Genomic DNA, 41,787 nt, shown 5'->3' with positions numbered 1-41,787 from the left:
CCCGCCGCCCACGTAGCATCGACGGGCACCGACGCGGTTCCAGAGAGGGCGTCCTCGCCGCGGCTGTACCAGGTGGCGTAGTGGTAACGGCCCATCGAGTCCGTGAGTGTAAACGTCACATTGTTCACGGCAGCGTCCGCCGCTTGCCAGTCAAAAGTCAGATCCTCACCGACCTGAATCACTTCGCCGGAAGTTCGCCGGAAATCCGTCAGAGAAGGAGGAACCGACGTGTCCTCAGAGTTCTCAACCGCAAACTTAGCTCCAGCGAAGTCCAAGTCCACGGGCCTGGGATCCTTTAGACCCGAGGGGCTCTTGTAGGCAGGCGCACCAGGACGGTAATTCACGTAGGCGCCAGCGCTGTAAACATCAATCGAAATAAGATTCAGCGCACCCGCCGCCCACGTACCATCGACGGGCACCGACGCGGTTCCAGAGAGGGCGTCCTCGCCGCGGCTGTACCAGGTGGCGTAGTGGTAACGGCCCATCGAGTCCGTGAGTGTGAACGTCACATTGTTCACGGCAGCGTCCGCCGCTTGCCAGTCAAAAGTCAGATCCTCACCGACCTGAATCACTTCGCCGGAAGTTCGCCGGAAATCCGTCAGAGAAGGAGGAACCGACGTGTCCTCGGGCTGAGCGGCGAAAGCGAACTGCCAATCACTGTCGGCACCCGGCGCAAAAAGATAACCTTTCTGGGGTTTAGCGGTGATATGAATTGTCCCAAAAGCAGAGTGGCTTCCAGACTCGACAGCCTGTCCGTCCACGAAGTAGTCAACGCCTTCGACAACTGGGATCACGTACGTGTCCTTTAATGCTCCGTAACTATCGTTGAACAAAATGGGGAGCGGCACGACCATCTGATTGGCAACATTGTTCTCTACTAGAGTGAGGGCCGGACTTGCGATGCCTGCCAGCGGGTCGCCGGAACTATTGCCGACGTTATCCCTAAACATGCTAAAGCGCGGTTTCCAGGTGCCGGCGGGTGTCCCGACCGGAAGAACCAAATCCACGGAAAACATTCCATCCGTGAACGTGCCGCTATCCAAATGCATGAAGCCGTAAACATTCGAACCCGAGGCCTGGTTTTCAAGGTAGAGGAAAAGCGACCCCACCCCGGATATATCGTCCGTGATGTGCGCCGACACCCTGATCTGCTGCGCTTCGCCGCTCACATCGACCGACTCCGGTGCTATCGTCAGCTCCCGCAGCACCGGCGGAGCCGTATCCGCAGCGGCGCCAGTGACACCAAGTGTCGGCGAGACAATCCCGGCCAGCGGGTCATCGGAACTGTTACCGACGTTATCCCTAAACATGCTAAAGCGCGGCTTCCAAGTGCCGGCGGGTGCCCCGACCGGAAGAACCAAATCCACGGAAAACATTCCATCCGTGAACGTGCCGCTATCCAAATGCATGAAGCCGTAAACATTCGAACCCGAGGCCTGGTTTTCAAGGTAGAGGAAAAGCGACCCCACCCCGGATACATCGTCCGTGATGTGCGCCGACACCCTGACCTGCTGCGCTTCGCCGCTCACATCGACCGACTCCGGTGCTATCGTCAGCTCCCGCAGCACCGGCGGAGCCGTATCCGCAGCCGCTTGCGCGGGGGCTGACAAGATAACGTTCGCGCAAACAAAGACGATGGTCAGGACTAAGGCAACAGCTCGCAATAGCCATCGGCTAGGCACAAAATATGACAATATGGCCCCCACTTGTGGTTGGCAGAGGCCAACGTCAGCATCTGCCGATGGCAGACGACGAAATTATAGTGGATCCGGGAGAATCGATGTAATTCGCCTGCATGCAGCGCGATAGCCCGGTCACCGAATCATTCGAGCCGATGGTTTTGTGCAGGTCCGAGATGGTCAGCGGAGTGGCCTACTGGTAGATGTCCACGCCCAAGGCCGGCTCCATCAGGTCACCGGAGTCTGTGTTCGAGTAACCCTCACCGACTCGAAACAGCTTGTCTGGGCTACTTTGCCGCCAGACTTTCCTCGGGCTCACGGCTGTCCGCCACGGGGCCCCTGTGCAGGAACATGCTCCTCAACTTGGCCTCAATGGGACGTTCAAACAGCGTGAAGAGGCCCGCGGAAAGCGGAATGGATACTGCGATGCCGACGGCGGCGAAGGCGGCGCGTTCCGCTAGGGTCACCGGGCCGAGTTCCAGAGCTGTCCGCAGAACGAGCTCGTGAACCAGGTAGAGGGCGAATGACCATTCGCCTAGCCTCACCATGACGGGAGAACTGACGAGGGTGCGGCGGCCACCGGTGGAGTCGCGGTTGGCGAAGGCCGAGATCAGGAGGGCGAAGCCTGGGATGCAGAGCGTGCTCGCCAGCGCCGGGGCGATGTGCCACGGGACGTTGGCGGCGACGACTTCGAGCACGAGGACAGAACCGACGGCTGCGGCTGCTCCGACGCCCACACCGAACTTGGGCTTCCAGCCTTTCCTGAACGCGATGGCCAGGCAGACACCCACAGTGAACTCCGACACCCGGTACGCCGGGAACGTGTACAGCAGGGATCCCCAGTCGAACGCCGGGAGCAACGCGAGAAGTGCAGACAAGAGAGAAGCCGCGGCGACGAAAACCAGCGCACAGATACGAAGGAGCTGCCTCGCTCGAAAACGCGAAAGCAACACGGCCAGGAACGGGAAAACCGCGTAGAAGAAGGCTTCGCAGGAGAGCGACCAGGACACCCCGTTGTAGGCGTAGACCCAGCTCGGGTCCGCGTGCCAGGACTGCACGAGGAGCAGCGTGGCGATGAGCTGGGGAACGGACTGCTCCCGCTGGGTGGCCAGGATCAGCACGAACGCAGCAGCCGCCGTGAGCGCATGCAGCGGCCAGACCCTGGCGAACCGGCGCCAGTAGAACTGCCTCTTAGGAGTGTTTGGCTTCATGGACCAGGCGAGCACGAATCCAGAGAGTATGAAAAAGAACGTCACGCCGGTCTGTCCCATGGACACGAGCGGGAACATCTCGGGCACCAGCGTCACAGATGCGTGATACAGGACCACCAGCATGGCGGCCAGAAACCGCAATCCTGTCAGTGAATCCAGCCGGATGCGCGCGTCGTTCATCCTTCTCCCAAGTGAGACGGCAATGACCGCCCTACCGGTAGCCATCCACGATCGCGGCGGCAATCTCCTTGTACGCCCGCCGCGTCTCCGGTTTCAGGTGGTCGAGGGTCACCAGGTCCCCGTCGGCCACTCCCCTGTCGTGCGGCACGGCGATGAGCTGGCGGCACATCCCGGCGAGGTGCTCCTCGATCGCGTCCTTGTCCACACGGGTGGACACCTCGTCCTTGTCCGTGATCACCACGATCGCGTTGCGGGCCAAGTCCTCGTACCCGTGGCTGGCGAGCCACTGCAGGGTGCTGCGGGCGCGCTTGGCGCCACTCACCGCGTAGCCGGCGGCGATGATCAGGTTGTCCGCCGACTGCAGGATCCCGCTCATCGCGTTGTGTGTCACGCCGGTGCCGCAGTCGGTCAATGCCACGGAGTAGTAGCCGGAGATCAGCTTGCGGATCCGCAGGTACTCCTCGGCCGTGAGCGAGTCGGAGACCTCGGGGTCCTGCTCGCCTGCGATGAGATGCAGCCGGCCGGAATGGTGCATATAGCGGGACAGCCCGGTCAGCGAGTCGATGGAGTCGATGTTCTTGAGCAGGTCCGTGATGGTGCGGGGGGTGGCCTGCTGGTAGATGCCCTCGCCCAGGGCGCGCTCCACGAGGTCGCCGGAATCGGGGTTCGCGTCGATGGCGCAGGGCGGGTCGCCGCGGAATTCGGCCAAGGTGAGGCCCACGCCCACGGTGGTGGAGGTCTTGCCGATGCCGCCCTTGAGGCTGAGCACGGCGGTGTTGAAGCTGCCCTGCAGCTGGCGGGAGATGCGCCGGGCCAGCTCGTCCTCCTCGCGCTCCCGTGCGCTCGGGCCCATGTTCCAGGAGCCACCGGTCGCGCGGTACAGGAAACCACGGAAACCGCCCTTGGGGCGGGGCTTCTGCTCGCGGACGAACGACGTCGGCATGGCAGTGACGTCCGACGCCTGTGCTTCCGTTTTTTGTGCAGGTTCCGGAGCGTACGACGGCGGTGCTCCCGCCGGCCTGCGGGCCGGAGCCGGCGGGGCCGGGGGCGTGTCCGCGAGGGCGTCCGCGACGGCTGCTGCTTCGGCCCAGGACGAGCTGCGGACCGGAAGTGCAGGCGCCGTGGTGGTGTCGGGTGTCACGGTTTCGAAGGATCCTGTCCAGTCGTCGGAGGAGCCGCCGTCTCGGCGGCGGGAACGGCGGCGCCGGAGCTCCGGTTGCTCCGCGTCGGTGTCCGCTTCGGCCAATTGGTTATCCGCTGGTTTGGGCATGTTTGGTCCCCCAGGACTCACAGCAGGGTGAGCTGCGCTTCTCGATTGGATTGGTTCAAACAGCAATTCTAGGCGCTGGCGCCCTTAAGGCTGTTACCAGCCGCGGAAGAGGGCAGCGGCCACTACGGCTGCGGTGACGACCAAGAGTACAGCCAAGAGAACGTAGCTCCACCATTTGGGGCGGCTGCGGTGGGGGTTAATGTCGATGTACGGCACGGCTATTTCACGCGGAGCGCAGCGGCCGAGGAGACGGAGCGGCGCTTGAGCCGCAGCAGCCCGTAGAGCCCGGCGAAAGGAATCAGCAGGCTGCCCAGCAGGCCGGACAGCGAAAGAACAAAGTCGGTGAGAGCCACAGTTGAACCTCCAGGATGCGGTGACACTTTCGACGCATGCAGAACGGTCAGCCCTGGCCACGTCGTCAGTACTAGCGGTGGAATCCCCCATTTGGATTTCCCACGACACTATCCAGAGGTCACGCGTTCGACAAATCCTGTCAAAGCACGGCGTGTCCGCCATTTGCTGCAACCAACTCAACGCCGGAGGGCGATCACCACCACAAATGCCGTGGCGACTGCCAGCACGGCCAGCCCCACATAGGCCACGATCCGAAGCCTGCGGCGCCGGATCTCTCGGCGCGACTCCCGGGCGGCTTGACCACTTAAATAGTTCCCCATGGCGGCGATGGTACACACACAAACTTGGAGCAGGATCAAGTCATGTGCTTTATGACGGCCAGCGTCCCCTGAACAGCTCGTCCGTGGGCCGGTCGGCAACGGCGCCGTCGTCATGATGCACAGGCATCATGTGTCGACCGCGGAGCCGGTTGAAGGGGTGGGCCCGGCGGTGCCCGAAGTGCCTGCCGGGCAGAGGAAGCAAGGGAGTCACGGGCAGACCGGACACTGTCTCGGGAACCTGCACCGCCAGCCGGGGCATGTCCTGCGCGTCCAGCCAGGACCGCTCCGGGTAAGGGTCGTCCGCTACGACGTGCTTCTCGATGAAACGGCGGATAGCTGCGCTGATACCGGTCTTCATGACCCCAACCTAGAGCGAGCCGCCGGCCTCCCCCAGCGTAGTCTCTACCTGTTTTTGTACCGCCCACCGCAGCACTACTTGGATTCAGTGCTGCGGCCGGGTCTCCTGCAGGCGCTTGATAAACCAGCGGGACTGCTCCGGACCATAGGGCAGGACCGGAATTGCCTTGGTCGCGTCACTGGGGGTGTCCCGGATCGACTGGCGCGCCTGCCGGACTGCAGTGGACATGGTGTCGGCTATCGTCTTGACGAAGCGGTCGCTGCACGGCTCCCCGTGGCCTGGGACCAGGAACTCGTAGCGGTGGCGCAGCGCGGACAGGTGCCGCAGGGCGTCGGCCCACTCCTCCGGGTAGGAGTCTTCAAAAGACGGGTGGGACCCCTGCTCCACGAGATCGCCGGCGTAGAGCGTGGTGGTTGTGCCGACCAAAAGGTCTCCGTCGGTGTGTCCGCGGCCGAGGTAGAACAGGGTGGCGGCCTGCCCGCCGAGGTCCACCAGGACCGGCTGGTCCCGGACGATCGCGTTGGGCACCACGAGTTCCACGTTGTCGCCTTCGCCGGCAGCCATCTCGGGCTCCAGCCCGGTCACGGCGGCACGCTGTGCGTCCCCGTTTTCGCCGATCTCCTCCGCACAGTTTTCATGTGCCCAGAATTCAGTGGCGCCGGCTTCCGCGAACACGGCGTTGCCGAAAAAGTGGTCGTAGTGCGCGTGCGTGTTAACTACGACCAAAGGCAGTGAGGTCTTCTCCCGGACCGCGTCCAGGATTTGCCGACCCTGCCTGGGTCCGCAACCGGTGTCGATGACCATTGCCCGTTCCGTCCCCAAGATCAGTCCGGTATTGAGCTTCGAACCTTCAGTCACCAGCACATAGTTGTCCGTGCCGACGTCGAGCCATCGTGACATTGTTTCTCCGTAAATCTGGGGAGCATCTGCGGTCTTCAGGCCTCGATTCTACCCATGAGACTGGGGATAATCAGGGAGCTGAATTTCCGTCCCGGTAGCCGGCCCCAGACTCAGTTCTTGCCTTGGGCGCCGATCTGCCGCGCATCGTGGATCACAGCGCAATGACACATTCCGTGGACCCCGAGGGAAGCTTCGTCGTCCACGGACAAGGAACGCCAAGTGCGTCAGGAATGGAAAATGCAAGTAGCAGAAGATTGACCAACGCGAACAAACTGAGCCCGATGATCCATACGTGGACGCTTTTCGGAATCAATATCCAGTTTTTAGCCGGCGCCTTCTGGATCAGGACCGGAACGCCCCCGTCCGCGCGGATGAAGTCCATCTTCTCGGGATGATCCACCGCGCTCACCAACAGACCCATATGCCGCTCGAGGGCAATCATCAGCAATTCGTCAGTTGCCATGAATAACCGATGCTTCAACATCAACTGGACGGACATGACCGTCACGGCGATGCCTAGCATGGCGGCGAGACTTCGAGCGGCCGGGCTGGTGTCATGACCGAGCGCAATAGTGAGCAGAAATGCCTGCGCCGTCATGGCCAGCGCGGCCGACTGCCAAATCAAGGCGTCGCGATCCCCGACACGTTCGTTGAGTGCCTGATAGGACAGGATCGCGTTGGCATGCTCATCCTGCCAGTTCAAGTTGGGCCGTTTGACGGTCATCCGTGAACGTATTCTGCATCGCACCTACGCAGCATAACCACGCCGCAATGAATTTCCGCCTCATGAAGCGCACTGGAAGCAGATTGATACTGGGAAGTCCTCATTCCACCACCAAGGATGGGATGCTCAGTTGCTGAACCTATCGCCCCGGTAACTCAATCGAAATGTATAGCTGGGTATGATCTGGCCATGGGGATCAAACAACATAGGCACTTCTGCGAGACATGCAAAGCCGTCACTAACCACGTCACGTCCTATAGTGACGACGGCGGCGGTCTCCAAGCATCAGTCCGCTGCACCGACCACTCGGATGCAAGCTCGTAGGCTACCGCGGCATCCGTGACGGCATGACCCCTTCGGTGCCCCTGCAGCCCAAATCTGTGATTAGCTTCATAGGTCCGCAAGCAAGGAGCTTGGGCTTTCAATGGCGTCCGCAACATAGCGGAGAAAGCCGCCTGCCGTTCCCCCATCGCATACTCGGTGGTCGAAGGTGAGCGTCAGCTCGGTGATCTTGCGGACTGCGAGCTCCCCGTTGACTGCCCACGGCTTGTCGATGATCCGGCCGACGCCCAGTATCGCCACCTCGGGGTAATTGATGATCGCTGCCGAGCCGTCGACGCCGAACACTCCGTAGTTGTTCAGCGTGAACGTTCCGCTTCCAAGTTCTGCTGGGGTCGCTTTGCCGTCGCGGGCGACGGCGGTCAGTCGACGGATTTCCGCATCCAGTTCGCGGGCGCTGAGTTTGTCGGCGTTCCGGACCGACGGGACAACTAGGCCGCGCTCCGTCTGTGCGGCGAATCCAAGGTTGACGCCGTCAAAAGCGACGATCTCCTGCTGCTCGCCGCCGGCGGTGTCCTCGGTGGTGACAATCCGCGTGTTCAGCTCCGGATACTTTTTTAACCCAGCCGTGACAAAACGTGCAATGAAGGCCAACAGCCCTGGCGTGTGGGGGTCGGCCTTCTTAAGCCCGGCGCGCAGCTCCACGAGCACGGTCGCGTCAACATCCACCCACACCGTTGCTTCCGGAATTTCCGAGCGACTTCGCGTCATGTTGGTGGCGACGGCTTTGCGGACGCCGCGGACTGGAGTGCGGCTTGCGATGCCGAGTCCGGTGCGGGGATCGATCACGCCGTCGGTCGAGCTTGGTGAGTCCCGGGTTTCGACGCGCTCAACCTGCGGGGTTTCGTCAGGCTCACTCAGCGGTTTGATTGCAGCCTCGATGTCACGGCGCATGATCAGTCCGCTGTCGCCCGAGCCCTGCACGTGCCCGAGATCGACGCCGTGCTCCTTGGCCATTCGCCGCACGAGCGGTGAGATGACCGCGCCGAGCTTGCCTGGGACGCGGGTGCGCAGGAGAAGAAGGTCGTCGGCAGAAGTGGTCAGCTTGGCTTCGGCGACTTTGGTTTCCACAGGTTCACCCTGCGATGTTGCGCGCCGGGGGCGGGTCCGGCGGACTGTTGCCGCTCCTCCTGGGGTTCCGTAGCCGATCAGTACGTTGCCTGAGCCGGCTTTTTCTTCTTCCCGGTAGGTTTCGGCGGCCGTCTCGGCGGCCTCGGTTTCGACAGAGTCAATCAGCGGGATCCTGGTCTCTGCAGGCGCAACCGGCATTCCTGCCGGTGTCACCGAAATCAACGGCTTGCCTACGTCCAGGGTCTGGCCCGGTTCACCGTGCAACTCGGCGACTGTGCCGGCATAGGGGGACGGAACCTCCACCATGGACTTGGCCGTCTCCACTTCGGCGATGGGCTGGTCCACGCGGATTTCATCGCCCACGGCCACGAGCCAGTTGACGAGTTCGGCTTCGGTGAGGCCCTCGCCGAGGTCGGGCAGGAGGAACACTTTCGTTTCGCTCATCTGATCAGTCTTCCCACTGGAGGTCGTCTACGGCGTCGAGGATACGGTCCACGCCGGGCAGGTAGTAGTGCTCGAGTTTGGGGGCAGGGTAAGGCACGTCGAAGCCGGTGACGCGGCGGATCGGCGCGGCCAGATGGTGGAAGCAGCGCTCCTGGACGCGTGCCACGATCTCGGAGGACACGGACGCGAACCCGTGGGCCTCGGCGATCACCACGGCGCGGCCGGTCTTGCGGACGGACGCGCAGATCGTTTCGTCGTCGAACGGCACAATCGAGCGGACGTCGATAACTTCCAGCGAGCGGCCCTCCTCGGCCGCCGCGGCAGCCGCGGCCAACGCGGTCGGCACGGACGGACCGTAGGCGATCAGCGTGGCGTCAGTCCCCGGGCGGGCGACGGCGGCACGGCCTTCGGTGGACGTTCCGGCCGCAGTGTTCGAGGCGTGCTGGTCGCGGAGGGCTTCCAGATCCACCATGTCCTTGGACCAGTAGAGCTTCTTGGGCTCCATGAACATGACAGGGTCATCCGAGTCGATGGCTTCGCGCAGCATGCGGTACGCGTCGGCTACGGTGGCCGGGGCGAAGACCTTGAGGCCCGCGGTGTGGGCGTAGTAGGACTCGGAGGAGTCGCAGTGGTGTTCCACTCCCCCGATGCCGCCGGCGTACGGTACGCGGATGACCATGGGCAGCTTGAGGGCGCCCTTGGTGCGGTTATGCATCTTGGCCACGTGGCTGACGATCTGCTCGAAGGCCGGGTAGGCGAAGGCGTCGAACTGCATCTCGATGACCGGGCGCATGCTGTTCATGGCCATGCCCACCGCCATGCCCACGATGCCGGACTCGGCCAGCGGGGTGTCGAAGCAGCGCTGCTCGCCGAACATCTTGGTGAGGCCGTCGGTGATGCGGAAGACGCCGCCCAGCATGCCGACGTCCTCGCCGAAGACCAGTACGGACTTGTCGGCGTGCATGGCATCGGCCATGGCGGTGTTCAGGGCCTTGGCCATGGTGACGGGCTGCGGCCCGGTCGCTTCGGCGGTGGCCGCGGCTGTGGCGGCTGCCCGGGCGGTGGCGGAGCTGACGTTGCCGTTGACTGCTGACGTGGCGGTGCTCATTTTGCGGACTCCGGGTTGGTTGAAGCGCCGGCGCTGGCGTCGCGGGCGAGTTCGTCGGCCAGCAGTGCTGACTGTTCCTTGAGCTGCGGGGTCGGCGTCGAGAAGACGTATTTGAAGAGGTCCTGCGGGTCCACCGGGACGTCCTCGCTGAGGCCGTTGCGCAGCTGCGTGGCAACGGCCTCCGCCTTCTCCGCGATCCGGGACTCGCCGTCGTCGTCCAGCAGCCCCTCGTCCGTGAGGTAGGTCCGCATTCTCGTCAGAGGATCCCGGGCCACCCACTGGGCCACTTCGCTGTCTTGGCGGTAACGGGTGGCGTCGTCAGCGTTGGTGTGGGCCTGCATGCGGTAGGTGTGTGCCTCCACCATGAGGGGTCCGGAGCCTTCGCGGGCGAGCTTGACGGCGCGGTCCAGCACGGCGAGAAGCGCGACGACATCGTTGCCGTCCACGCGTTCGCCGGCCATGCCATAGCCCACGGCCTTGTGGGCGAGGGACGGCGCCACGGACTGGTGGGCCAGCGGCACCGAGATGGCGTACTGGTTGTTCTGCACGAAGAAGACGACGGGCAGATGGAAGACAGCGGCGAAGTTCAGGGCCTCGTGGAAGTCGCCTTCGCTGGTGGCGCCGTCGCCGCACATAGCCAGGACCACGGTCTCCTCGCCGCGCAGCTTGGCAGCATGGGCGACGCCGACGGCGTGGAGCAGTTGGGTGGTGAGCGGGGTGCACTGGATGCCGACCTTGTGCTTGGCGGGATCATAGCCGCTGTGCCAGTCGCCGCGGAAGAGTGTCATGGTCTGCACCGGATCCACGCCGCGGGTCATGACGGCCACGGAGTCCCGGTAGGTGGGGAACATCCAGTCGCCCTCCGACAGGCAGAGGGCAGCCGCGACCTGGCAGGCCTCCTGGCCGTGGCTGGAGGGGTAGACGGCCATGCGGCCCTGGCGGACCAAGGCGGAGTTCTGGTCGTTGACGCGGCGGCCGACGACCAACTGCTCGTAAGCGGCGAGCAGTTCGGCGTCGCCGGGCAGCGGATACTCGTGTCCGGGTTCGGCGCCCTGCTCGGAGTGCGGCTTGAGGTGGCCGTCCTGGTCCACCATCTGGATCTGATGGCGGGCCGGCAGCATGTAGTCCTCAGCCGTGATGCCGAATTTGCGCACCGCCTCGGCTACGGGGCCGCCGCTGCGGGAGTCCTCGATGTGGTCCTGCGACTGCCGGCCCTGCGCCGTCTGACCGGGCGCAGTGTGGTCCGCGGAGATCGTCATTGGTCCGTCCTTCTGTAGCCACTATTCGCTTTCAGTATGGTCCTAGACGATGTTTCGTATCCAGCCCCGCCGCCAATCGTGGAGAAGTAAAGACAGTTCCCCTATTCTGAAAGACAAATCGTAACTGTGGGCTGGATTACCGACAGGGGTTGTAGACAAATGGCAGGAGCCGACACGGAGCAGGCGGCCGTGCCTCTGGACGACGTGGACCGCAACATCATCGCGGAGCTGACGCGGGACGGGCGGATGTCCGTAACGCAGGTGGCCGAGAACGTCCACATCTCGCGGGCGCATGCCTACACGCGGATTGCTCGGCTGACCGGTGAGGGCGTGCTGACCAAGTTCACGGCGTTGGTAGACCCAATTAAGGCGGGGCTGAAATCATCCGCCTACGTGACGCTGAAGGTCCGGCAACATTCCTGGCGCGAGCTGCGGGAACTGCTGCGGGCGATCCCCGAGGTGCACCACATCGCCCTGGTGGGCGGGGACTTCGACGTCATCCTGCTGGTCCGGGCGGTGGACAATGTGGACCTGCGGAGGGTGATCTTCGACCAGCTGCAGTCGATGCCGGGCGTGCTGGATACGCAAACGTTTCTGGTATTTGAGGACGTCGATACCCGGTAGGGACGCAATTCTCGCGACCCGGCGCGAAAAGATCACCCTCTGCCCACCCGAGTAACGCGGTGCCACGCGTCCCGAGTTGAACCTGCGGATACCCGCCCCACTTGGACACACACACCAACGGCACCATCGGGCTTCATGTGCAACCGTGACGTCGGTGATCGACTAGCGCGGCCCCGCCCGCGTAACCACAATGCAGGTGCTCAATTCCAACTGTACAATTAGCGGGACCGCACGAATATTGCCGTTCTGGGGGCGTGCCATCAGGCGGTCTCCAGCACCGAATCAGGGGGACTCCGGTTTTGGAACTACGCGATTACTTACGCATCCTACGCCGTAACTGGATCATGATACTTGCTGCATCGCTGGCCGGGCTTCTCGTAGGCGGCGTTGCTTCTGTTCTCGCAAAACCGACATACGAGTCCCAAACACAGCTTTTCGTCGCTATCCAGAGCTCTGGTTCAGTGCAGGAGCTACAGCAGGGCAACACATTCAGCCAGGCCAGGGTGCAGTCGTACGTAGGCACTGTCGAGTCGCCAATAGTCCTCCAACCTGTCATCGACTCTTTAGGGCTCGACGTAACAGCGGAGCAACTAGCAGACAGAGTAACTGCCACAACAGATCTCAATACTGTCCTGATAAATATCAAGGCCTCAGACTCGTCGCCAGTCCAAGCGGCTGCCATAGCTCAAGCGGTTGCAGACAGTCTCGTCAAGGCAGTCGACTCTCTGGAAAAACCGAAAGCCGGCGGAACTTCTCCCGTCAGCTTGTCGATCATTAAGCCGGCACGTGCAGCCGATGCCCCATCTAGCCCCAACACGAAGCTCAACCTCGCCCTTGGCCTCCTCTTGGGCGTGGCTATTGGCTTGGGTACCGCTATCCTTCGGACAACTCTGGACAACAGAATTCGAGGCGAAGCCGACCTGCGGCATATTACGGACGCTCCACTACTTGGTGGGATAGCATTCGACTCTGATGCCACACGAAAGCCTCTGCTGACACAGACGGCACCGCAAAGCCCACGCGCAGAGTCGTTTCGGCAGCTAAGGACGAACCTTCAGTTTGCCAACGTATCCGGCAATGCAAACACTGTACTCCTCACGTCTTCCCTCCCCGGGGAGGGAAAAAGCACCACGGCCACCAATCTTGCGATCGCCCTTGCCCAGGCTGGGCAAACTGTATGTTTAGTTGACGCAGACCTTCGACGTCCGATGGTAAGCGAGTACCTAGGGCTTGAACGCAACGCCGGCCTAACAACGGCTCTCGTTGGGGCCGCAGACGTGAACGACCTATTGCAACCATGGGGCAGCGATAACCTTTACGTCCTCACATCCGGCCAAATCCCTCCAAATCCCAGCGAACTATTGGGCTCCCAAGAGATGAAGCAGCTGATAAGCCGGCTGGAGCAGGCATTCGATACGGTGATTATCGATGCGCCGCCGCTTCTCCCCGTAACGGACGCAGCAGTTCTCTCTCAGCACGTCGGCGGCGTGGTGGTAATTGTCGGATCACAAAAGCTCAGACACCAAGACCTCCAGAAGTCCCTAAACGCTCTCCAAATGGTCGGCTCCAAGGTTCTCGGAATCGTTCTGAATCAATTGCCTGTAAGAGGCCCCGACGCGTACTCCTACAACTACTACAGTCACGATCAGATCCCAGATCTTAAGGGAAATAGCGGCATCCGCGGCCATAAACAATCGGCTGCAACTGCCCTCTCCGCGTCGGAGATCGACGCCAGTTCAGACTCCTTCGATGCACCTAACGATGACTTGGATGCCCGACGCTCCAGCTTATTTCCGACGTCGAGAACAGGCCGCAAATAGTCAGCTCGGTCATCCGTTTGACCAACGTCCCCCTGGCGCGATTCACAGCGGCTTAGAACTCGTTCTGGCGCCCCGGGGTGTCCGCCAGTCGAAGAACAATTTCAGGATTAGGCAGAGGGATAGGTCGCCACAGGTGGATACGACAACAAGATCTAAGGCCGGGCAAAAGCCAAGTCGAATCAAGGCGGCAAGCGCACTCTTTCTTACGCAAATAGTAGCCGCCGTCATCAACCTACCGGTCACGATTCTGCTAGCGCGCAGTTTGGGGCCGAGTGAATACGGCGAGTATCAGTTGCTGAACCGTATTTCACTCATTGCAGTTAGTGTCATTTGTTTCGGGTATCCACACGCAATTGCGTGGGCCGCAAACCGATCGTCGGGGCGACGAGAAGACCGATCGATAGTGCGGCTGCTCATCTTCGTCTCGCTTGCCGGGGGGCTTGTGATGGCAATGATCGCAGTCGTTCTGCATGAACTAGGATTCCACCCCGGAGGCTCATCGGCATGGTTAGCCTTCGGCTTGTTCCCGCTTTTCAACCTTTTCAGTGCAAACGTCATCAACTTTTTCCGCGGAAAGCTCGAAGCATCGGGCATCGCCACAGTGAAGCTCACTCAGGCTCTATCGTGGCTAGTGTTTTGCCTCGTTCTCGTGTTCACGGACCAACTGTCCGTGACAACTGCCGCGTTTTCAATGGTCGCATCCCAAATCATATCTGCAACAGCTGGGTTAGCTTCCATGGGCCTTCGTGGGCTTCTCCACGGCAGGAGAGACAGCACAGACACACGAGCCATAACCTCCTTTTCAGTTCGAGTGTTTCCTGGACTAGCGATACGCGATCTGAATGCCTATCTCGACCAAATCGTCATTGCCATTTTTCTTTCCACCAGAGATTTGGGGCTCTACGCGGTTGCTGTGTCGCTGACGACATCCTTGGCGCTGCTAAGCGGTCCAGTAATAAATACTGTCCAGCCTCTGATTCAATCCGTCCACGAGACTGAACGGGCCTCCGCTATTGCCCGTGCATACGCAGCTACGCTCATCGTTATTGGAATACCCGCGACGATGTTAGCGGCGTCCGCACCTTGGATTGCTCCGATAATATATGGCCAGGAATTTAGCTCATCCATTTTTCTTATTCAGATTCTCTGTGCAGCCGCGCTATTCGACGCACTAAACTCATGCGCACATGGCGCCCTGCTGGGAATGAATCGGCCGGGGCGCAGCAGTTGGAGTTCATCGCTGGGCCTGGTAGCAAGTATTCTCCTGTGGTTCCTCCTCCTTCCGCCACTCGGGACGGCAGGAGCGGCAGTGACCAGCATCGTGGCCTATCTGATTGTGCAAATGTTCATGTTTTCATCCCTGAAAACAGTTTTGCGTGTCGGCGTCTGGACGCTGGTGGTAATGATCCTCCGAGCAATCCCGGCTACTTTCATGGATATTTTTTGGCATGCCATCGGCCTGATCACTAAGCGCTCTAGACGAGTTGCTAGTCAGTCCAATGTGAAGAGAGAGGTGGACAAGACGTGACTTCACCGCAGCATATTTTGTGCGATTGGAAAGTAAACCACGGCCGTAGGCGAATCCAACTGATGTTGGTGCTATTTAGGATTGCTCAATACTCCGCGAGCCGGCATCCAACGATCATCCGCCGTGCAGTTAGCGCCGTATATAGGGCCGTTGCTCTAAATTTCCTCTCCATTGACATCCCAACCAACACTGCAATTGGTCCCAGGCTCAGAATTCATCATGGATTTGGACTGATTGTAAACGGATCGAGCAAGATAGGAAGCGATGTTGAACTTAGGCACAACGTCACAATCGGGAGTAGAAGAACTAGTTCCGATTGCCCGGTTCTCGAAGACAGGGTGAGCGTGGGACCACAAAGCGTCCTATTAGGCCACATCAGAATCGGTGAAGAATCTCAGGTAGGCGCCGGCTCGGTGGTTCTCCGCGACGTCCCGCCACACTCAGTTGTGGCAGGCGTCCCCGCTAGGGAGCTCGGGAAGTAGAATGACGTTCCCTACCGATCACCGTGGTTTCGTAGCCGATCTCATTCAGTTGACCACGTGAAATTTCCAAAGGCCGGAGTGGCCGCTTTGTGGTTCATTGCCGTATTGGGTGCCGTCGGTGCAGCAGCGCTAATCGTATGGCTTCAGGCTCATGATTACTTCAATGATGCGCTATCACTTCTCGCATGCGTTGTACCGCTAGTCGCATTATTCGCAGTTTCTGGCAGGATTGCATCTTTTCGCTGGACACCGACATTCGGAATGTTGGCCGCTGTTTGTTTTTTCCTATTCTTCACAGCGGGACTCGTCCAGTATTGGATAAACGGACGTAGCATCGGCTTCGCCATTGCGGGGCCCGTTGATTCAGCACTAGTGCGGGACACACTAATTTCCTGTTCGATAGTTACGTGCATGCTGATACTCGGTGACCGTCTAGGCCGTGGCCGACAACATATCGAACAAGAACCGATGCCGAATGTCTCCACACCAATCTTGATGCTCTCTCAGGTGCTATGGGCTCTCGCTGTGTACGGCTGCCTTGACGTGGCCAGGTCGCTGGGCGGAATAGCAGCGGCCGCTGCTCGGCTGAGCCTTCATGACAGAAATGTCAGCATCGAAACGTCGGGGACTCTTGGAATGTCGCTCTGGGCCACCTTCGCGCTTCCTTCGATCGTTACTCTGTTTCTCGTGGCTCTGGGGAACAATCGGAGTAAAAGACTTCGCGTGTTTGCCGCGGGACAGGCCCTGATAGTCGTGGGATTTGGGATGACGATGTTTGGCAGCCGCCTACTTCTCGTCCTAAGTGTGGTCGCCTTGGCATTTAGTTACTTCAAGGTGCGCGGCAGGACACCGTCGTTCAAGTCAGCCGTTGCCGTCGTCCTCCTCATACTGGCAACCAGCGCTCTGGTTCTGGGAGGGAGGGCCGAAGCGCTAAAGACCACACACGACGCCAGCATTCTGGACACCATCGGTTACTCAATATTTGATGTTTCGGTCGCATCTCAAGGCTCAGTAGACGAGTTGCGTCCCGTTCTCGGATCGATTGAACGGGGCCTTACGGTCTTGTCAGCGGCTCTGCCTGGGTCCGGTGCGCGAGCGGCTGATATTTCACAAGCGCGTATCGATGTACTCGTCGTGCAGGCTATTGGATCAATGGCGCAGGCAAATAATAGCGGCCTCCCTCCATCGCTTCCAACCAGTTTGGTCTTAGGGTTCGCACTGCCGATTGGAATGTTCCTGGCCTTAATCGTCGGGACGCTGTTGGGATTAGTTACAAATTGGTTATCCAGGCTACGAAAACCTCTCGGAGTTGTATTATTCGGATTATGGGGTGCATTCCTTTTCAATACGTTTAAGGGTGGAGATCTACTCCTCGATATAGGCTCAGAGGCTCGCCGCTGGGTGTACATTCTTGTCATATATCTAGCCATTGTGGCCTTTACTCAAAGAAAGGAACTTGGGAGCCTTGAAACTCAAAAGTATCGTGTACATCATTCACGAATATCCGGTAGTTACCCAGACGTTCGTGGAAAATGAAGCAGAAGCCATGGAAAGCATTGGGCATCGTGTAACCCGATATGCCCTACATCCAGGTACTGGCTTTTCAGCTTCCTGGCCGTCCGCCCTGTCTGCAAAGTCGGCTGTGAAAGATTTTCGCGGAATTCTTTCCCTGTTGGGAACCTTGGGCACAGTGCTGTTGAAGTTAAGAAGCATCGCGGTAGTTCTATTCGCTGGCGCCCGCAACGCTACCGACATAAGTCGACAGATGTACGCCCTCGCACACGCCATCAGTCTTAGTTCACAGCTGAGGGCTCGAAAGGAAGGCGATATTCATCTCCATGCGCACTTCCTCGGTCGGCCACTGGACGTTCTGACCTATGCTCGAATACTTCTTGGAAGCCGAGTCAGCACCAGTGCCACCGGTCATGCGGCGGACGCACGGAACCTTGTTGCACCCAGACGCTTTCAGATGCAAGTACAGGCCCTCCATGAAGTTGTCTGTGCTAGTAAGAGCGTTGCCAGACTCCTTGAAGAATCAACCCAACGCCCAGCCTCGGCAGTCGTTCACTGCGGCATACGCCCAGCCAGGGGCGAAGGAAGTCGTGGCTCCGATAGCAAACTACACCTGTTGACCGTGGCGCGCTTGGTAGAAAAGAAGGGCCTATTTGACTGTGTTTCTGCAGCTCGGATCCTTGAAGAAAACGGCGTCGACTTCATCTGGCGCATTATAGGCGACGGACCGTTGCGCTCGGCGCTGGAGCTCGATTCGCGGCCACTCGTGAGCACCGGCGCTATCGAGTGGCTAGGTGCGCAACCATCGTCGACAGTTCATCAAAACCTGAACAAATGGGCCGATGTATTCGTGCTCCCATCAAAGGTTTCATCAAACGGAGACGTGGACGGCATCCCCGTGGCTCTGATGGAGGCGATGACGCATGGCGTGGCAGTCATCAGTTCGAACCTGTCCGGGATTCCTGAACTTGTTTCACACGAAAAGACGGGCCTCTTGATTGACCCTGGAAACGTCGAGGAGCTGTGCTCAGCCATTGCGAGGATGAAAGATGATGCATTTCGGTCGATTATGAGTCACCACGCCAAGCTATTCGTTGATCTTGAGTTCAATCAGGTTCGTGAGGCACAAAAGCTTTCTAGTCTGATCACAAAAATCTAGCGCCTCTGGCTCGGCGCGTCTATCACCGCCGGGACACCTGATTGATACGCGCACAGTGCCAGTGCTTGGCCAATACAACTTTTATTTGGAGTTTGCGAAATGAATATCCTGATATGCATGGCAAGTGTCGACCCGAGAATGGGAGGTCCTTCTACGGCTGTCCGCGCTTTGGCCAGCGCACTGACCGACCAGGGACACGCTGTGACGATCGTCGCGCACGACGATAAGTCACATGCAGTGCAGGATGACACTCTCCCGTACGAGATACTTCGGTTCCCTCTTACAATGCGGGTGTGGCAGTTCTCAGCAGCCTATTTGTCCTGGGTTCGCAAGAACATTTCCCGTTACGATGCCGTTTTGGTCCATTCACTCTTTCTATCGCATTCCTTCTTTGTGCCACTACTGGCTCGAAAAACCAAAGTCCCCTACGCGATCCGCCCACATGGCAGCTTGAACATCGCGGACATGGCAAATAACTTGCCGCTTAAGAAGGTCTACCTGAGGGCAATCGAGCAGAGAAACTTACGATCAGCAAGGTTTGTTTTCTGCACGAGTCAGCGCGAGGCCGACGAGGCAGTGCGCTTTGGAGACTTTCGAACGGAAGTCATCCCATTGGGAGTCGACGATTCCATTAGGAGCGGACGGGACCTTGCTCTCGTAGACCGAAACCTCATCGCGTTCATCGGCCGCCTGACGCGAAAGAAAGGGGTCGATATTGTTGTGAGAAGCCTCCCCGACATCCTGAAGGTGCACCCCAACGCCAAGATCATCGTCGCCGGGCCCGATGATGAAGGTCTCTTGGATGGCTTTCGCCAGCTAGCTTCCAGTCTCGGGGTCATCGACTCCATCAGTTTTCCTGGACACTATGGTGAGACAGCGAGGAACGAGCTGCTGGCCAAGGCCGGCGTCTTCATCCTTCCGAGTCTGGACGAGAATTTTGGCATTGGCGTTGCCGAAGCGATGGCCGCCGGGGTTCCGGTGGCGATTACACCCGGTGTAAGCCACGCCGCATATGTACCCCAGTACGGGGCAGGCATTGTATCCAGCCGCAATCCTGAAGTTTTTGCTACCGACGTCAGCCGAATTATCGGCCTTGATCAGGATGCATACTCGTCCATGTCTCACGGCGCGGAACGTCTGGTGCAGGAAAACTATTCGTGGAAACGATCTGCGGCGCAGCTCGTGGAATGCTTCGCCGAATGATTTGTTTGCTACTGAAGGATTGATTGTAATGAGCATTACCGTCGTAATTTTGACGTATAACGAGGCACTTCATATTGAGAGAGCAATTCGAAGTGTTCAGTTTCCCGCGTTGGCCACAAAAATATATGTTGTGGATTCATTTTCAAGGGATGGCACCCAAGAATTAGCCCGAAGCTTGGGAGCAGAGGTCGTAGAACACGCATTCACGACACAGTCTCAGCAATTTCAATGGGCTCTGGACACACTTCCCATCGAAACGGAGTGGATTCTGCGCCTGGATGCTGATGAGATCATCTACGAGGACCTTGCGTTGGAAATTTTGCAGAAGACGCAACACACCTCGCCGTCGGTCGGCGGCTTCACTCTAAATCGACGACACATTTTCTTTGATAAGTGGATTCGCCACGGAGGCCGATATCCGCTTCGACTCCTGAGACTCTGGCGGACTGGTCATGGCCGAGTGGAAGACCGGTGGATGGATGAGCACGTAGTCCTGACTCACGGCTCTGTCGAGGACCTTAGCGGGCGGTTCGAGGACCGTAACCTCAATGATTTGAGTTATTTCATCGGAAAGCACAACGCGTATGCCTCAAGGGAGGCCCTGGAACAACTCGCAACCAAGTACGGGCTGAGGGACGCGTCTGAGCAGCATACTCAAATGTCCAACCAGGCTCGAGTGAAGCGGTTCATCAAGGAACGTTTCTATAACCGCCTTCCTTATCCTCTCACTTCAACAGCATATTTTGTTTTCAGAATTGTCCTTCAATTTGGATTTCTTGATGGCTCGCGAGGCCTTATCTATCACTTTCTGCAGGGTTTTTGGTATAGATTCCTCGTGGGCGCTAAGGTCTATGAGATTGAGTCGGTTTTACGCTCAATGCCGTCGACTGAGCTTCAGATTGTAAGACTTCAGGAATATGCATCTGAGTTCGCTAAATAGTTTACAGATTACCGGTTTTAGGAAATAATGAATAAGTCACGGAAGATTCTCATTCTTGGTCTCAATTATGCCCCCGAGCCAACAGGAAATGCGCCCTATACATCGGGCCTTGCCGAAGGCCTCGCCGCTGCTGGCCACCAAGTGAATGTGTTGACTGGATATCCGCATTACCCCGAATGGCAACTCAAAGCCGGATATTCGGGATGGAGCCGCAACGAAGTCATAAAGGATGTACGCGTTCGGCGTCTTCGGCATTTCATCCCTAGGTCTCCGACTTCGGCACACCGCATGCACATGGAATTGAGTTTCGGGATACGCCTTCTTTTTGCGAACTGGCATCGTCCGGATGTTGTTCTGGTCGTGAGCCCTGCCCTCTTCGCCTCGGGCCTGGCCGTCCTCCGTGCTCGTTTCTGCCTGAGGAGGCCAGCCGTCGGGATGTGGATTCAGGATATTTACAGCCGTGGGATTACGGAAACAGGAACAGGGGGAAACACAACGTCGGCTGCAGTCCGAACTGTCGAGTCGCTAATATTGCGGTCCACAGATGGCGTCGTTGCTATTCATGATCGATTCCGCAAATACCTCATTGAGGAACTGGGAGTTAGCGCGACCAGAGTTCGCGTCATTCGCAACTGGACCCACTTGCCGGCCTCAACATCAGAGAATCGCTCAGCATTTCGGTCCAGCATGGGTTGGGGCGAACAAGACGTTGTGGTCCTCCACGCCGGCAACATGGGGATGAAGCAGGGCCTGGAAAATGTAATAAAGGCGGCGAAAGTATCCCAAGATCGAGGGAGCTGCGTTCGATTTGTTCTAATGGGTGACGGCAACCAGCGTAAGCAACTGGAATCGCTGGCCGCCGGCATTACTAAAATCGATTTCGTGCCTCCGCTGCCAGACAGCGAATTTCAAGCAGCACTAGCCGCGGCCGACATATTGTTGGTCAACGAACTTCCTGGCATAAAGGACATGGCCGTGCCAAGCAAGCTCACATCCTACTTCAACGCCGGCGTGCCTATCATTGCAGCCACCGATGACGGAAGCGTCACAGCATCAGAAATAATGGCGTCGGGGGGCGGTATTCGCGTGGATGCAGCCGACCCAGCGTCGTTGGTGGAAGCTGCCGAAGCACTCGGGCAGGACAGTGCCAAGTCCGCGGAGCTGGGAGCCAAGGGGCTCCAATTCAGGCATGAAACATTGTCCGAGAGTGCGGCTGTCGCACACTATGATGATTTCGTATCAAGCCTGGCATCGTCGCGCGGCCGCTAGGCTGCGCGCTTCTTTTATCTTCGCACTATGGGGGAATCTATGACTAAGCGTGCACTTATTACTGGCATCACGGGCCAGGACGGTTCATATCTTGCTGAGCTACTGCTGAGCAAGGGCTACGAAGTACACGGTCTGATCCGTAGGGCTTCAACTTTCAACACGGCGAGGGTCGACCACCTGTACGTCGATCCACACGACCCGAAGGCAAGGCTTTTTCTTCACTATGGGGATTTGAGCGACGGTGCCCGTCTCGTCACCTTGCTGGCCGATATCAGGCCTGACGAGGTTTACAACCTCGCCGCCCAATCCCATGTGCGCGTCTCCTTCGATGAGCCCGAACACACAGCTGACACCACCGGCGTTGGGACCATCCGGCTCTTGGAAGCCGTACGCATGTCGGGAATCGAAACGAAGTTCTATCAGGCCTCGTCTTCAGAGATGTTTGGCGCCACACCTCCGCCGCAGAACGAAGAGACACCCTTTTATCCCCGCTCCCCTTACGGCGCCGCCAAGGTCTACAGCTATTGGATTACCAAGAACTACCGCGAGGCCTATGGCATGTTCGCTGTGAACGGGATCCTCTTCAACCACGAGTCGCCCAGACGCGGTGAAACCTTCGTGACTCGGAAAATAACCCGCGCTGTGGCTGCCATTAAGGCGGGAAAACAGGACCTTCTCTACATGGGCAATCTGGACGCGGTGCGCGACTGGGGCTACGCAGCGGAGTACGTCGAAGGTATGTGGCGAATGCTGCAAGCCGATGAGCCCGACGATTTCGTTCTTGCTACCGGCGGGAATTACACGGTTCGCGACTTCCTGCATATTGCTTTCGATCACGCAGGACTGAACTGGGAAGACCACGTACGTTTCGACGAGCGTTATCTCCGCCCCACCGAGGTCGATGCCCTAGTCGGAGACGCTTCCAAGGCGCAGGAAAAGCTCGGATGGAAGGCATCTGTTCACACACCGGAACTCGCCCGCATCATGGTTGACGCGGATATCGAGGCGCTAAAGCACGCCGGCAATCACTGGATTGATACAGTCACGCTTGAGAGTTGGAAGAAGTAGTGGAGGACTCTGTCGGATTCCTTCCAGGAAAATTGGATCGCTCGTCGACGTTCTACGTTGCCGGGCACCGCGGGCTCGTAGGGTCTGCCATCTGGCGCAAACTGGTGGCAGAAGGTTTCACAGCGCTTCAAGGCAGAACGTCCTCAGAGCTCGATCTAAAGGACCGGGATGCTGTCTTCTCGTTCTTCGCGCAAACCAAGCCTCGGTATGTCGTTCTCGCAGCAGCTAAGGTGGGGGGCATTCTGGCGAATAATACGTACCCGGTGGACTTCCTTAGCGACAACCTACGTATCCAGGTCAACGTGCTTGATGCGGCACGGGAGCACGGCGTCGAGCGGCTCTTGTTCCTGGGATCCTCCTGCATTTACCCCAAGTTTGCGGATCAGCCGATACGAGAAGAATCGCTGCTCACCGGCCATTTGGAGCCAACCAACGATGCGTATGCCATAGCCAAAATTGCTGGAATTACGCAAATCCAAGCAACGCGCCGTCAGTACGGCCTGCCATGGATTTCGGCCATGCCAACAAACCTGTATGGCCCAGGAGACAACTTCTCGCCTGAAGGCTCGCATGTTCTCCCGGCCTTGATTCGTCGGTACGACGAAGCTGCCAAATCTAGAGCCGACAGTGTGACCAACTGGGGATCAGGGTCGCCGCGACGGGAATTTCTCCACGTTGACGACATGGCCGCGGCTTGCTTGCACATGTTGGAGAATTACGACGGTCCCACGCAGGTTAACGTGGGCACCGGCAAAGACGTCACGATCAAAGAACTCGCAACGATTGTGGCTGAAGCCGTCGGATACACGGGGGAAATTCGCTGGGACACGGGCAAACCCGACGGAACACCCCGTAAGCTGCTTGATGTCTCACGACTGGCGGACTCGGGGTGGACGTCGTCAATTGGGCTGGATGAGGGAATCCGCACAACGGTTCAGTGGTACAGGGACAACTATTCCTCCCTACGAAGCTAGGCAAACTGTCATTGTCGTGGATCACGATGCACAACATTTTTCAGGGGGATGCAAGAGTGGGCCTGGACACTGATTGGCGGGCGAAGTCTTCCCGCCTGCTGAGGGTCGTGGATGCGTTTGTAGTGGCTTGGGCTGTTCTCGGAGCGTTTGTTGTCCGCTTTGGCACTGAATCAAACCTCGTAAGTTCTGGTCAGGAGCTTTTCTATGCATGGCTGTCGGTAGCGCTGGCTGTTACGTGGTGGTTCATGCTGGGAGCTTGGAATAGCAGGCAGAGCCGTATCTTGGGTGCGGGACCGGACGAATATAAGCGCGTTGCTGCTGCGTCCCTCTGGCTCTTTGGGCTCATCGCGATCTTCTCGTACGTCTTCCGCGTCGACACAGCCCGTGGCTATGTGGGCGTTGCACTTCCAGTTGGTCTCGCTGGTTTGCTGCTGGGCCGGTGGCTATTGCGTCAGCATCTGAGCGTAGACCGGCAGAAAGGCAACAGCATGTCGCGCCTCATGATTCTCGGTGGCCCCAGCGCTGTTGCCCATCTGGCTTCGTCGCTCCAACGTGCGAAGCATGCCGGTTATCAGCCGATTGCGGCTTATACACCAGGTACTCAAGACGGGGCGCTAACCGAACCTGAATCGGGACTGCCTGTTCTTGGGTACAAAGCCGATACCGTTTCCATCTTGGACGCCATAGACAGGTGCCAGGCCGACGCAGTTGCCGTCTCGGCGGGAGTTCAATTGCACCCTCAGACCCTTCGCCATTTGGGCTGGGAACTCGCCGCCCGCAACGTTGGCCTCATCATGGCGCCCGCACTTACTGACATAGCAGGTCCGCGCATCCACACTCAGCAGGTGGCTGGTCTGCCATTAATACATGTCACGACGCCGACACTCGAGGGAGGACAGCGAGTGGCTAAGAGACTGTTCGACGTTGTGGTCTCAGGCGCCCTCATTCTCGGAATCTCACCAGTGATGTTGGTTCTGGCCCTTCTTATCAAGCTTGACAGCCATGGACCTATCCTTTTTCGGCAAGAGCGGGTCGGCATAGAAGGCCAGCTTTTTCGAATGCTGAAATTCCGATCAATGGTTGTAGACGCTGAGGCGCGGCTCGCAGATCTTGAAGATAGGAACGAAGGTAGCGGCGTTCTATTCAAGATCAAGAATGATCCGCGGGTTACGAGGGTCGGTCGTGTACTTCGGAAATTCAGCCTCGACGAACTACCTCAGCTTTTCAACATTTTCGGTGGCTCTATGAGTCTAGTCGGCCCCAGGCCTCCACTGCCGCGTGAAGTGCAGGCCTACGAGCATGACGTTCGGCGACGACTCCTCGTGAAGCCGGGCCTTACAGGGCTTTGGCAAGTGAGTGGCCGCTCGAATCTGTCGTGGCAAGACTCCGTCCGCCTGGACCTGTACTACGTTGAGAACTGGTCTTTGGCCGGAGATCTCGTAATAGTCCTCAGAACCGTACGTGCGGTATTCCGCAGCACGGGTGCTTACTAGATTCGAAGGAACTCAATTAATGCGCATTTCAGTTATCGGCTGCGGCTATCTAGGTGCCGTTCATGCTGCCTGTATGGCAAAGCTAGGTCATGAAGTTGTTGGCATCGACGTCGACGAACGAAAAATCGCTGATCTTTCGTCCTCGAAGGCCCCGTTTTACGAACCGGGCCTCGAAGAACTGCTGCGAGAAGTCCAAGACTCGAGTCGGCTGACGTTTACAACGGACATGGCGGCCGCCGCCGGGAGCGACGTTCATTTCATTTGCGTGGGTACGCCGCAAAAAAAGGGCGAAAACGGCGCGGACATGAGCTATGTCGACGCATCGCTTTTCGCGCTCCTTCCGTATCTTCAGGAGGGGAATGTGGTCGTCGGAAAGTCGACGGTCCCCGTCGGTACCGCCGAACGCCTCGCTGGATTGGTTTCCGAGCAGGAACCCAGCGCCCACTTGGTCTGGAACCCGGAATTTCTTCGGGAAGGCCACGCGGTCTCTGACACACTTCAGCCCGATCGTTTTGTATACGGAGTACCGGATGGATCTGAAGATCATCCCGCCGTAGGACGACTGGACGAGGTTTACTCGGCTCCGATAACAGCCGGAACCCCGCGCCTAGTCACAGATCACGCAACGGCAGAGCTCGTTAAGGCTGCGGCCAACTCGTTCTTGGCCACCAAAATATCCTTCATCAACGCCATGGCCGAGGTATGCGAAGCGACGGGAGCAGACGTCTCGCGCCTTGCCGATGCCATAGGTCTGGACGACAGGATCGGTCGCAAGTTTCTGAACGCGGGCATCGGCTTTGGTGGAGGCTGCCTGCCTAAGGACATCCGAGCGTTCATGGCTCGTGCAGGTGAACTGGGGGCAGACCAGGCTCTGACGTTCTTGCGCGAAGTTGACGCGATAAATATGCGTCGGCGCACTCGAGTGGTCGAACTCACGCGGGAGATCTGCGGCGGTTCCCTCCTTGGGCAACGAATTACCGTTCTAGGTGCCGCATTCAAACCCGAAAGTGATGACGTGCGCGACTCGCCGGCACTTAGCATCGCCGCTCAACTCCAACTTCAAGGAGCCGTAGTAACGGTAACGGATCCTAAGGCTCTGTCCAATGCAGCACGGCGTTTCCCGGAACTTCAATACGAGCCTGACTTCGCAAGCGCGGTGCAGGCATCTGATGCACTGCTCTTGCTGACGGAATGGGCGGAATATCGAAACCTTGACCCATACGACCTTGGGAGTCGCGTCTCCTCGCTTCGAATCCTCGATGGCCGAAATGTATTGGACCCGGCGAAGTGGCGAGCTGCGGGATGGCACTACCGAGGTCTGGGACGTCCGTGACCTCTGCCAAATTGAACAGCGATGGGTCCAGTAGCGCAACGCGACCCGAGGGCCCAGCTGCTCCGGGTAGGCGGCGGCGAAGGATATTCATAGCCACGCTGTGTGCAATCATCGCAGCGACCGCAGGCCTCGCGGCCGCGCTATGGCTCGGGGTAAAAGCATCAGAAGTTAACTCACACCTGGAAGCGGCGAGCCTCATACTGCCGCAACTCAAGGATGACGTTCTAAGGGACGATGCGGAGGCGGCGGGCAGGACCTTGGCAACGTTAAAAACTCACACCACCGCTGCTCGAAATAATGCAAGCGATCCGCTATGGACGTTGGCAGGGACATTCCCATGGGTGGGGGGAAATTTTCAGGCGGCGAGGGAAATCGCCATTTCGGCTGACGATCTAGCGCAGCTAGGGGCTGCCCCTCTTATAGATGTCTTTCAATCACTCGATTGGAAATCGCTCGCCCCCAGTGGCGAAGGAGTCGACCTGAAACCGCTGAAAACGGCGCAACCTAGGATTTCATCTGCGGCACAAGCGGTAAGCCAGTCTTCGGACCGCCTGAACAAGATAAATGCCGATGGGCTGTTCCCGCAGATTGCCGATCCCTTGTTACACGCCCGGGAGCAATTAGAGTCACTGCGTTCTAGCTTGAACGCAGCCAACGATGTTGCCAGTGTTGCTCCGGACATGATGGGGGCAGACGGTCCAAGGCGATATCTTCTTCTGATCCAGAACAATGCGGAGGCACGTGCGACTGGTGGGATCCCTGGGGCTTTGGCCGTGCTGACTGTAGACAAAGGAAAGTTGTCTCTCAGCGAGCAGAACACCGCTGGCGCGTTGGGTGTGATGTCTCCTGTGGTACCCGTTGAAGATGAGCAGCGTCAGTTGTACTCGACCCGTATCGGTAAGTACATGCAAGATGTGAACCTGACCCCAGATTTCCCAACATCCGCCAGCACAGCCGTCACCATGTGGGAACAGAAAATGGGAACTCATCTCGATGGCGTCATTTCAGTCGATCCTGTGTCACTCGGGTACATCTTGGACGCCACTGGCCCCATCAAGTTAGACGATCCCGAAATCCAACGGTTGATGGGAGTGGCGCTTCCAACAGAGCTGAACGGAAAGAACGTCGTTAAAACGCTCCTCTCTGATGTGTACCGTGCGATCCCTGAACCGGCCATGCAGGATATCTTTTTCGCCAGTGTCGCCAAGAAAGTCTTTAGCGCCGTCTCTAACGATTCAAGCGACCGGAGAAGACTCATTGAAAGATTGACGCAAGCAGCATCGGAGGGACGGATACTCCTATGGTCGAAGAGCGGCAAAGAACAGACAGTCATCTGGAAGTATCCGGTCAGCGGCTCCATCTCGGGCCCGAGCATCTCTCCAGCTCAATTCGGTGCGTACTTCAATGACGGCACCGGCGCCAAAATGGACTTCTACGTCAAGCGGACCGCCCAGCTTTTCGCAGGATGCACCGCTGACGGTTATGCCCAGGTCAAGGTGCGCATCACAAGCACCAACACCGCACCAAAGGATGCTGCAACGTCACTACCTTCATACGTGACCGGGGGCGGCGTCTTCGGAGTTCCTGAAGGTTCAGTACAAACAAACGTCGTCGCTTACGGCCCCGTCCAGTCAAACGTCGAAACCGTGTCCGTGGCCGGTAAGAAGACAGGTTTCGCGTCCAATCGGCACAGCGGTCGTCCGGTAGGCTCCGTCACCATCCGGCTCGCCCCGGGTCAGAGCAGTACTGTCGAGTTCACTTTTGACAAGATCGTCCAGCACACACAGCCGAAGTTGTCCGTGACGCCATCAGTCCAGGCGTTGAAGGACGTGGTTTTGGACACGATTTCAACGAATTGCGTTCCGGCTCCGTAGCCAACTCATTAACAGTATGTAAAGTGTCTGGATTCACTTTGGAGACACCCCCACCGGGGTGATAATCTCTCTTTGGGCAAGACAACGAGATTCACCCCACGGTCACATGGGGATGGGGAATCTCCACAATAATGTGACATCCGTGTTATAAGGTCTCAGGGGGACAAATTGAAGAAGTCTATTGCTGCGCTCGCGCTTGCAGGCACCATCGCACTCACCGGCGCTGTACCCGCCATGGCCGCCACTTACCCGGCACCGGGCGGTTCGGGAACCGTCTCAGATGGGACGGTCACTCCGGGCCAGGTATTCACTTTCTCGGGCACCGGCTTCCTTGCCGGCGAAACCATCACCATCACCATCACCATCACCAGCACTCCGCAGGCACTGGGTGGAATCTCGGGCGGCGCCAGCATGGCCGTCCCGACCAAGATCAACGTATTGGCTGCTCCTCAGACTTTCACCACAACCGCAGCCGCTGACGGATCCTTCGCATTCCCGCTTAGCCTGAGCGAACCGGGAACCTACACGCTGACGGCCACCAGCGCCACGCACTCAGTGTCACAGAGTGTAACCGTCGCAGGTGCCGCAACGGGTACCGGCACGGGTACCGGCACGGGCACCGGCACGGGCACCGGCCTTTCCAACTCCGGCGCCAACGGAAGCGCCGCTGGCCTGGCCAACACCGGTGCTGACTCCAGCCTCATCCTGTGGTCGCTCGTCGGTGGCGGCGCACTGGTAGCTGGCGCTGCTTCGGTGGTTGTAGTTCGCCGCCGTGCAAACGCTGATGCTTCCGCATAAGCACTAGGTACAAGGCTCTACGAGAGGCGGTTGATTCTCCGGATTCCGGAGAATCAACCGCCTCTTGCTTTTCCTTCCATACACGACCGTGCCACCATGCAAAAAATGCCCGCCGCTAGATTAGCACCGGGCATTCTTCGTTGGATCTCTTGGACTAGCCGTTGAATTCCTTCATCCAAGACTTCAGGTCTTCCCCGAATTCCGCGCGTTCCGACGCCAACGTAATCACGGCCTTCAGGTAGCTGAGCTTGTCGCCGGTGTCATAGCGCCGGCCGCGGAAGACGACGCCGTAAACACCGGAGCCCTCCCCCTCGCTGGCCGCCAGTGTCTGCAGAGCGTCCGTCAGCTGGATCTCACCGCCGCGGCCTGGTTCCGTCGTCTCTAAGACATCGAACACGGCCGGGTGCAGCACGTAGCGGCCTATGATTGCTAGGTTCGATGGAGCCTCATCAACGGACGGCTTCTCCACAAGACTGTTGACCCGGACATAGTCCTCGCCAGCGATTGCCGAGATATCAGCGCAGCCGTAAGCACTAATCTGGGACGGCTCTACCTCGATCAGTGCGATCACCGAGCCACCCGTCTTAGCCTGGACGTCCATCATCGTCGTCAGAAGCTCGTCCCGCTCGTCGATCAGGTCGTCACCTAGCAGGACAGCAAAGGGCTCCTCTCCGACGTGCTGACGGCCGCACAGGACCGCGTGGCCCAGACCCTTCGGCTCACCCTGACGCACATAGTGGATGGGTCCCAGACCGGAGGCGTGCTGGACGGCATCCAGGCGGGTCTGATCGCCCTTGAGTTCCAAGGTGCGCTCAAGCGCAGGAGCGCGGTCGAAGTGATCCTCCAGGGCCCGCTTGTTGCGGCCAGTGATCATCAGGACGTCGGTCAGGCCAGCTGCTACAGCTTCCTCGACGACGTACTGGATGGCCGGTGCATCGACAACCGGCAGCATTTCTTTCGGCATCGCCTTGGTGGCCGGCAGGAAGCGCGTCCCCAAGCCTGCTGCAGGAATGACGGCCTTACGAACTGATTTCCCCAATGTTTGCATGAGAGAACCTTATAAATTGACTTGCCAAAAGCGAAATCTTGGACCGCAGATTTCGGCCCTATTCTAGGCTCGCGTAAGTTCGTGTGTATGGGGAAATGGAGTCATGCGGGAGCAGTGCTTTCCGCACGCGTGCTGCTGGCCATCTACCTGGCTGGGCTTGCTCTCGTGGCGTTCTGGCCCACGCCCGTCGATCGGCCGGTCGCGGGCCGCCTGCAGATGGTGCTATTTGCGCTCCACACAGCTGGACTTCCGGAGTTGATCAACTACAACTTCGTGGAATTTTCGTCCAACATCCTCATGTTTTCCCCGATCGGAGTCCTCGCCGCGTTGGCATTTCCGACTTTCCACCGCGGGCGGATTGTCCTGGCCGGATTCGCGGCGTCCTGCTGCATGGAGTTAGGGCAGCAGCTCTTTCTGCATGACAGGTTCCCGAGTGCGATGGATATCATTGCTAATACGGCGGGCGCGATGTTGGGGCTTTGGGTTTTGGGTGTGCTTGAGGAGTGGTTGCGGCAGGGTGGTTTCGACAAGCTCAACCGGCGGTAGGGTTCGACAAGCTCAACCAGCGAATTTGGGCTCGCGCTTCTCTTGGAACGCAAGGAAGCCCTCGACGTAGTCCTCGCTCTTGCAGAGCCTCGCCTGCTCCGAATTCTCTTCCTGCATCGAAGTCCACAGGCCCAGGCGCTGGTCGCGGATGTGCGCCACCAGCTCCTTGCTCGCCTTGAACGCACCCGTTGCACCCGTTGCCACCTTCGCCACGATCGCACGTGTTGACTCGAGCAGTTCGTCCGCCGGCATCGCGCGGCTGAACATCCCCTTCGCGACGGCCTCGGCTCCGCTCATCAGTTCGGCGGTGTAGATCAGGTCCAGCGTGCGGTGCATGCCCAGCCGCTCGGTGAAGTACCAGTGGCCGCCCGAGTCCAGCGTGGCTCCCAGCTTGGCGAAGGGCGAGCCGAACTTCGCGTTCTCCGCCACGTACACCACGTCCGTCGCCAGCAGCAGGCCCAGGCCCACGCCCAGGCAGGCACCCTGGGCGGCCGCGAACGTCGGTGCGGGGAACGAGCTCATCTTCTGCAGCAGCGGCTGCACCAGGCCGCCCAGGTACGCCTCGGCGTCGTCACTCTCCGGCGTCACGCCGGCGATGTCCCGGCCCGCGCAGAAGGCGCGGCCCTCTCCCCTGAGCAGCAGCGCCCGCACCTCACCGCGCGAGGCGGCGGCAGCGGCGTCGTCGTACGCCTGTGTTAAATCCCTGAGCGCCTGCTCGTCCAGGGAGTTCAGCTTGTACGGGGCGTTGAGGACGACTTCGGCGATGCCGTTGGCGATGGAGAGGGAGATCATGGGGCTCCTAGAGTTGAGACCGGATGTTCGGCAAGACCTATACGTCGAAGTCGACTGTGACTTCTTTGCTCGTCGGGTGGGACTGGCAGGTCAGGACGTAGCCCTTGTCCAGTTCATCCTGCTCCAGCGCGTAGTTTTCGTCCATGGTCACGGTGCCGGTGACCACTTTGGCGCGGCACGTGCCGCACACTCCCCCGGCGCACGCGAACGGCACGTCCGGGCGGACCCGCAGCGCCGCGTTGAGGATGGACTCTCGGGCGTGCGTGGGGCTGGCCACGTCGCCCTGCAGGCCGTCCAGCGTGAACGTGATCTTGTACGTCTCCTTGGACTCGTCCTCGATGACGGGACGGCCGGCGTTGCCCTCGGGCCGGTCCGGCTTGCCGGAGGTGAACAGCTCGAAGCGCACATGCTCCGGCTTCACGCCGCGCTCCGCCAGGGTGTCCCGGCACAGCTGCACCAGTTCGAACGGCCCGCACAGGAACCATTCGTCCACGTCGTCCGCGTGGATGGCGGTGCCCAGCAGCGCCCGGAGCTTCTCGGCGTCGATCCTGCCGCTCAGCAGCGGCGCGATCCGCTGCTCGCGGGACAGCACGTGGTGCAGCGCCAGGCGCGACGGGTACCTGTCCTTCAGGTCCGCGAGCTCCTCCAGGAACATCACGTCCATGGCCGCCTTGTTGGCGTAGATCAGGTCGAACCTGGTCTCCTGGTTCGCTGCCAGCAGCGTGCGCGCGATCGCGATCACCGGGGTGATGCCCGAGCCCGCGGCAATCGCCACGAAGCTGCCCGGCTCCCCCGCCAGCTCGCTTGCCATCTGCTGCGGGCGGTTCATGGAGTTCATCACGTTCTGCTCCATTGCCTGGCCGTCCCTGCCGTGCTTGGAGACGAACGCGCCCATGGGGCTCATCACGTCCAGGGTGTCCCCGGCCTTCAGTTCGGCGTTCGCCCACGTGGAGAACAGCCCGCCCAGGTCCTTTTTGACGGCCACCCGGATCTCGCTGGTGCCGTCCGCGAAGCTCCGCGGTTCAGCACAGATGGAGTAGCTGCGCCGGATTTCCTTGGGCTCGCCGTTCTCATCCGGCAGCGTGGTGCGCAGGGCCACATACTGGCCCGGCAGGTAGTCGAACTGGCCGGCCAGTTCGGCCGGCACCGCGAAGGTCACCTCGATGGCGTCCTCGGTGAGCCGGCGCACCTCCCCGACGGTGAGGGTGTGAAAGGACGGACGACGGCGGCCGGTGGCCTGCGCCGATTCGGCGGCGGTCTGGCGGACAACGGGCATGGGAGATTCCTTACAGGACTTTGAAGTAGTCGAACGGTTCCTTGCAGTCCTGGCAGACGTACAGCGCCTTGCAGGAGGTGGAACCGAAGCGGGTGAGTTCCTTGGTGTTCAGCGACGAGCACTGCGGGCATTTCACGGCCAGACTCAGCCTTACGGGGCCGGAGTGTCCGCCGGCGGCGGCGCGGCCACTGGGAGGGGCGATGCCGTACTCCTGCAGCTTGGCCTTGCCGGCGTCCGTCATCCAGTCCGTGGTCCAGGCCGGGGCGAGCACCAGTTCCACGTGGACGCTGGGGTAGCCCTCCTTGCGGAACGCGGCCTTGAGGTCGTCGCGGATGGCGTCCATCGCGGGGCAGCCCGAGTACGTCGGCGTGATGGTGACCTGGACAGCGGGCACCAGCCCGCCGTCGTCGAACAGCCGGACGCTGCGCAGGATCCCCAGATCCTCAATGCTGAGCACCGGGATTTCCGGATCGCACACCGTGGCGGCGACGGCCCACGCCTTCTGCTCGGCGCTGACCTCCGCCATCCGGGTGCCCGGTTCCTGAACGTACACGGCGGTCACCAGCTTGCTCCGGGATGCTCCCGGGCCAGCACCTGCATCTCGGCGAGGATGTAGCCGAGGTGTTCGGAGTGCTTGCCGCGGCGGCCGCCGCCCGGTGCGAACGGCACCTGCGGAACCTCCAGCTCGGCCTCGGTGAGGATCTCGCCGGTGAGGCGGTCAAAGTCCGCCTTCAGGCTGGAAGGTTCGACGGCGGTGCCGGCTTCAGCCAGGCGGTGGGTCAGCTCGTCATCCACGAAGAGCTCGCCCACGTACGGCCAGATGAGCTTGAGGCCGTGGATGATCCTGGCCCGGGACTCCTCGGTGCCGAGGGCCAGACGGAGGATCCACTGGGCGCTGTGGTCGCGGTGGTAGTCCACTTCCTTCACGGCCTTGGCGGAGATGGCGGCGAGCGTGGCGTCCGTGGACTGGGTCAACCGGCTGTACAGCTCGAACTGGTAGTAGCTCACCACGAACTGGCGGGCGATGGTGACCGCGAAGTCCCCGTTGGGCTGCTCGAACAGGTGGGCCGAGCGGAACTCGTGCTCGCGGCGGAAGTAGGCGAGATCGTCCTCGCTCTTCTCGTCCAGGCCGGCGGCGTAGCTGAGGAACGAGCGTGCGTGGCCCAGCTGGTCCAGGGCGATGTTGCCCAGGGCCACGTCCTCCTCCAGTTCTGGGGCGCGGGAGATCCAGTGGCCCAGGCGCTGGGCGAGGATGAGGGCGTCGTCCCCGAGGCGCAGGGCGTACTCGGCAGCATCTTCCGAGGGCTTCACCAGGCCGGTGCGGACCTCGAGCGCGATGTCCTCCGGGCGGAGCGCATTGCCCGGCGTGATGCGGGTGGCGCTGGCAGACGAGTCGCCGCTGCCTGCGACGCCGACCGAGATGTCACCGTGGCCGGTGGTTTCTGCGGCGTGTGCTTCGGTGTACGTTTCGGGAGTGGTCACACTTTCAGAATTCACAGGTGCTTCACTCCTTCGCTCTTGGTGTAGTACGTGGCGTGCCGGTAGTCCTTGCCCTGCGGGGACTCGAAGAACGACCCCTTCGCGTCCGGGTCGCTGGCGGCGATGGCGTCGGCCGGGACCACCCAGATGGACACGCCCTCGTTGCGGCGGGTATAGAGGTCGCGGGCGTTGCGCAGGGCCATGGCGGCGTCGGGTGCGTGCAGGCTGCCCGCATGGACATGGCTGAGCCCGCGGCTGGACCGGACAAAGACTTCCCAGAGCGGCCAGACGTTGCCGGTGGAGCTTGTCGAAACCTCGCTGGTCGAGCCTGTCGAAACCGAGCTGGTCGAAACCGCGCTGGTCGAAACTCCGCTGGTTGAGCTTGTCGAAACCGGGATTTCGACAGGCTCAATCACCGGGGAAGCTGAAGGCTCAATCACCGGGGAAGCTGAAGGCTCACTCACCGGGCCGGCCGGGACTTTGGCGGCCGAGCTTTCTACTGCTCCGGCGGAGCTGGCCGGTACTTCCGGGTTGCCGTGGGGGGTCATGCTGCAAATTCCTTTTCTGCGTGCTTGCGTGCCTGTTTTGCCGCATAAGCTGCGGCTGCTTCGCGGACCCAGGCGCCGTCGTCGTGCGCTTCGCGGCGGCGCTCAAGCCGCTGCGCGTTGCAGGGGCCGCGGCCGGCCAAGACTTCCTTGAACTCTTCCCAGTCCAGCGGGCCGTGCTCCCACTTCCTGGTTTCGTCGTTGAAGCGGACTTCGCTGTCCGGGAGGGTGAGGCCCAGGACCCGCACCTGCTCCACCATCATGCCGACGAAGCGGCTGCGCAGTTCGTCGTTGCTGAAGCGCTTGATGTTCCAGGCCATGGACTGCTTGGAGTTGGGCGAATCGTCGTCCGGCGGGCCGAACATCATCAGGGCCGGGGCGTACCAGCGGTTCACAGCATCCTGGGCCATCTGCTTCTGCGCGGGGGTGCCGTTGGAGAGTTCCAGCAGGATCTCGAAGCCCTGGCGCTGGTGAAAGGACTCTTCCTTGCAGATGCGGACCATGGCCCGGCCGTAGGGTCCGTAGGATGCGCGGCAGAGCGGGACCTGGTTGCAGATGGCGGCGCCGTCAACCAGCCAGCCGATCGCTCCCATGTCTGCCCACGTCAGGGCCGGATAGTTGAAGATCGAGGAGTAGCGGGCCTTGCCGGCGATGAGGTCGTCCATCATCTTGTCGCGCGGCTGGCCGAGGGTCTCGGCGGCGGAGTAGAGGTACAGCCCGTGGCCGGCCTCGTCCTGGACCTTGGCCATGAGGATGGCCTTGCGCTTAAGGCTCGGCGCGCGGGAGATCCAGTTGGCCTCCGGCTGCATGCCGATGATCTCCGAGTGCGCGTGCTGCGAGATCTGGCGCAGGAGGGTTTTGCGGTAGGCAGCAGGCATCCAGTCCTTCGGCTCGATCCGCGAGTCCTGGGCCATGACGTGGTCAAAGTACGCCTGCCCTTCCGCGTCGAGCTGTGCCGCCCGCTCCTGTTCCTCTGGGGACAGTGCCTCCGGCACTGGCTGCAGATTCTGCGCTGCCATGGTTGCTCCTATGCATTCACGTGCGTCCTCGGAAATAATTACCGACCGTTCGTTCAGGATATGCGGAAGGTTCGAAGGGCGTCAAGCAAAGCTCTCCGCCGGGGGCTGGCATTCGGGCCGCGCCAGGCGCACGAGGGGAAACTCGACGGCACCCCAGCGTTTTCCCAAGGTCCGAAACCCACAGTTGTTGCCAGGGGCAACCGTTGCAGAAATTCTCACCCCACGAGGCGAAGGAGTTCCTCGTGGTCATGTTCGGTCTCGGAATCACACATAAAGGTGACGACCGGGCCGGCTGAGTTGGCTTGCGCCCCCAACGCCAAGGAGGCCAGAGCATGTCTGAGGAATCTGCAAACACGAGCGCGCTGCCACGCCGTACGCTGCTGCGCCTGGGGGCGGCCGGAGGAGCCGCCGCCGCGCTCGCAGCCGCACAGACCTGGGCCGCTCCGCTGCTGGCTCAGAGGGGCCTGCTCTCACCCGACGGCGCCTTCGCCGCCACATCCACGGCACTTAGTGACGGCTTGTTCTACATTGAACAGTTCCCTACGAGCCCGCTGATCATCTCACCGTTCAACGACCCGCTGCCCATCCTGAAGGCGCTGGCCCCGGTGCCGAAATCGGTGTACAGCGCCTGGCCGAATCCGCCTGGGCCGGGACCGGGCCAGCAGAACTCGCTGCGCAACGCGCGGCACCAGGTCTGGCCGAGCCAGGTGGGCTATCCGGACCCGATTGTCTACAAAATCGACCTGCTGCTCCGGACCCACGCGTTCACCACGTCCCAGGTGCTTCCGATCGATGTGCACGGCCGGCCGGCGGTCTCTTTTGACGCGAAGCGCAAGACGTACCCTGCCGGCACAAAACGGACGTTGCCCCCCAGCGCGATCTACGGCTTCAACGGCGGCTTTCCGGGGGCGAGGATCAACGCGGAGTACGGCAAGCCGGTCCTGGTCCGCTTCGAGAACCACCTGGCCGAGAACCCGCTGAACCTGGACCGCCAGGACTTCGGCGCCCCGGACCTGGCCTTCCTCACCCACCTGCACAACGGCCACACGGCACCCGAAAGCGACGGCAATCCGCACTACTCGATGATCGCCGGCCCCAAGCACCGGGGCTACCTGCCGGGAATGTTCGTGGACAACCTGTATCTGAACTACCCCTCCGGCGGGGACGACCGCGAGAAGCAAAGCTTCTACTGGTTCCACGACCACGCGATGGACCACACCGGTGCAAACGTGTACAAGGGCATGGTGGGCGTGTACCCGCTCTACGACCCAAAGAACGGCATCGACATCGGCGACGAGCGGCGGGGACTGCGGCTGCCCGGCGTCCGCACTAACAACCCGGACGGATCCTTCGACGTCAAATACGACATCCCGCTGGCCTTCTTTGACTGCCGGCTCGACGACGGCGTAACCACGCATCAGGACTTCCACGACGGGCTGGGCGAATACCCGGCCGCCAAGAACCCGGCAACCCACCCCGAATGGTGGGGCAAGACGTTCTACAAGCACTTCCCCAACCACGGGTTCGTCGGCGACATCTTCACCGTCAACGGGACGGCCTTCCCGGTACTGGAGGTGAAGCGGCGCAAATACCGCCTTCGGTTCCTGGACTGCTCCGTGGCCCGCATCTACGAATTCAAGCTGATGACCTCCACCAAGGGACCGAAGTCCTCGGCGTCGCTCGGGTACAACGGCGACGAACTTCAGGGCCAGTACCGGATCGAGGACGGCCAGCAGTGCATGCAGTTCACCCAGATCACTGCCGACGGCGGCCTCCTGCCCTTCCCGCTCACACGCAACTCGTGCGAGCTGTGGCCCGCGAAGCGCCGCGAGGTGATCGTTGATTTCACCAAGTACCAGGACGGCACACCCACCACCAAGGGCGACGTCATTTACCTCACCAACGTCATGAAGATGCCCGACGGGCGGATGTGGTCCAAGTCCTCCCGGTTCTCGCCCGACCCGAAGTACAAAGTGCCGGTCCTGAAGATCGTGATCGGCGATACCGCGCCGGACGACAGCCAGATCCCCAAAGCCACCTTCCCCCTCCGTCCACTTCCGCCGCTGCCCAGCAACTGGCAGAGCATGCTGGACAACCGGATGATCTTCGAGGTGCAGCGGGGCAGCGCCGGCGGGGAGATCGAGTGGCTGATCAACGGCAAACCCTTCGATCCGAACCACGCGTTGGCAAGCCTGAAAAACCCTGCCGGCCGGACGCCGCTGGCCCAGCAAAAGAAGGGCAGCTTTAATCTCTGGGAGCTCCGCAACGGTGGCGGCGGCTGGGTGCACCCGGTGCATCTACATCAGGAGGAGCACCGGACGGTCATGCGCAATGGCAAGGACGTGACCCGCACACCGGATCCCGGGCATCCCGATGACTCCTCGAAGGAAGACACGGCAGCGCTTGACCCCGGCGAGTCAGTCATCGTCTACCGGGGATTCCGGGACTTCACCGGACCCTACGTGGGCCACTGCCACAACCTGGCTCACGAGGACCACGCCATGATGTTCTCCTGGGAAATCACGCCCTGACCGGTGCCAGTGGTCCCCAATTCAGCGGCCGGCTCAAATGAGTGTCTAGACTGTGACCGTGCCCGCGAATCCGCCTGACCCAAGCCCCGGACCAGCCCCCGATCCGGGCCCGGCCCTCGATCCCGACCCGGTCCGCAGGAGCAGGATCGCCGAAAGGCTCCTCCCCGGCGGGGCCGAGCCTGACCCGCGCTTCACCCTGGCCAATGAACGGACGTTCCTGGCCTGGATCCGCACCTCGCTGGCACTCCTGGCCGGCGGCATCGCCGTGGAAGCCTTCACCTCGGACGTCTTCCTGGAACCGGTGCGCCGGGGACTCTCGGTGCTGCTGCTCCTGCTGGGCATGGTCCTCAGCGCCGGAGCCGCCGTGCGCTGGCTCCGCGTCGAAGGAAGCCTGCGCACCAACCGGCCGTTGCCTCTGCCGCTCATTGCCCCGCTGCTCGCCGCCGGCTGCGCCGTCGCAGCGGCGGTGGTGATCGCCGTCGTCGTCCTGGCGTGACAACGTGACCCAGAGCGCGCCGGACGGTCCACTGCACGGTCACCCTGGCCACGGCGATCCGGGGCTGCAGCCCGAGCGCACGGTGCTGGCCTGGGGCCGGACGATGCTGACGATGGTGACCGCCAGCGCCATCTTCCTGCGGTGGATTCCGGAACACGGACCGCTGGTCCTGCCGCTTTTTGCCGTTTCGGCAGCAGCCGCAGCGGCCATCTACTTCACCCAGCGGGTGCGGTACCGCCGCGGCGTCCGCGGCATCACGGCGGGGCAGCTGGCACCGGACATCGCCGCAGTTCTGTGGACGGCAAGTTCATGCGTGGTGCTTGGCGCCCTGGGCCTCTGGGTGGTGCTGGCGTGACAGCACGCAGTACCTGTTTAGCCGACGGCGTTGGCTCGGGCGGATTCGACGACGTTTTCGGTCGCGGCCCAGGATGCGAGGAGCCGGAGGGATTCGTCGGAGGGGCTGCCGGGGACGGCGGGATACACCGTAAGGGTGTGCCCGGGGTCGTCTTCGAGTTCCATGGCCTGGTAGTTCAGTTCGAGGAGCCCGACCACCGGGTGCTGGAAGGATTTCGTGCCTGAGTAGTGGCGGCGGACGTTGTGCGCGGCCCACCGCGTGCGGAACTCATCGCTGCGCATCGAGAGTTCGCCGACGAGTGCGGCGATTCCCTTGTCGTGCGGGTTGCGGCCGGCGTCGCGGCGCAGGATCGCGACGTTGACGTTGGCTGCGCGGTCCCAGTCGGGGTAGAAGTCGTAGGCGCGCGGGTCGAGGAAGATGAACCGTGAGTGGTTCGCGGGTCGGGCGGGGCTTCGGTACATCTCGGAGTAGAGGGCGTAGCCGAGGAGGTTGGCCGCGACGATGTCCATGCGGTTGTTCCCGATGAAGGCGGGCGCTCCGGTGATCGCGTCGAGAAGGTTCTGCATCACGGGGCGCACGCTTGACGGCGCCGCGGTGGTGGGACGTTTCCGAATTGATGTGTTCGCTGCGCGTGCGAGGTCGTAGAGGTGGTCGTGTTCGGCGCGGTCGAGTTCCAGTGCCCGCGAGATGGCGTCGAGGACGCTGTCCGATACGCCGGTGAGGTTTCCGCGTTCGAGGCGGGTGTAGTAGTCGACGCTGACGCCGGCGAGGCGGGCGACTTCTTCCCGCCGGAGACCTGTCACGCGGCGCCGCCCTCCGATCGGTTCGATGCCTGCCTGCTCGGGGGTGATGCGTCCGCGCCGGGAGGCCAGGAACTCTCGTGTCTCGGCTCGGTTATCCATACCGCAACGTTACGACGTAAGCGGGAACGGTTGGGAGGGTCTGCCATAACCCGTTTCAGCAGGGCCCTCGCTACACGCGCCCGTTGCGGGTTTGATGGAAATCAGCCCCCTGCATTCAACGAATTGGAGCACCAGCCATGCGCGCAACCATCCTGCACGCCCCCGGAGACGTCCGCGTCGAGGACCGGGAAAACCCCGCCATCCAAAAGCCGACCGACGCGATCATCAAGCTGGTCGCGGCATGCGTGTGCGGGTCGGACCTGTGGCCCTACCGCGGCGCCGACAGCATCAATGAACCTGCGGCCATGGGACACGAGTATGTAGGTATCGTCGAGGAGGTTGGCGCCGACGTGCGGAACGTCCGGGTGGGCCAGTTCGTCGTCGGGTCCTTCTTCGCCTCTGACAACACCTGCGAGATCTGCCGCTCCGGTTACCAGTCGGGATGTGTTCACCGCGAAGGTGTCGGCGGCGCCCAGGCCGAGTACATGCGGGTCCCCCTCGCCGACGGCACGCTTGTTGCCACCCCGGAGATGCCCGACGCCGACAAGGTCCCCTCGCTGCTGGCCGCTTCAGACGTCCTGGGGACCGGATGGTTCGGTGCCAAAGCTGCCGAGGCAGGACCGGGCAAGACCGTCGCCGTCGTCGGCGACGGCGCGGTGGGACTTCTCGCGATCCTCGCGGCGAAGCAGATGGGCGCCGAACAGATTATCGCCATGTCCCGCCACGCCGACCGGCAGGCTCTCGCCCGCGAGTTCGGCGCGACCGACATCGTCGAGGAACGCGGCGACGAGGGGGTGGCAAGAATCAAGGAGCTCACCGATGGCTTGGGCGCGCACTCGGTCATCGAGGCCGTCGGCACCCAGGAATCGATGATGCAGGCCATCCGCGCGACTCGCCGCGGCGGCCACGTTGGCTACGTCGGCGTCGCGCACGACGTTGAACTTCCGGGCCTGGAGATGTTCTTCTCCCACGTCCACCTGCATGGCGGACCCGCCCCTGTCCGGGACTATCTGCCCGAATTGATCGACCTCATCCTCCGCAGGGAGATCAATCCGGGGAAGGTCTTTGACCTGGAACTGCCCCTCGACGAGGCAGCCGAAGGCTATAAGGCCATGGACGAACGCCGAGCCATCAAGGTACTCCTGCGGCCATGAGCACGTCGTCGACCACAACACGATCGCGGCCGTCGGGAGCCGTCCCGGCGGCACTCGTCGCCACGGTCATCTTCCTCACCGCCGTCGCGCCGCTCGCCACCGACATGTACGTCCCGGCGTTCCCGCGTGTGTCGCAGGAATTCGGCACGACGGCGTCCGCGGTGCAGTTGACCCTGACGACGTTCTTCGCCGGGATGGGACTCGGCCAGCTCGTCGGCGGCCCCTTCAGCGACCAGCGCGGCCGGCGCATGCCCCTGGTCGCGGGCACGATTCTGATGGCAGTCGCGTCCGTCGCCTGCGCCCTGGCCCCGAACGTCGGCATCCTGATGGTCGCCCGGTTGTTGCAGGGT

At 60.8% G+C, this 41,787-nt stretch carries 38 protein-coding genes and 2 pseudogenes; 20 read left to right on the top strand and 20 right to left on the bottom strand.

The annotated features are described in order from the left end of the window. From LQ144_RS17625 to pdhA, 12 genes and pseudogenes are all read right to left on the bottom strand, one after another. Positions 1-1,529: pseudogene (locus tag LQ144_RS17625) on the bottom strand (hypothetical protein); the annotation flags it as partial. Positions 1,530-1,966: 437 nt separating this feature from the next. Beyond that, on the bottom strand, positions 1,967-3,070 hold the full coding sequence (locus LQ144_RS17620) for an acyltransferase (RefSeq protein ID WP_230119996.1): 1,104 nt from the start codon (positions 3,068-3,070) through the stop codon (positions 1,967-1,969). Positions 3,071-3,101: 31 nt separating this feature from the next. Next, positions 3,102-4,340, bottom strand: a complete 1,239-nt coding sequence (locus LQ144_RS17615; RefSeq protein WP_230119995.1) for a MinD/ParA family protein — start codon at positions 4,338-4,340, stop codon at positions 3,102-3,104. A gap of 93 nt (positions 4,341-4,433) precedes the next feature. Continuing rightward, positions 4,434-4,556: a hypothetical protein gene (locus tag LQ144_RS23005; RefSeq protein WP_290369789.1), complete on the bottom strand. Its 123-nt coding sequence runs from the start codon at positions 4,554-4,556 to the stop codon at positions 4,434-4,436. A 2-nt stretch (positions 4,557-4,558) separates the two neighbouring features. Next, positions 4,559-4,693: a hypothetical protein gene (locus LQ144_RS23000; protein WP_290369788.1), complete on the bottom strand. Its 135-nt coding sequence runs from the start codon at positions 4,691-4,693 to the stop codon at positions 4,559-4,561. 177 nt (positions 4,694-4,870) lie between these two features. Next, positions 4,871-5,014 carry a hypothetical protein gene (locus LQ144_RS17610; protein ID WP_230119994.1) on the bottom strand — a complete coding sequence of 48 codons (144 nt, stop codon included), beginning with the start codon at positions 5,012-5,014 and terminating at the stop codon, positions 4,871-4,873. A gap of 49 nt (positions 5,015-5,063) precedes the next feature. Then, positions 5,064-5,372 carry a hypothetical protein gene (locus tag LQ144_RS17605; protein WP_230119993.1) on the bottom strand — a complete coding sequence of 103 codons (309 nt, stop codon included), beginning with the start codon at positions 5,370-5,372 and terminating at the stop codon, positions 5,064-5,066. 84 nt (positions 5,373-5,456) lie between these two features. Then, positions 5,457-6,272 (bottom strand): MBL fold metallo-hydrolase, encoded by an 816-nt coding sequence (locus LQ144_RS17600; protein ID WP_230119992.1) that lies wholly within the window; start codon positions 6,270-6,272, stop codon positions 5,457-5,459. A 151-nt stretch (positions 6,273-6,423) separates the two neighbouring features. Then, entirely contained in the window at positions 6,424-6,996 is a 573-nt protein-coding gene (locus tag LQ144_RS17595) for a hypothetical protein (protein WP_230119991.1), read from the bottom strand. 390 nt (positions 6,997-7,386) lie between these two features. After that, entirely contained in the window at positions 7,387-8,850 is a 1,464-nt protein-coding gene (locus LQ144_RS17590; protein ID WP_230119990.1) for a dihydrolipoamide acetyltransferase family protein, read from the bottom strand. A gap of 4 nt (positions 8,851-8,854) precedes the next feature. After that, complete coding sequence (locus LQ144_RS17585) at positions 8,855-9,958, bottom strand: alpha-ketoacid dehydrogenase subunit beta (RefSeq protein ID WP_230119989.1); 1,104 nt, start codon at positions 9,956-9,958, stop codon at positions 8,855-8,857. Next, positions 9,955-11,217 carry a pyruvate dehydrogenase (acetyl-transferring) E1 component subunit alpha gene (gene pdhA, locus LQ144_RS17580; protein WP_230119988.1) on the bottom strand — a complete coding sequence of 421 codons (1,263 nt, stop codon included), beginning with the start codon at positions 11,215-11,217 and terminating at the stop codon, positions 9,955-9,957. Before pdhA ends, LQ144_RS17585 begins: the two co-directional genes overlap by 4 nt. A gap of 159 nt (positions 11,218-11,376) precedes the next feature. Between pdhA and LQ144_RS17575 the strand changes: the two genes are divergently transcribed. The 14 genes from LQ144_RS17575 to LQ144_RS17510 all read left to right on the top strand — a co-directional run bounded on the left by LQ144_RS17575 (position 11,377) and on the right by LQ144_RS17510 (position 29,294). Beyond that, entirely contained in the window at positions 11,377-11,841 is a 465-nt protein-coding gene (locus LQ144_RS17575; RefSeq protein WP_230119987.1) for an Lrp/AsnC family transcriptional regulator, read from the top strand. A 299-nt stretch (positions 11,842-12,140) separates the two neighbouring features. After that, positions 12,141-13,661 carry a polysaccharide biosynthesis tyrosine autokinase gene (locus LQ144_RS17570; RefSeq protein ID WP_290369787.1) on the top strand — a complete coding sequence of 507 codons (1,521 nt, stop codon included), beginning with the start codon at positions 12,141-12,143 and terminating at the stop codon, positions 13,659-13,661. A gap of 133 nt (positions 13,662-13,794) precedes the next feature. After that, the gene (locus tag LQ144_RS17565) at positions 13,795-15,189 is read left to right on the top strand and encodes an oligosaccharide flippase family protein (RefSeq protein WP_230119985.1); all 1,395 of its coding nucleotides are present in this window, start codon (positions 13,795-13,797) and stop codon (positions 15,187-15,189) included. 974 nt (positions 15,190-16,163) lie between these two features. After that, positions 16,164-17,207 carry a hypothetical protein gene (locus LQ144_RS17560; RefSeq protein ID WP_230119984.1) on the top strand — a complete coding sequence of 348 codons (1,044 nt, stop codon included), beginning with the start codon at positions 16,164-16,166 and terminating at the stop codon, positions 17,205-17,207. After that, positions 17,197-18,342, top strand: a complete 1,146-nt coding sequence (locus tag LQ144_RS17555) for a glycosyltransferase (RefSeq protein ID WP_230119983.1) — start codon at positions 17,197-17,199, stop codon at positions 18,340-18,342. Before LQ144_RS17560 ends, LQ144_RS17555 begins: the two co-directional genes overlap by 11 nt. Before the next feature lie 117 nt (positions 18,343-18,459). After that, complete coding sequence (locus tag LQ144_RS17550) at positions 18,460-19,545, top strand: glycosyltransferase (protein WP_230119982.1); 1,086 nt, start codon at positions 18,460-18,462, stop codon at positions 19,543-19,545. Positions 19,546-19,573: 28 nt separating this feature from the next. Then, positions 19,574-20,485, top strand: coding sequence for a glycosyltransferase family 2 protein (locus LQ144_RS17545; protein WP_230119981.1), 912 nt, complete (start codon positions 19,574-19,576; stop codon positions 20,483-20,485). A 27-nt stretch (positions 20,486-20,512) separates the two neighbouring features. Next, positions 20,513-21,754, top strand: a complete 1,242-nt coding sequence (locus tag LQ144_RS17540; RefSeq protein ID WP_230119980.1) for a glycosyltransferase — start codon at positions 20,513-20,515, stop codon at positions 21,752-21,754. 39 nt (positions 21,755-21,793) lie between these two features. After that, positions 21,794-22,822: a GDP-mannose 4,6-dehydratase gene (gene gmd, locus LQ144_RS17535; protein ID WP_230119979.1), complete on the top strand. Its 1,029-nt coding sequence runs from the start codon at positions 21,794-21,796 to the stop codon at positions 22,820-22,822. After that, on the top strand, positions 22,822-23,796 hold the full coding sequence (locus tag LQ144_RS17530) for a GDP-L-fucose synthase (protein WP_230120001.1): 975 nt from the start codon (positions 22,822-22,824) through the stop codon (positions 23,794-23,796). Before gmd ends, LQ144_RS17530 begins: the two co-directional genes overlap by 1 nt. Positions 23,797-23,822: 26 nt before the next feature. Beyond that, positions 23,823-25,289, top strand: a complete 1,467-nt coding sequence (locus LQ144_RS17525) for a sugar transferase (RefSeq protein ID WP_230119978.1) — start codon at positions 23,823-23,825, stop codon at positions 25,287-25,289. Between the two features lie 19 nt (positions 25,290-25,308). After that, positions 25,309-26,622, top strand: coding sequence for a UDP-glucose/GDP-mannose dehydrogenase family protein (locus LQ144_RS17520; protein ID WP_230119977.1), 1,314 nt, complete (start codon positions 25,309-25,311; stop codon positions 26,620-26,622). Between the two features lie 257 nt (positions 26,623-26,879). Next, positions 26,880-28,496, top strand: coding sequence for a DUF4012 domain-containing protein (locus LQ144_RS17515; RefSeq protein WP_230119976.1), 1,617 nt, complete (start codon positions 26,880-26,882; stop codon positions 28,494-28,496). Between the two features lie 168 nt (positions 28,497-28,664). Next, positions 28,665-29,294 carry an LPXTG cell wall anchor domain-containing protein gene (locus LQ144_RS17510; RefSeq protein ID WP_230119975.1) on the top strand — a complete coding sequence of 210 codons (630 nt, stop codon included), beginning with the start codon at positions 28,665-28,667 and terminating at the stop codon, positions 29,292-29,294. A gap of 154 nt (positions 29,295-29,448) precedes the next feature. Here the strand turns inward: LQ144_RS17510 and galU are convergent, their stop codons facing one another. Continuing rightward, on the bottom strand, positions 29,449-30,342 hold the full coding sequence (gene galU, locus LQ144_RS17505; RefSeq protein ID WP_230119974.1) for a UTP--glucose-1-phosphate uridylyltransferase GalU: 894 nt from the start codon (positions 30,340-30,342) through the stop codon (positions 29,449-29,451). A gap of 114 nt (positions 30,343-30,456) precedes the next feature. Between galU and LQ144_RS17500 the strand changes: the two genes are divergently transcribed. Then, positions 30,457-30,888, top strand: coding sequence for a VanZ family protein (locus tag LQ144_RS17500; RefSeq protein ID WP_230119973.1), 432 nt, complete (start codon positions 30,457-30,459; stop codon positions 30,886-30,888). A 12-nt stretch (positions 30,889-30,900) separates the two neighbouring features. On the opposite strand, the gene LQ144_RS17495 is transcribed toward LQ144_RS17500, so the two are convergent. The 6 genes and pseudogenes from LQ144_RS17495 to paaA form a co-directional block, all read right to left on the bottom strand. Continuing rightward, positions 30,901-31,680, bottom strand: a complete 780-nt coding sequence (locus LQ144_RS17495; RefSeq protein WP_230119972.1) for an enoyl-CoA hydratase/isomerase family protein — start codon at positions 31,678-31,680, stop codon at positions 30,901-30,903. Positions 31,681-31,717: 37 nt separating this feature from the next. Next, the gene (gene paaE, locus LQ144_RS17490; RefSeq protein ID WP_230119971.1) at positions 31,718-32,956 is read right to left on the bottom strand and encodes a 1,2-phenylacetyl-CoA epoxidase subunit PaaE; all 1,239 of its coding nucleotides are present in this window, start codon (positions 32,954-32,956) and stop codon (positions 31,718-31,720) included. Between the two features lie 10 nt (positions 32,957-32,966). Next, on the bottom strand, positions 32,967-33,482 hold the full coding sequence (paaD, locus tag LQ144_RS17485) for a 1,2-phenylacetyl-CoA epoxidase subunit PaaD (RefSeq protein WP_230120000.1): 516 nt from the start codon (positions 33,480-33,482) through the stop codon (positions 32,967-32,969). A 32-nt stretch (positions 33,483-33,514) separates the two neighbouring features. Then, positions 33,515-34,438 (bottom strand): 1,2-phenylacetyl-CoA epoxidase subunit PaaC, encoded by a 924-nt coding sequence (gene paaC, locus LQ144_RS17480; RefSeq protein WP_230119999.1) that lies wholly within the window; start codon positions 34,436-34,438, stop codon positions 33,515-33,517. Between the two features lie 11 nt (positions 34,439-34,449). Continuing rightward, positions 34,450-34,716, bottom strand: a pseudogene (gene paaB, locus LQ144_RS23170) (1,2-phenylacetyl-CoA epoxidase subunit PaaB); the annotation flags it as partial. Positions 34,717-34,979: 263 nt separating this feature from the next. After that, the gene (paaA, locus tag LQ144_RS17470; protein ID WP_230119969.1) at positions 34,980-35,999 is read right to left on the bottom strand and encodes a 1,2-phenylacetyl-CoA epoxidase subunit PaaA; all 1,020 of its coding nucleotides are present in this window, start codon (positions 35,997-35,999) and stop codon (positions 34,980-34,982) included. A gap of 332 nt (positions 36,000-36,331) precedes the next feature. On the opposite strand from paaA, the gene LQ144_RS17465 reads away from it, so the two are divergent. The 3 genes from LQ144_RS17465 (at position 36,332) to LQ144_RS17455 (ending at position 39,381) form a co-directional block, all read left to right on the top strand. Beyond that, complete coding sequence (locus LQ144_RS17465; protein WP_230119968.1) at positions 36,332-38,530, top strand: multicopper oxidase domain-containing protein; 2,199 nt, start codon at positions 36,332-36,334, stop codon at positions 38,528-38,530. A gap of 145 nt (positions 38,531-38,675) precedes the next feature. Continuing rightward, positions 38,676-39,026: a DUF202 domain-containing protein gene (locus LQ144_RS17460; protein WP_230119998.1), complete on the top strand. Its 351-nt coding sequence runs from the start codon at positions 38,676-38,678 to the stop codon at positions 39,024-39,026. A gap of 4 nt (positions 39,027-39,030) precedes the next feature. Further along, positions 39,031-39,381, top strand: a complete 351-nt coding sequence (locus LQ144_RS17455; protein WP_290369786.1) for a DUF202 domain-containing protein — start codon at positions 39,031-39,033, stop codon at positions 39,379-39,381. 17 nt (positions 39,382-39,398) lie between these two features. On the opposite strand, the gene LQ144_RS17450 is transcribed toward LQ144_RS17455, so the two are convergent. After that, positions 39,399-40,283: a helix-turn-helix transcriptional regulator gene (locus LQ144_RS17450; RefSeq protein ID WP_230119967.1), complete on the bottom strand. Its 885-nt coding sequence runs from the start codon at positions 40,281-40,283 to the stop codon at positions 39,399-39,401. Positions 40,284-40,420: 137 nt separating this feature from the next. On the opposite strand from LQ144_RS17450, the gene LQ144_RS17445 reads away from it, so the two are divergent. Continuing rightward, positions 40,421-41,437 (top strand): zinc-dependent alcohol dehydrogenase family protein, encoded by a 1,017-nt coding sequence (locus LQ144_RS17445; protein ID WP_230119966.1) that lies wholly within the window; start codon positions 40,421-40,423, stop codon positions 41,435-41,437. Next, a partial coding sequence (locus tag LQ144_RS17440) for an MFS transporter (RefSeq protein WP_230119965.1) occupies positions 41,434-41,787 on the top strand: 354 nt, incomplete at its 3' end. The genes LQ144_RS17445 and LQ144_RS17440, both read left to right, overlap by 4 nt.

The organism is Arthrobacter sp. Bi83 (assembly GCF_918698095.1).
In the GTDB taxonomy this organism is placed as follows: domain Bacteria; phylum Actinomycetota; class Actinomycetes; order Actinomycetales; family Micrococcaceae; genus Arthrobacter.
This window is presented reverse-complemented; position numbering and strand designations above follow the sequence as displayed.

What these genes read in the sequence shown, in the direction of transcription:
- LQ144_RS17620 (WP_230119996.1), bottom strand. Translation starts at nt 3,070, where the DNA reads ATGAACGACGCGCGCATCCGGCTGGATTCACTGACAGGATTGCGGTTT.
- LQ144_RS17615 (WP_230119995.1), bottom strand. Translation starts at nt 4,340, where the DNA reads ATGCCCAAACCAGCGGATAACCAATTGGCCGAAGCGGACACCGACGCG.
- LQ144_RS17610 (WP_230119994.1), bottom strand. Translation starts at nt 5,014, where the DNA reads ATGGGGAACTATTTAAGTGGTCAAGCCGCCCGGGAGTCGCGCCGAGAG.
- LQ144_RS17605 (WP_230119993.1), bottom strand. Translation starts at nt 5,372, where the DNA reads ATGAAGACCGGTATCAGCGCAGCTATCCGCCGTTTCATCGAGAAGCAC.
- LQ144_RS17600 (WP_230119992.1), bottom strand. Translation starts at nt 6,272, where the DNA reads ATGTCACGATGGCTCGACGTCGGCACGGACAACTATGTGCTGGTGACT.
- LQ144_RS17595 (WP_230119991.1), bottom strand. Translation starts at nt 6,996, where the DNA reads ATGACCGTCAAACGGCCCAACTTGAACTGGCAGGATGAGCATGCCAAC.
- LQ144_RS17590 (WP_230119990.1), bottom strand. Translation starts at nt 8,850, where the DNA reads ATGAGCGAAACGAAAGTGTTCCTCCTGCCCGACCTCGGCGAGGGCCTC.
- LQ144_RS17585 (WP_230119989.1), bottom strand. Translation starts at nt 9,958, where the DNA reads ATGAGCACCGCCACGTCAGCAGTCAACGGCAACGTCAGCTCCGCCACC.
- pdhA (WP_230119988.1), bottom strand. Translation starts at nt 11,217, where the DNA reads ATGACGATCTCCGCGGACCACACTGCGCCCGGTCAGACGGCGCAGGGC.
- LQ144_RS17575 (WP_230119987.1), top strand. Translation starts at nt 11,377, where the DNA reads ATGGCAGGAGCCGACACGGAGCAGGCGGCCGTGCCTCTGGACGACGTG.
- LQ144_RS17550 (WP_230119982.1), top strand. Translation starts at nt 18,460, where the DNA reads ATGGCAAGTGTCGACCCGAGAATGGGAGGTCCTTCTACGGCTGTCCGC.
- LQ144_RS17545 (WP_230119981.1), top strand. Translation starts at nt 19,574, where the DNA reads ATGAGCATTACCGTCGTAATTTTGACGTATAACGAGGCACTTCATATT.
- LQ144_RS17540 (WP_230119980.1), top strand. Translation starts at nt 20,513, where the DNA reads ATGAATAAGTCACGGAAGATTCTCATTCTTGGTCTCAATTATGCCCCC.
- gmd (WP_230119979.1), top strand. Translation starts at nt 21,794, where the DNA reads ATGACTAAGCGTGCACTTATTACTGGCATCACGGGCCAGGACGGTTCA.
- LQ144_RS17525 (WP_230119978.1), top strand. Translation starts at nt 23,823, where the DNA reads ATGCACAACATTTTTCAGGGGGATGCAAGAGTGGGCCTGGACACTGAT.
- LQ144_RS17520 (WP_230119977.1), top strand. Translation starts at nt 25,309, where the DNA reads ATGCGCATTTCAGTTATCGGCTGCGGCTATCTAGGTGCCGTTCATGCT.
- galU (WP_230119974.1), bottom strand. Translation starts at nt 30,342, where the DNA reads ATGCAAACATTGGGGAAATCAGTTCGTAAGGCCGTCATTCCTGCAGCA.
- LQ144_RS17495 (WP_230119972.1), bottom strand. Translation starts at nt 31,680, where the DNA reads ATGATCTCCCTCTCCATCGCCAACGGCATCGCCGAAGTCGTCCTCAAC.
- paaE (WP_230119971.1), bottom strand. Translation starts at nt 32,956, where the DNA reads ATGCCCGTTGTCCGCCAGACCGCCGCCGAATCGGCGCAGGCCACCGGC.
- paaD (WP_230120000.1), bottom strand. Translation starts at nt 33,482, where the DNA reads ATGGCGGAGGTCAGCGCCGAGCAGAAGGCGTGGGCCGTCGCCGCCACG.
- paaA (WP_230119969.1), bottom strand. Translation starts at nt 35,999, where the DNA reads ATGGCAGCGCAGAATCTGCAGCCAGTGCCGGAGGCACTGTCCCCAGAG.
- LQ144_RS17465 (WP_230119968.1), top strand. Translation starts at nt 36,332, where the DNA reads ATGTCTGAGGAATCTGCAAACACGAGCGCGCTGCCACGCCGTACGCTG.
- LQ144_RS17450 (WP_230119967.1), bottom strand. Translation starts at nt 40,283, where the DNA reads ATGGATAACCGAGCCGAGACACGAGAGTTCCTGGCCTCCCGGCGCGGA.
- LQ144_RS17445 (WP_230119966.1), top strand. Translation starts at nt 40,421, where the DNA reads ATGCGCGCAACCATCCTGCACGCCCCCGGAGACGTCCGCGTCGAGGAC.